Origin of the sequence: Streptomyces sp. NBC_00704 (assembly GCF_036226605.1) — a bacterium.
Lineage (GTDB): Bacteria > Actinomycetota > Actinomycetes > Streptomycetales > Streptomycetaceae > Streptomyces.
In genome coordinates this window covers 573,823-631,493 of the sequence record NZ_CP109000.1, presented here as the reverse complement: position 1 = coordinate 631,493, position 57,671 = coordinate 573,823, and the positions used below count along the sequence as shown (strand labels likewise).

The window sequence follows — 57,671 nt, the reverse complement described above, 5'->3', positions numbered from 1 at the left end:
GTCGCACAGTTCCTCCAGCGGCCGGGCGGGATCGTCGAGCAGGGCCAGCAGCGCCGCCAGACGCTCGTCGAGGGAGTGGGTGCGGGTCTCGACCAGCCCGTCCGTGTAGAGCACCAGCTGGTCGTCGGGGGCGAAGTCGACGTCGGTCGTGGAGAACGCGACCCCGCCCACGCCCAGCGGCACGCCGGTCGGCAGCTCCAGCAGCTCCGGCGGGCGGCCGGGCCGTACCCGCACCGGCGGCAGATGCCCGGCGTTGGCGATCCTGCACCTGCCGAGCGCCGGGTCGTGGACGGCGTACACACAGGTGGCGATGGAGTGGTCCAGGCCCTGCGTGATGCGGTCCAGGTGTTCCAGCAGCACCGCCGGGTCCAGGTCGAGGGAGGCCAGCGTGGTCGTCGCCGTGCGCAGCCGGCCCATCGTGGCGGCGGCGTCGATGCCGCTGCCCATGACGTCGCCGACGACGAGCGCCGTCTTGCCGTCGGGCAGCGGGATGACGTCGAACCAGTCGCCGCCGACTTCCGTGGTGGCGCCCGCGGGCTGGTAGCGGGAGGCGACCGCCAGGCCGCCGGTGACGGGCGGATGGCTCGGCAGCAGACTGCGCTGGAGGGTGAGCGCGGTGGTGCGGGCGTTCTGGTACCAGCGGGCGTTGTCGATCTGCACGGCCGCGCGGGCCGCCAGTTCGCGGGCGAGCAGCAGGTCGTCGTGGCCGAACGGCGACGGGTTGCGGGTCCGCTTCAGGTCGAGGGCGCCCAGCACCTCGCCCCGCGCGATGAGCGGCACGGCCAGATAGGAGTGCACCTTGGCCCGGGCGAGCAGGGCCGCCGCCTCCGGCGAGCGGGCGATGCGGGCGAGGTCGGCCTCCTCCACCCGTGTCAGCATGACCGGCCGGCCCGAGCGCACGCACTCGGTGACGAGCCGGTCGGGCGCGTAGCGGGCCACCTCGCCGGGCTGGTCGGCCGCCCGCAGCGCGTCCGGCTCGTCGTCGGCCCGCACCGCGAGGGCGCGGATGACGGCGGGTTCGGCGGGCCCCAGACTGGTGCGCCGGCCCGCGACCACCGCGTCGAGCAGATCCACCGCGGCCACGTCCGCCAGCTCCGGCACGGCCACCTCGGCGAGTTCGCGAGCGGTGCGCTCCAGGTCCAGGGTGGTGCCGATGCGGGCCGAGGCGTCCGCGACGAGCGCCAGCCTGCGGCGCGCCGTCTCCGCCTCGACGTCCGCCCGGTGCCGGTCCGTGACGTCCCTGACCGAGACGGCGACGCCCAGCACGGTGCCGCGCGCGTCCTCCAGGCGGTACAGGGAGACCGACCAGGCGTGGTCCTTCTGCGGGTCGGCCGGGGTGCGGCCCGCGGAGAAGCGGTCGACGAGCGGTTCCCCCGTCCGCAGCACCTGGCGCGCCGCGTCCTCGAGGGCCTCGGCGTCCAGCAGCGGCAGCACCTCGCGGACCGTGCGCCCGAGATGCCCGGCGGCCGGCACGCCGTTGATGCGCTCCAGCGCGGGGTTCACCGACAGGTACCGCAGATCGGTGTCCAGGACCGCGAGGCCGTTGGGTGACTGTGCGACCATCCGGGTGGCCATGGCGACGTCGCGTTCCAGTCTGCGCACCGTCGTCTGGTCGGCGGCCAGCCCCAGGGCGTAGACCTCGCCCCGTTCGTCCATCAGCCGCATGTTGCGGAACTCCACCAGCACGGTGGAGCCGTCCTTGCGCCGGATGGGGAACGCCCCGGCCCAGCTCCGGCCGGTGGCCATGACGTCGGCGAACAGCTTCACCACCAGGTCGACGTGGCGTTCGTGGACCATCACCCGGGCCGCGTACCGGCCGAGCGCCTCCCGTGCCGTGTAGCCGAACAGTTCCTCGGCCTGGGGGCTCCACAGCGCGATACGGCCTTCGGTGTCGAGCACCACCGAGGCCACGTTCAGCACGTCCAGCAGCCCGCTCGGCCCGGTGGGGCCGCCCTCGCCGGCCGCGGACGATCCGTCTGCGCTCATGCCACGCACCGCCTCCGCGCTTCGCTGCGGCACGCCTTCCCCCATGCCGTCTCCCCTGTTCTCTCGCGCTCAACCCATTTCCGCCGGGCCCGGACATCCGTCTCCATGGTCCTCCAGTACGGCCCGGCGCGCCGTTCCCCTCAGGGTCCGCTCCCGTCCAATCCATTGGTCTGTACATGACCACAATGGCGGGCCAGACTGTGCGCCGAGCGCGCCCCACCCCCCCGTCACGAGGAGTCCCATGCCCCTGCGCCCCGTCCGCCGCCGCGCCCGCCAGGCCGGCGCCGCCCGCACCGTCCGCGCCTCCCTGCTCGCGCTGGCCGTGGCGACCGTCACCGCCCTGTCCGCGGCCCCGCCGGCCGCGGCCGCGGACGCCTGGAACGAGATCGGCTCCGACCGGGCCGCCCCGCTGACCGAGAGCCAGGGGCTGGCCTCGGTGGAGGTCCCGGCGGGCAGTCCCAACCGCTACACCGGCATCGGCACCATCCCCGTGTCCCTCTCGTTCCGGGGCTGGAACCACGTCGGCGACCCGGACGCCTCCTACGACGGCTACTACGTCGAGCCCTACCAGAGCGACTCGGCGGGCGCGAAGATGTACCGGGTGCAGGCGCCCGGCGGCGCCTGGTCGGAGTACGTCCACGCGCTCCGTCCCGGCGAGGCCCTCAACAACTCCTGGGTGGCGATCACCCCGGACAGCCAGTGGATGCTCTCGGGCGAGTGGGGCACCATGACCCGGTTCCTCGTCTTCCCGACCCCCGGCGCGAACCCGGCCACCTCGCCCTCCGCGGATCTGCCCCAGGCGTCGACCGTCCGCCTCGACCACGCCGTGCGCGACGTCCAGGGCTGCGACTTCAGCGGCCCGACCACCCTGCTGTGCTCCTCGGACGACCCGGACGGCGCCCTCTTCGGCGTCACCAAACCCCTGCTGCAGATCGACCTGTCCGCGCCGCCCACCGGCGGCTCCGACGTCACCGGCCATGTCACGGCCCTGCGCCAGCTGCCCCTGCGCAGCTCCTGCTCGGGGTCCTTCGAGGCGGAGGGCGTCGACTACGACCGCCGCAGCGGCACGCTGCGCGTGATCGTCGTCTCGCCCGGCTTCTGCGTGCTGACCGACAGCAAGACGTACCGGCTCACCCGCGGCTGAGCCGGGGGCCGGCGGCCCCGCGCCGCCGGCCCGTCGCTGGTCCGGCCGGGAAACTGATGCTTTTCTGGGGATGTGGAGCGGTCTGCGGGGAACCCGCACAGCCGCGCCACCCCACGAGAGGAGCGATCACGATGGATCGCGAGCGATCGCACGAGGAGTCCGTCTCCGTCGAGATCAGCGGATGCAGCAAGGAGGACGCCCGGATCGTGTTCGACACGCTCAACGCGTGCTTCGAGTCCGACCGCGGCGCCGGTGAGGAGCCGCAGCAGCTCCACGAGTCGCGCCCCATGGTGTGGCTCGGGACCTTCGAGGTCACCGAAGCGCGCGACTGCGCCGAGCCGGCCCGGCTCTCGTCGTCCGTCGAGGCCGACGCCCAGGGCAGCTACTGGGCGATCGAGCGGCTCCGCTCGACGCTCGACTCGGTGTTCTCCGTGCGCGACCTGTCGTCCGCCTCCGGCGACCAGGAGCGCGAGCTGCACGTGCTCCTCGAGAGCAGGTGAGCATCCGGCCGGGCGGGCCGGCGTGACCGCGAACCGGAAGGCGGAGCGCCGGTGACCTGCGGCACATGAGCGGGGCCTCATTGTGCAACTAGTTGCACAACCCGTGCGCGGTCCTCTAGAACTGAGGGACTACCGCCGCGCACGGAGGCCCGCCATGAGCCGTTACCCCCATCTGCTGAGCCCTCTCGACCTGGGCTTCACCACACTGCCCAACCGCGTCCTGATGGGCTCGATGCACATCGGGCTGGAGGAGGCCGAGCGCGGCTTCGAGCGCATGGCCGCGTTCTACGCCGCCCGCGCGCGCGGGGGAGTGGGCCTCATCGTCACCGGCGGCATCGCCCCCAACGACGAGGGGCGGCCCGCCGCGGGCGGTGCCAAGCTCACCACCGAGGCGGAGGCCGAGCAGCACCGGATCGTCACCGACGCGGTGCACCGCGAGGGCGGCCGCATCGCGATGCAGATCCTGCACTTCGGCCGGTACGCCTACCACCCGGAGCTGGTCGCCCCGAGCCCGGTGCAGGCCCCGATCAGCCCCTTCGTGCCGCGTGAGCTGACCGACGCCGACATCGAGCGCACCATCGACGACTACGCCCGCGCCGCCCGCCTCGCCCGGCAGGCCGGCTACGACGGCGTCGAGATCATGGGCTCCGAGGGCTACCTCGTCAACGAGTTCATCGCGGCCCGCACCAACCTGCGCACGGACCGCTGGGGCGGCTCCTACGAGAACCGGACGCGGTTCCCGGTCGAGATCGTCCGACGGGTGCGCGAGGCGGTCGGCGAGGACTTCATCGTCGTCTACCGGCTGTCCATGCTGGACCTGGTGCCCGGCGGCTCCACCCTCGACGAGGTCGTCACCCTCGCGAAGGCCGTCGAGGCGGCCGGCGCGACCATCATCAACACCGGCATAGGCTGGCACGAGGCGCGCATCCCCACCATCGCCACCTCGGTGCCGCGCGGCGCCTACACCTGGGTGACGAAGAAGCTGATGGGCGCGGTCTCCGTGCCCCTGGTCACCACCAACCGGATCAACACCCCCGAGGTGGCGGAGCAGTTGCTCGCCGACGGCTGCGCCGACATGGTGTCCATGGCCCGCCCGATGCTCGCCGACCCCGACTTCGTCAACAAGGCCGCCGCCGGCACCCCCGAGGCCATCAACACCTGCATCGGCTGCAACCAGGCCTGCCTCGACCACACCTTCAGCGGGAAGATCACCTCCTGCCTGGTCAACCCGCGCGCCTGCCACGAGACCGAGCTGGTCCTCGCCCCCACCCGGCTGCGCAAGCGCGTCGCCGTCGTCGGCGCGGGGCCCGCCGGCCTGGCCTGCGCGGTCAGCGCGGCCGAACGCGGCCACCACGTCACCCTGTTCGACGCGGCGAGCGAGATCGGCGGCCAGCTCAACGTCGCCCGCAAGGTGCCGGGCAAGCAGGAGTTCGACGAGACGCTGCGCTACTTCCGCCACCAGCTCGACGCCCACGGCGTGGACGTCAGGCTCGACACGCACGTCGCCGTCGAGGACGTGGCCGGCTACGACGAGGTCGTCGTCGCTACCGGCGTCAGCCCCCGCACCCCCGACATCCCCGGCGTCGACCACCCGAGCGTCGTCGGCTACCTCGACGTCCTGCGCGACGGCGCGCCCGTCGGCGACCGCGTCGCGATCCTCGGCGCGGGCGGCATCGGCTTCGACGTCGCCGAGTTCCTCACCGACGGCGGCGACAAGACGAGCGAGGACCCGGCAGCCTACTTCCGCCAGTGGGGCGTCGACATGGACTACCAGGAGCCCGGCGGCCTCGCCGCGCCCGAGCGCCCCGCACCGCCGCGCACGGTCCACCTCCTACAGCGCAAGGCCACCAAGGTCGGCGCGGGTCTCGGCAAGACCACCGGCTGGATCCACCGCACGGAGCTGAGGCACCGGGGCGTCACCATGGTCCCGGGCGTGCGCTACGACCGCATCGACGACGCCGGGCTCCATGTGACCGTCGGTGAGCAGAGCACCGTCCTGGAGGTCGACACGATCGTCCTGTGCACCGGCCAGGACCCGCGCCGCGACCTGTACGAGGCCCTGGTCGCCGCCGGCGGCTCCGTGCACCTCATCGGCGGCGCGGACGTGGCCGCCGAACTGGACGCCAAGCGGGCGGTCCAGCAGGGCACGGAGCTGGCGGCGGCCCTGTAGGGGCCTCCGGGTCCGTCCCTAGGATGACTCCATGTCACTCCCGCACGCGATCCTCACCGCCCTGCTAGAGCGGCCCTCGTCGGGGCTGGATCTGACCCGCCGCTTCGACAGGTCGATCGGCTACTTCTGGTCGGCCACGCACCAGCAGATCTATCGCGAACTGGGACGACTGGAGGCCGCGGGCCACATCCGCGCCCTGCCGGCCGAGCAGCCGGCCCGCGGGCAGAAGAAGGCCTACGAGGTCCTGCCCGCGGGCCGCGCCGAACTCGCGCGCTGGACGGCGGCAGCCCAGGACCCGAAGCCGCACCGCGACGCCATGCTGCTGCGGCTGCGCGCCGCGGCCGTCGTCGGGACCGCGGGTCTGGAGGCCGACCTGCGGCGCCATCTGGAGCTGCACCGGCGGCAGTTGGCCGAGTACGAGGAGATCGAGAAGCGCGACTTCCCGCCCGGCGAGGTAAGCGCGCAGGCCAGGTTGCAGCACCTGGTCCTGCGCGCCGGCATCGAGCTGGAGACCTTCTGGACCCGGTGGCTCACCGAGGCCCTGGCGGGACTGCCCGCCGAGGAGGACCGGCCTCGGGAGCCGTGAGCGGTCTCCTCAGCCGTGCGGCCGCACGAAAGGATGCGGGCCTCGGGACTCGGCGGTGAGGGGGCGAACTCGCGGTCGGGACGGACCTCAGAGCCGGTAGGGCTTCGACCGGCGGCGCAGGAACCAGGCCGCCGCGATGGCGCCCGCCCCCACCAGCGCGCCGCCCACCGCCATGGTGACCGTGCCGTAGTCGCGAGCCGCGCCGCCCAGGCCGCCCATGACCCCCCGTGAGGGCGAGGCCGTGGCCGTGGGGGTGGGGGAGACCGTCGGGGCCGACGGGGCGGAGACGATCACCGACTGGGTGCCGGCGGTGTCGCCCCGGGAGCACATCACGACCACCGTGTAGGTGCCCGGCGAGACGGCCGACCAGGCGGCGGACTGCCCGGCGGCCGTCCCCGACAGGGCCACCTGGCGGCCCTGGGAGAAGCTCGCCTGGCTGCCGGTGAGCAGGGCGGCCGTGCCCCAACTGCCGTTGATCTGGGTGCAGGAGCTGGTCACCACCGACACCGTGGAGCCGGTCGTGCTGACGGAGATGCCCGAGGCCCGGGCGGCGGCCGGCCCGGAGGCGAGGGTGAGGGGCAGCGCGGCGGCGGCTGCCACGGTCAGCCCAGAGCGGACGAGAAGACGGGAAGTGCGCATCGGATGTCCTCCGGCGGCGGCACGGTTGGCGGTACATCCCTTGCGCCGCCGAGGATCGGGTACGCCCGTGCTGCCTCAGGGTCAGCCAATGCGCCTTCCGTCCGCCCCGCACCCGGGCCGCCCCCGGGCAGGTGACGGATTCCCCCGGACGGCCCACGCGGCGCCCCCTCTCACCCGCCCCCGCTCACCCGCCCCCGCCCGTCGTCACCGTGCGCCGCGCCGAGTACGCGCCCCATGTGCCGTCCGGCAGCCGGGCCCGCAGCCGCACCCGGTGGACGACCCCCGCCTCCCGCCCCGCGTAGAAGCTGTACGCCGCCCGCCCCCGGGGCGGGGCGCCGCCCCAGACCAGCGAGGTGGCCCGCCGTCCGTCGAGTTCGACCTGGTACTCGGTGACGACGCCGTCCACCCGCGGCGCCGTCCACGAGAGGTCGAGGTAGTACGCGCCGTCGGCGAGCCGGGAGGCGGCCCGGAAACCGGCCGGCGCGGTGTCCCGCCCCCCGTCCGTGCCCGGCGCCGTGGTCAGGCGCACGGGCGGACCGGCGGGGGAGACGTTGTCGGCCGCGTCGCGGGCCCGGACGGTGAACGCGTAGCGGGTGTGCGGCCGCAGTCCCGTCACGACCGTCGCCGTCTGCCCGCCTCCGACGCTGTGGATCTTCGTGCCGCCCTGGTAGACGTCGTACGACACGACCCGTCGGTCGTCCGTGGAGGCCGACCAGGACAGCTGGACGGCCCGGCTCCCGACGGCCCGTCCGGTGACCCCGCCCGGCGCGGTCGGGGCCGAGCCGTCCGCCACGGCGGCCGGAGTCGTCGCCCGCGCCTCCCGGCTGCGCGGTCCCAGCCGTCCGCCGGCGTCGCGGGCGCGCACCGTGAAGACGTACGCGGTGGACGGCGCGAGGCGGACGACGTCCAGCATGTGCGCGGAGCCGGGCGCCTCGCCGACCTTCCGCCCGCTCCGGTACACCTCGTAGGCGCTGACCTCGGGACCGTCGGCGACCGCGTTCCACATCACGTGCACGCTCGTCGCGCTTCCGGCCCGGGCGCTCACACCGGTCGGCGCGCCGGGCGCCCGCCCCTCGTCGGAGCCGGCCCCGGCCGCGCAGCCGCACGACACGGCCGCCACCAGCGCACTCCCCGCGATCCCCAGCGCAACACGTCGCACGGCTTCGCCTCCCGGCCCGGACCGCGGCAATGGTCCGGACCAATATGACCCGCTCCCGCGAGCACATCAAGAGGGCGAAGAGAGTGCGCGGGACAGGCGAAAGGGTGCGAGCACGGTTCCGGGGGCCGCCGTTGACGACCGCATCCGGACATTACGTATGCTGAAGCGGTTCGCGGCTGAACTCTCCCTGAGGGCTCGGAAGTTCATGCCGGTGGCGCGGACCGCTGTCGTCGCTGATCCCGCGCCGGCGGAGTCGTCCGGGGGTCCGCGGCCGAGACGGCCGCCGGACCCCCGGCCTCCTGCCCGGTCCCGGCCCGCGGGCCGGAGGAGACGCCCGGCCGCCGAGGGCCGCAGGCCGGAGCGGACACCCGTCCGCGACGGGCCCGGCCGAAGCGCCTCACCCGGCTCGCGGCAGCGCCCGTTCCCCCGCGACGATGCCGTCCTCGCTCTCCTCGCCGTCCTCGTCGTCCACCCGGTAGCCGGGCACCGACGGCCAGCGGACCGTGAGCACCACGGACTCCTCCTCCGCGAACCAGGAGTGGTCGACGCCGTGACCCCACACGACGTAGTCCCCCTGCCTGGACAGGACGACGCTGCGCCCGGGCAGCTCCACCCGGAAGCGCCCGCTGACGAGGACCAGGAGGGCGGTGCGCTCCTCGCCCCGCACCCACCGGGCGCGCTCGTCGCCCCGTGGGTGGACGCCCCACTTGATCTCCACGGCCTCACTGTGCCGGGGATCGGAGGCGTCCTTGAAATGCCCCAGCAGCCACCCGCGGTCGAGCGCCGCGTCCCGGCCGGCATTGCCCACATACACGCTGTCGTTCATGGCAGCGCAAGGTAGCAGCAGGCCGCGGGCCCGCAGCGCGCAGGCGGGCGCTCCCCCGGGGACCGGCGATCGGTCGCGCGGGGCATGCCCTGACCCTCCCGGTGGCCGCGGACCGCGCGTCGTGCACCGTACGGCCCTCTCGAAGTGGCCACGTGACGAGACCGGCACCAGATTGTTCCGCGTGTCCGTCAACGTCCTCACGAGAGGGTCCCGCATCGTGCGCGTCAAGTCGCTGACGCTGGCCGCGGCCGGCCTGGCCCTGCTGGCCCCGGCCACCCCGTCCCTGGCCGTGCGCCCCTCACCGGCCGCCGCCGGCGCCGCCGCCTCCCGGCAGGAGGGATCCGTCCGCGCCGCCGGCCTGCTGGCCCGGGTCCGTGACTGCGCCCCCGTCTCACACGGCCGGTACCGCACCGACGACGACGCGCCCGCCACCGTCCAGGTCTGCGGCACCGACGAGGCGGTCTTCTGGACGGCCGACATGGACATCGACTGCGACGGCCGCCCCGGCCCCCACTGCAACAGCGCCACCGACCCGCTGTTCTCCGACGCCACCGCCTACCAGCAGTCCGACGGCCGCTACCTGAGCGCCGAGGAACTGCCCTACATCGTGGTGCCCGGCGTGAGCGCCGTGTGGGACCACCGTGCCCACGGGGTGGGCGGGGGATCGGTGGCGGCCGTCGTCTACGGGGACCGGGTCGAGTACGCGGTCGTCGGCGACGTCGGACCGCGCGGGATCATCGGCGAGGCGTCCTACGCCACCGCCCGGGCGCTCGGCATCCGCGCCGACCCGCACGGCGGCGGCACGCCCTCGGGCGTCACGTACATCGTGTTCAGGAACGCCCGGGCGACGCCCATCGAGAGCCACGCGTCCGCCGTGGCGGTGGGGGAGCGGCTGGCGCGGGCGTTCGCGCAGGGGCCGGGGACCGGCCGGCCCCCGGTCCCCCAGCCGCCCGCTTCCCCGTCCCCGTCCCCGTCGTCGTCTCCGTCCCCGTCTTCGTCCCCGGCGACGAGCGCCGCCGCGACCCCGCGGGAGGACGCCGACGACGACTGGGCGCCGAACACGGAACCGGAGGCCCAGGAGCCCCCGGAGACCCCGGAGGGGACGGACGGCGAGGCCTGGACGCGGGCCGGCGCCACGGAGGACGCCGGGACGCACGCGGACCGGGCCGCCGACGACGGCGAAAGCGCCGGCCAGGACGACCAGGACGGCTGACCGGCGGCGGGCGGGTCGGGGCGAGGAGACGGGGCCCCGACGCACCGCTGGCCCCCGGCCGTACCACCGGGCGTCCGCCCGGAAGGCTCGGCCGGGCGGACGCACGCACGCACGGACGGACGGACGGACGGCGTCATACCTTGCGGTAGGTGTACGCCTCCTGGGCGGCGGCCTCGACCGCGTCGAGGTCCGCGCCCGCCGCGGAGGTGACCACCGCGGCCACCGCACCCTCGACGAACGGGGCGTCCACGAGCCGCGACCCCTCGGGCAGCTCGTCGCCCTCCGCGAGCAGCGCCTTGACCGTGAGGACGGCGCTGCCCAGATCGGCGAGGACCGCGACCCCGGCGCCCCGGTCCACCGAAGCGGCCGCGGCGGAGATCAGTTCGGCGCTCGTGCCCAGCCCGCCGCCCTCGGTGCCGCCCGCCGCGGCGACCGGCACGGCCGCGCCGCCGCCCGCCAGCCCCCGTGCCAGCTCGGCCACGGCCTCCGCCACCTGCGCGCTGTGCGACACCAGCACGACCCCGACCGGCTTCTGTGTGCTCACGGCCGCCTCACTTCCCCTCGGCCTCGGTCTCGGCCAGGGCGGCGACGAGGAGCGCCGCCGAGGTCGCGCCCGGGTCCTGGTGACCGACGCTGCGTTCGCCGAGATAGCTGGCCCTGCCCTTGCGGGCCCGCAGCGGGGTCGTCGCCTCCGCGCCCTCCTCGGCGGCGGAGCGGGCCGCGCCGAAGCCGTCGCCGATGCGCTCGACGGCCGGCGCCAGCGCGTCGATCATGGTCTTGTCGCCCGGGACGGCCCCGCCGAGCTTCATCACGGCGTCCACACCGGCCCGCAGCGCCTCCGCGAACTGCCGCTCGTCCACTTCCGCCGCGTCGCCCAGCGCCTTGCCGGTCCTGCGCAGCAGCGTTCCGTACAGCGGCCCCGAGGCCCCGCCGACCGTCGAGATCAGCTGACGGCCCGCGAGGGTCAGGACGGCGCCCGGAGTCGCGGGCGACTCCTTCTCCAGGGCCGCGGTCACCGCGGTGAATCCGCGCCGGAGGTTGCTGCCGTGGTCGGCGTCCCCGATGGGCGAGTCGAGAGCGGTGAGCCGGTCCGCCTCGCGGTTCACGGACGCGGCGGCCGCCGTCATCCAACGGCGGAAGAAGTCGGCGTCGAGCACGGGATCTCCTTGCATGGTCGGTACGGTCCGGGACGCGCGCGTGCCCCGCTTCAGACGCCCCAGCGCAGCCCGGCGGTCTTCACCGGCGCGTTCCACAGCCGCAGCCGCTCCTCGTCGACCTCGCAGAGGGTCACCGAGGCGCCGGCCATGTCGAGGGACGTCACGTAGTTGCCGACGAGGGTGTGCGCCACGACCACTCCGCGCTGCGCCAGCACCCGCTGCACCTCCGCGTTGAAGCCGTACAGCTCCAGCAGCGGCGTCGCGCCCATGCCGTTGACCAGCACCAGGACCGGGTTGCGGGGCGTGATGTCGTCGAGGATCGCCTGGACGGCGAAGTCGGCGATCTCGCCCGACGTCATCATCGGACGCCGCTCGCGGCCGGGCTCGCCGTGGATGCCGACGCCCAGCTCCAGCTCGCCGGCCGGCAGGTCGAAGGTCGGGCTGCCCTTGGCCGGCGTCGTACAGGCGCTGAGCGCCACGCCGAAGCTGCGGGAGCGCTCGTTGACCTGCCGGGCGAGCGCCTCGACCCGCTCCAGCGGCTGCCCCTCCTCGGCCGCGGCCCCCGCGATCTTCTCCACGAACAGCGTCGCACCCGTACCGCGCCGTCCGGCCGTGTAGAGACTGTCGGTGACCGCGACGTCGTCGTCGACCAGCACCTTCGCAATCTGGATGCCCTCGTCCTCGGCCAGCTCGGCGGCCATGTCGAAGTTGAGCACGTCACCGGTGTAGTTCTTCACGATGAACAGGACCCCGGCCCCGCTGTCGACGGCCGCGGCGGCCCGCACCATCTGGTCCGGCACCGGGGAGGTGAACACCTCGCCCGGACAGGCGGCGGAGAGCATTCCGGGCCCGACGAACCCGCCGTGCAGCGGCTCGTGCCCCGACCCTCCGCCGGAGACCAGGGCCACTCGCCCGGCCACCGGAGCGTCCCGCCGAACGATCACCCGGTTCTCGACGTCGACGGTCAGCTCGGGATGAGCCGCCGCCATCCCGCGCAGCGCGTCCGCGACGACGGTCTCGGCAACGTTGATCAGCATCCTCATGGATACCTCCCAGGGGGATTAGTAGATGCGGCACCACTCCCATTCTGCGCGCCAGGCCGGTCCGGGTCACTTGCCGGACACGCCGACGTGCGGCGAGAGGGAAGGCGCAAGCGGGCCGGACCGGCCTCCTGGCGGCCCGGGACGGGTGACGGAAGGCCGACCGCCCGGCCCGTGCCGCCTGCGGCCGCCAACCGCGCTCGCACCGACGGCAGTTGTCCTCGCGTCGGCTCCTGCGAGCCGATCGCCGGGAACGCGACGCCGCCGAAAGCGTCCTTCGCCGCAGGCACGGACGGACGGGCGCGGGGGCGGGCGGACGGACGGGCGCGGCCGGAGCGTGCCCGACCGCCCCGGCCCCCACCGGCGGAACCGGGGCCGGAAACGCCCGGACCGAGGCCTCAGGACGGCAGTGCCCCACATGACGGGCGCGCCGGGCGGACGGGGACGGCCGGAGCGTGCCCGACCGTCCCCGGCCCTCACCGGCGGAAACGGGGCCGGAAACGCCCCGATCGAGACCTCAGGGCGGCAGTGCCACACGCGCGGGCGCACGGGCGAGGGGCGCCTCAGGCGACGAGCGCCCGGCCGTGTCCGAGGCGGTCCAGGAGCCGGGCGCGGTGCAGGCCGGCCACCGGGGCGAGGAGATCGGGGTGGCGCAGCAGCGCCGCCGCGCCCAGGTCGCGGTCGTCGGGCGCGACCAGACGCCGGAAGCCGGGCGGCGTCCCCGGACCGGGTTCGTCCTCCGCGAGCGCGGCCACCGCCGCGGCTGCCAGCTCAGGGTCGCCGAGCAGACAGGCCGCCCAGCTGACGACGACCTCGTCGACCCAGGTCCGCCAGGCATGGTCGTCGAGGGAGACGCCGGCGTCCGCGCCGCTGACCCAGTCCAGGCGGCCCGAGCCGCCCGGGCCCGCCATGCCGACCAGGGCGGCGTCCGTGGCGGTCGGATAGCGCAGCCGGGCCGCCACCGTCGCCGCCTGCCGGGCCTGCGCCTCGCACAACGCGTCGGCGAGCGCGCCGCCGCTCGCCGGGTAGGCCCGGGTGAGCCAGTGGGCGCTGGCGGCGGTGAGCGGGGAGAGATCAGCGAACAAGGCGGGCCGTCCGAGGTGTGCGGCAGCGAAGAGCAGCGGTGATCAGTGGGGGAGGGGCAGCGCAGGAGGGCTGCGGAAATGCGGGGGCTGCGAAGAACCGTAGCCCGAGACCCCCGCGGAACGACATGTGTCCTCAGCCACAGCGGCCGGTCCTCCCGGGCCGCCGTCGGGGATACTGAGGCGGTGCCGCACATACCGCAGCCACCGGCCCCGGTCCCGCCGCAACCCGTCACGCCCGACGCTCCGGGCCTGATCGCGCGCCCGCTGCTCACCCAGTCCTGGCTGGACCTGACCTTCCTGCACTGGGCGGCCGACCCGGCGGACGTCGCCGGGCTGCTGCCGCCCGGAACGGTCCCGGACACCCTCGACGGCGTCACCTACGTCGGCCTGGTGGCGTTCCGGATGCACCGGGTGGGCTGGTTCCGCCTGCCGGGCGTGCCCTACCTCGGCTCCTTCCCCGAGACGAACGTGCGGCTGTACTCGGTCGACGCGCACGGGCGCCGCGGCGTGGTCTTCCGCTCGCTGGACGCCTCCCGGCTGGTGCCGGTGGCCGTGGCGCGGGCCGGCTTCCGGCTGCCCTACGCGTGGTCGCGCATGGCGATCGACGCCGAAGGCGACACCGTCGTCTACACCAGCCGCCGCCGCTGGCCCGCGCCGCGCGGCGCCCGCAGCCGGATCGCGGTGCGGGTGGGCGGGCCGATCGGCGAACCCACCGCGCTGGAGCACTTCCTGACCGCGCGCTGGGGGCTGCACAGCGCCTTCTTCGGCCGGTCGATGTTTCTGCCCAACGCGCATCCGCGCTGGCCGCTGCACCGGGCCGAGCTGGTGGAGTGCGAGGAGGACCTGATCGCGGCGGCGGGCCTGCCGGCGCCCGAGCGGGATCCGGTGAGCGTCCTGTACTCGCCGGGTGTCCCGGTCCGTTTCGCCCGCCCCGCGCGCCGACCCGGCCCGGCCGGCATCCCCACGCCCTGACCCGCCGCGGGCCCGCCCTGCCCCCGGCCCGCCCGACGTCACGCGGGACGCACGGGGATGTCACGCGGGACGTGCGCGGACGCCACGGGGGACCTGCGCGGACGCCATGAGGACGCCATGAGGACGCCATGAGGGACGCACCGGAACGTCACGCGGGACGCACCGGAACGTCACGCGGGACACAGGGACGCACAGGGAACACAGGGACGCACAGTGATGCCACGGGCACGTCCGGGGCATCACTGGTCCGGCGCGTCCAGGCCCGGTCGGGTCTCGGGGTGGGGGTTGAAGACCGGGTGGTAGCTCTCCGGCGGCGCCAGGTAGGCGGTCGGCAGCCCTCCGGTGTCGACGACGATCTGGTCCACGGTGATCGCCGGATCCACCATGAACACGCGCAGGACGTGCTCGCCGGGTTCGCCGACGGTCACGGCCGCGGTCAGCTTCTCGACCCCCTCCTCGACGTTGCGCGCCCAGGCGTCCCCCCGGTTCCCGGTGGCGACGGCCTGCCCCGACAGGATCACGGGCGGCCGGTCGTCCAGGGCCAGGGCGAGCCGTCGCGCGCCGCGCTCGTCGAGCGAGGGCAGCCGGAACACGGTGACGGGGAAGGTCCCGGTGCTGCGGAAGTGCACCCGGTAGCGCAACTCCGGTGCGCGGGCGGCGAAGTCGGCGGTGACCGGGTCCGCCGTGGACGGACCCGCCTCCACGGCGGCCGCACGCCGGCCGAGCCCGCGGACCGTCCGCCAGTGCGCCCCGCCGCGCGCGATCCGCCGCTCGGTGTGCGCGGCGTCGATCGACACCCAGCCGCCCGCCTCCACGAACCCGCGCGCCCGCCGGCGCGCCCGCTCACCGTCGTTGACCACCCTCAGCGGCACCTCGAAGCGCCGTCCGCCGCCGGTGACGGCGACCGTGACGTCGTGGGCGCCCTCCGGCGTGCGGGCCCAGTCGATCCCGACCCACACCCGCGTCTGCGCGGTGAGCGTTCCGCCCGCCGAACTCAGCCGGACCCAGGGGCGATTCGCCTCCGCGGCCCAGGTCACGTCGAGGAATCCGGTGTTGAACACGTCGACGAAGCGCCGGTCCCGGGTCGCCGAGTCGAACGACAGCGGCCGCTGGGCGCCGGTCTCGTTCCCCTCGGCGGCGACCCCGAGACCGGAGGTCTCCTGCCGGGCGACCCGCGTGACGGCGGGGCGGCCGGGCGCCTTCGGGATCTGCGAGGGGTACGGGTTGATGTAGCCGTCCCACTTCCCGCCCGCCACCTCGGTGTTGTACCGCCTGGTGAGCGCCGCCTCCTGGGCGTGCGCGGCTTCGGCGAGGTCGGCGAAGCGGTTGGTCCCGGCGCCGCGTCCCTGGCGCGCCGCGAGGGCGTTGCGATCCGCCCAGTAGTACTTCAGGTTCATCAAGCAGGCGCCGTGCACCGGGTATTCCAGCAGCTCGAAGTACGCGTCCCGGTAGGCGGCGGGCAGCTCCGCCCCCAGCGCCCGCGTCCGTGCGAGCAGCCGGTCATAGGCGGCCATGCGGCGTCCGGCCTCGTCCCCGTGGTGGACGACGGAGAACACGTTCCGGTCGATGAACTCCGGCCGCCGCTCCGCCGCGAGGCGGTAGTACTCGGTGCGGATCGCCGCGATCTCGCGCGCGTGGCGCACGCCGAACTGCCGTCCGTACCACTGGGCGAGGAAGTCCTCGACGTCGTCGGCGCCCCACCGGTCGACGTCCCAGGCCATGTCCATGGAGAAGGACAGGCCTGTCTCGATCGACTTGAGGTCGCCCACGTTGAAGATCCACACCCGGTCCGCGCCATGCTCGTACACGCGTCGCAACTCCTGCCACACCTTGGCGAGTTGCGTGGTGTCCAGCCACAGATAGCTGCGCGGGCGGCCCCAGTAGGACAGGTGGTAGTAGATCCCGTTGCCGCCCGCGCGGGCGCGCTCCGCCTCGTCCGGCAGCTGGCGCATGTTGCCGTGGTTGTCGTCGGGCCAGATCAGCGTCACGTCGTCGGGGACCCGGACGCCGGCGTTGTACAGGTCCAGGACCTCCTTGTACGGGATGAAGATCTGCGGTGCGGCCGCCGCCCCGACCTCCTCGGCCAGGATCCGCCGCTGGTCGGCGATGATGTCGTTCATCACCGCCACCTTCTCGGGGACCGTGGTCGCGTTGCGCGTCTCCAGCGCGGAGTCGTGCAGTCCGCGCATGCCGAGGGTCCAGCTGCTCTCGTAGGCCGCGTTCTGGCGCGCCCGCGCCCGCCAGTAGTCGGAGATGACGGCGGGGTTCACCGTGTAGTCGTACACGGGCAGCGCGCCGTCCGCTCCGCGGTGCTCGCGCGCCCACGGCTCCCACTCGTGGACGCCGTTGCGCAGCAGGGCCTCCGGATGACTGGAGCCCACGACGATGCCGTACTCGTCGGCGAGTTCGGGGTTCTCCCGGTACGCGTTGAAGAAGTCGGAGTACGGGTGCATCGCCGGCCACAGGTAGTTGGCCTTGAGGCGCAGCAGCAGCTCGAAGATCCGCCGGTACGTCCTGGGGCCGATGTTCTTGTCCGGCTCCTGGGTGCGGTGCGACCAGGTGGTCAGGTTCTCCTCGTCGTTGAGGAAGACGCCCCGGTAGCGGACCGAGGGCTCGGACCGGACGAGGGGACCGGCCGGCACGGTGACGGTGTCCCGGTGTTCCACGGGCACGTCGGCCCACCAGTGCCAGGGCGACACGCCGATGCGCTCCGAGGTGTCGTAGACGCCGTAGACGGTGCCGCGCCGGTCGCTGCCCGCGATCACCAGGGCGCGTCGCACGCCGGGCAGCGGACGCTCCACGACCTGTGCCACGGACGCCTCCCAGCGTCCCCGCACCCGCGACACGTCCAGCCGCCCGCGTGCGGCCAGGCCGTCGATGACGGGGCTCGCCCCGAGCGTGCCCACCAGCACCAGTGCGGCGGCCCGCTCCGGCAGGGTGTGCCGTAACTCGGGCCGGACTCCGGCGACCCGTTCCACGTCGGCCTGGAGGTCGCCGGCCGCGCGGATCACGGCCGGGTCGTCGGCCGCGTCCACGAAGACCTCGGCCGCGACGCCGTCGCGCACGAGGTCGAAGCCGGGCCGTGCGGATCCGGGCGCGGCGTGCGCGGCCGCCGGAAGCGCCACGGGCAGCAGCGGGGTCAGCCCGGCGGCCGTCATGCCCCGCAGAAAGGCCTTGCGGGTCCACGGCTGCGAGGGTTCCTGCGGTGCGGTGTGCGACATGGACGCTCCTGACCAGGTGATGGCATGACCATGCTAGAAAGCGCTTTCTGGGCACCCTAGGACACCCCCGTCCCCCGCGTCCATACGCGCGCGTGCCGCGACGCCGGGCGACGCACCCGTTCGGGCGGCGGGGTTGTTATGACCGCCGTCATGACGGATGCTGCATGGCGGCACGCGAGGCACCGCATGCCTGGCAGGGCGCGCGCGACGCACGGTGCACGGGTGCACGGGTGCACGGGTGCACGCGAGGCAAGACGCGCGACGCGCGGTCGCGCGAGCCGTTTGCACGCGGGGCAGGACACGCGACGTACAGGGCGGGCCGCGCGACGACGCGCGCCGCGCAGGACGACGAACCGGGAGGGCCGGGCAGTGGGCGACACCGTCGCACGGGCGATGTGGGAGAGGTTCGAGCCGGTGCACCAGCTCGTCTACTTCGCCCCCGAGGTACGCGAGGCGGCCGACGGCCTCGGGATGCGCGGCTACTGGATGGGGTACTTCGCGCTGCGCGCGGCGCCCCTCGGGCCCGCGCCCGCCGCGGTGGTCACCAGCTGCTTCCACGTCTTCCACCCCGACCGGGTGGCGCGCGCACTGCCGGACGCCTGGGGCCACGCCTCGCCGCAGGAGGTGCTCCGAGCGCGCGAGCGGGCCATAGACGCGGCGATGACCCGCCTGTACGGCGCGGACGTCGTCGCCTCCGCCGAAGTGGCCGAGGCCGCCGACCTGGCCTGGCGGGCGGCCCTGGCCGCGGACACGGCCGGGCGCGTGCTGGGCGCCGCCAACCAGGCCCTGCCCCGCCCCGCGCAGCCCCACGTCAGGCTCTGGCAGGCCGTGACCACGCTGCGCGAACACCGCGGCGACGGGCACTTCGCCGTGCTGGTGGGCCGCCGACTGGGGCCGGTCGCGGCGATGGCGCTCAAGAGCGCGGCCGGCGAGACCGACGCGGAGTTCCAGCGGAGCGCCCGCCAGTGGGACGCCGACGCGTGGCGGGCGGCGGAGAAGGACCTCGCCGAGCGCGGCTGGCTCGACGGCCGGGGACGCCTCAGCGCGGCCGGGTCGGCAGCCCACGAGCGGATCGAGGCGGACACGGACGCCGCCGCGGCCGCGCCGTGGACGGCCCTGGGCCCCGACGCCACCGCCCGCCTGGCCCATCTGCTCGAACCGCTCGCCCGCACCGTCCTGGACTCCGGAATCGTGCCGGCCGCCAACCCGGTCGGACTCACCAACGGCACCTGGGGCTCTCCCGGCTGACCGCGCCACGGCGGGCGGCCACGGAGGTGTGCGGGCCCCGGGCCCGGGTCCCGGCTCGTCCGCCTCGGCCCCGACGGGGTGGTCGGCACCCTCGGCACCCCCGGGTACCGGCGATCACGCAGACGCCGTCCGCCGCCGCGGCCCGGCCGGTCGGAGTCGTCCGGCCGAGGCCCGTTACGGCCGGCCGCTCGACTCGGTCCGGCCGGTGACGCGCGCACGGCCGATGAACTCCACCCGCCGATGAAGTCCACCCGCCGGTGAACTCCACCCGGCCGCGAACTCCATCCACCGGTGGACACCGCGCGGTGGGCGAACCCCGCGGGGCCGGTGGACGCAGCTCCGGGCGGCCGTATGTGAATGCCCTACCGGGCGGCCGTACGTGAATGCCGTACCGGGCAGTTGTGGGTGAATGCCGTTCCGGGCGGCGGTGCGCGGTCGCCCTCAGTAGGCTCCCTCGTATGCGGATCTCCGTCTCCTCGGACATGGACGAGCCAGTGGCCCGGGCCCTGGTGGCCGAACTGCGCGGCCGCGGGCACGACGTGGTCCCGCACGGCGCGCTGCGCAGCGGCGACGACCCGAGCTGGGCGGTGTGCTCCGAGGCCGCGGCCCGCGATGTGGCCGACGGCACCTCCGAGCAGGCCGTGGTGTGCTGCTGGACCGGCACCGGCGCGTCCATCGCCGCCAACAAGGTGGCCGGCGTCCGTGCCGCGCTGTGCGCCGACGGCTACACCGCCGACGGGGCCCGCCGCTGGAACGACGCCAACGTCCTCGCGCTCAGCCTGCGCCTGACGTCCGAGCCGCTGCTCAAGGAGATCCTGGACGCCTGGTTCGCCGCCGAGGCCGGCGGGGACGCCGAGGACCGGCGAAACGTCGCCCACGTCGAAGGCCTCGACGCCGGCAGGGCGGGCTCACCCGGGTAGCGGACGCCCCCCCGTACGGACGGCTCCGCTCCTCCGTACGGGTCGCCGCGCTCTGTCGGACACCCCGAAAACGGGGCAGGGTGGGCAGGTACGGACCGGCACACCCGCGAGCCAACCCGACCGGGAAGGGAACCCGAGATGTCCGTCGACCCGCGAGCGACGTCCACCCGGCTCACCGACGACGAGGTCAGGACGCTGCACGCCCACTGGCGCGCCGCGAACTACCTGGCCGTCGGCCAGATCTACCTGATGGCCAACCCGCTGCTCACCGAGCCGCTGCGGCCGGAGCACGTCAAACCCCGGCTGCTGGGGCACTGGGGGACCTCGCCGGGACTGAACCTGGTCCACACCCATCTCAACCGCGTGATCCGCGCCCGGGACCTGAACGCGCTCTGCGTCTGGGGCCCCGGCCACGGCGGGCCCGCGGTGGTCGCCAACTCCTGGCTGGAGGGGTCCTACACCGAGACCTACCCGGACGTCACCCGGGACGCGGCCGGCATGGCCCGGCTGTTCCGGCAGTTCTCCTTCCCCGGCGGCGTGCCCAGCCACGTCGCGCCGGAGACGCCCGGTTCCGTCCACGAGGGCGGCGAACTCGGCTACTCCCTGTCCCACGCCTACGGCGCCGCCTTCGACAACCCGGACCTGCTGGTCGCCTGCGTGATCGGCGACGGCGAGGCGGAGACGGGTCCGCTGGCCGCCGCCTGGCACTCGAACAAGTTCCTCGACCCGGTCCACGACGGGGCGGTCCTGCCGATCCTCCACCTCAACGGCTACAAGATCGCCAACCCCACCGTGCTGGCCCGGATCCCCGAGTCCGAACTCGACGAGCTGCTGCGCGGCTACGGCCACGACCCGATCCACGTCACCGGCGACGAGCCGGACGCCGTCCACCGTGCGATGGCCGAGGCCATGGACACCGCCCTCGACCGCATCGCGGCCTTCCAGCGCGCGGCCCGCGAGGACGGGTCCGGCGAGCGCCCCCGCTGGCCGGTGATCGTGCTGCGCACCCCCAAGGGCTGGACCGGCCCCGCCCACGTCGACGGTCTGCCCGTCGAGGGCACCTGGCGCTCCCACCAGGTGCCCCTGTCCGCCGTCCGGGACGAGCCCGAGCATCTGCGGCAACTGGAGGCCTGGCTGCGCTCCTACCGGCCCGAGGAGCTCTTCGACGAGCAGGGCCGCCCCCGTCCCGACGTCCTGGCCCGGATCCCCGAGGGCGCCCGCCGGCTGGGCGCCACCCCGCACGCCAACGGCGGACTGCTGCTGCGCGAACTCCCGCTGGGCGACCTCGACGCGTACGCCGTCCCCGTCGACAAGCCGGGCATCAGCCTGCACGAACCGACCAGGGTCCTCGGGGGTGTGCTGGAGGACGTCATGCGGGCCACCGCCGACCGGCGCGACTTCCGTCTGGTCGGCCCCGACGAGACCGCCTCCAACCGGTTGCAGGCCGTGTACGGGGCCAGCGGCAAGGCCTGGCAGGCGCAGACCCTCGAGGTCGACGAGAACCTCGACCGGCACGGCCGGGTGATGGAGATCCTCTCCGAACACACCTGCCAGGGCTGGCTGGAGGGCTACCTGCTGACCGGACGGCATGGACTGTTCTCCTGCTACGAGGCGTTCGTCCACATCGTCGACTCGATGGTCAATCAACACGTCAAGTGGCTCAAGACGTCAAGGGAACTGGGCTGGCGCGCACCCGTCGCCTCCCTCAACTACCTGCTGACCTCGCACGTGTGGCGCCAGGACCACAACGGCTTCTCCCACCAGGACCCCGGCTTCGTCGACCACATCCTCAACAAGAGCCCGGCGGTCGTGCGGGTCTACCTCCCGCCGGACGCCAACACCCTGCTGGCCGTCGCCGACCACGCCCTGCGCAGCCGTGATCACGTCAACGTCATCGTGGCCGGAAAGCAGCCCTGCTTCGACTGGCTGACGATGGACCAGGCGCGCGCGCACTGCGCCCGTGGGGCCGGCGTGTGGGACTGGGCCGGCACCGGGGACGGGACCCGCGAACCCGACGTGGTCCTCGCCTGCGCCGGCGACGTGCCCACGCAGGAGGTGCTCGCCGCCGCCCAGCTGCTCCGCCGCCACCTGCCGGAAGTCGCCGTGCGGGTCGTCAACGTCGTCGACATCGCCCGTCTCGTGCCCAGCGGCGAACACCCGCACGGGATGAGCGACTTCGAGTACGACGGCCTGTTCACCGCCGACAAGCCGGTGATCTTCGCCTACCACGGCTACCCGTGGCTCATCCACCGGCTCGCCTACCGCCGCACGGGCCACCGCCACCTGCATGTGCGCGGCTACAAGGAGATCGGCACCACCACCACGCCCTTCGACATGGTCGTCCGCAACGACCTCGACCGCTACCGCCTCGTCATGGACGTCATCGACCGGGTCCCCGGCCTCGCCGTGCGGGCCGCCGCCGTGCGCCAGCGGATGGAGGACGTCCGGCTGCGCCACCACGACTGGATCCGCGCCCACGGCACCGATCTGCCCGAGGTCGCCGACTGGGCCTGGGACGGCTGAGGCGACGGCCCGCCCGCGGTGAGGCAGGGCGCACGCACCGGGGCGGACGGCGCAGGCACAGGGGCAGGATGCGGACCGCCGTGCGCCCTGGCACGGCGTCCCGCGGGGTGCCTACAGTGGTCGGCCAGCCCCGCGGGCGCAGCCGGCGGGGCGAGCCCCACCACCTCGTGGTCATCCGTCCCGACCGGCGCCGTCCGGACCGGGCACGGCTCCGCACACCGGCGCGGCTCCCCCGGGCGACGGGTGCGACGACCACCCACGCGACAGGCACCATCCGTGACACCGCTCGGGCCGCGCGTGGGCCGCCCGCGGTACGAGCGCGCGTCGAGAGCCCCTGGAGGCCGCTGTGTCCCGACCGTGCATCGCCCTGATCGCCGACCCCACCTCGCCCGAAGGCTGCCGTGAGTACCTCGCCGACGCCGTGGAACTGCTCACCGGCGCACCGCCCGTCCGGGTCGACTCCCACCACTTCGCGACCGGCGGGACCGGCCGCGGCGTCCGGCACGGGAACCGCTTACGCCTTCAGGTTCCCGAGCAGCGGCTGGACTTCGTGCCCGACGTCGTCCTGCTCTACGAGATCCCGCCGCACCACCGCCGTGCGCTCGCCGGGTTCCAGCGGCTCCTGGAGAGCCACGGCGTGGTGACCCTCGCCGCCGGCCCGGACGCGTGGCGGACCGCCACCGAGAAGAACCTGACCGTCGAACGCTTCCGGCGGGACGGCGTCGCCCAGATGGAGACCGCGGTGCTGTCGCGGCCCTCCCCGAGGGAGGCGGCCGACGTGTTCGAGCGCCTCGGCCGCGACACCTGGGCCAGGCCCGTCGTCGGCACCGGCGGCAACGACACCTTCCACGTCGACACCCCCGAGCGGCTGGAGCGCGCGGCCGCCTACTACGCGGAACGCGGCACCGACTGGCTCCTGTCCCGTGACGCGGGCAACATCACCGCCGACGGCCTGCGCCACCAGTTCCGCGTGTTCGTCCTGGGCGACCGGGTCGTGCACGCCCGCGAGCATGTGCAGCCCGCCACCGACACCCCCTGCAACACCTGCCAGGGCGCCACCGCCGTCCACCTCGCCCCGCCGGACCTCCCGCCCCGGCTCGCCGAACTCGCCGTCGCCGCCACCGCGTCCGTGGGTCTGCCCTTCGCCGGCGTGGACCTCGCCGCGGAGAACGGCGGGGTCGTCTTCGAGGTCAACGTGCAGCCCGCCTTCGTCGACGGCGAACGCGAACTGCACGCCGTGGCCGTGCCCTACGTCCAGGCGCACCTGAACGCCCTGTCGCGTACCCGCGGCGGTCCGCGCCGGGGGCTCACAGCCTCAGCGTGAACCAGGTCGTCTTGCCCTCGTCCGTCGGCCGCACCCCCCAGTCGGCGGCGAGGGCCCGGACCAGGATCAGACCGCGGCCCGACTCCTCGTCCTCGACCGCCGTGCGCGGCTGGGGCGGCTGCGGACTGCGGTCGCTGACCTCCACCGTGAGGTCGGTGGCCGTGCGGTGCAGATGCACGCCCACCGGGCCCTCGGCGTGCTGGACGGCGTTGGTCAGCGTCTCCGACAGCAGCAGGAGCGCGTCGTCGGCGCTGTCCGCGCAGTCCCACCCGGTCAGCGCCGCACGCAGAAAGGCACGCCCCTGCGGCACGGAGGCCGGGGCGGCCGGGAGGTGCGTCGTGACGGCGGCCAGCGGCGCGGCCGGCAGCTGCGCCAGCAGCAGGGTGACGTCGTCGTTGTGACCGTCGGCGTCCGGCAGCAGACCCGCCAGGACATGGTCCGCCGCGGCCTCCAGACACGGCGTGCCGACGAACAACTGGCCCAGCAGGTCCGTCAGTTCGTCGATGCGCACTTCGATGTCGCTGCCCGGGGTCTCGATGAGGCCGTCCGTGTACAGCACGAGCGTGGCCCCCGGCGGTATCTCCGAACTGGACTGCTCGTACACCACGTCGCCCACCCCGAGCGGGGTGTTGACCGGGCAGGACAGCTGGCTGATGCCCTCGCCGACCCCGGCGACCAGCACCGGCAGATGCCCCGCAGAGCACACCGTCACCGTGCCCGCGTCCGGCGCGATCACCAGATAGCAGCAGGTGACGAGCTGGTCGGGGACGTCCAGGTCGGCGACGCAGGTGTCCAGGGCCCGCATCAGCTGCCGCGGCTGCATCCCGGTCTTCGCCAGGGCGTGCGCGGCCGACCTCAGCTGCCCCATGACGGCGGCCGCCTCCAGCCCGCGGCCCATGACGTCGCCTATCAGCACGCCCACCCGGTCGGCGCCGAGCGGAATCAGGTCGAACCAGTCGCCGCCCACCCCGGCGCCCTGGGTGGCGGGCCGGTAGCGGCTCGCGGTGGCCAGACCGGGCAGCGCCGGCGGCGTGCCCATCAGGCTGCGCTGGAGGGTCAGCGCGATGTGCCGCTGCTGCTCGTACAGGACGGTCAGCTCGGCCTCCGCGCGCTTGCGGTCACTGATGTCGCGCACGATGGCGCAGGCGCCGGCCACCCTGCCGTGGGTGTCCCTGGTCGGCCACAGCGTGACGTCCACGTCCAGCAGCGCCCCGGACTTGGTCAACCGCAGCGTCTCGTAGTGCTCCACCTTCTCCGCGTGCCGCAGCCGCTTGAGCAGCTCGCGCACCTCGCCCCGCAGCTCCGGCGGGGCCAGCACCGAGACGTGCCGGCCGATGGCCTCGTCGGCGGTGTAGCCGTACAGGCGCTGTGCGGCCGCGTTCCAGTAGGTGATGTACCCGTCGAGGGTCTTGGCGAGGATCGCGTCCTGCGACGACTCCACCAGCGCGGCCAGCTCGTTGATGCGCGCCTCGGCCGCCTTGCGGTCGCTGACGTCGCGCACCGCCGCCGACACGAGCAGCCCCTCCGCGGTCTCCAGCGGACTCAGACTGATCTCGACGGGAAACTCGGTGCCGTCCTTGCGCAGCCCGTGCAGTTCGAGCCCGGCGCCCATGGGACGCACCTGGCGGTTGGCCGTGTACCCGCGCCGGTGCGCGGTGTGCTGGTGGTGGAAGCGGTGCGGGATCAGCAACTCGACGGGACAGCCGAGCAGTTCCTCGCGACCGTGCCCGAACAGCGCCTCCGTCTGGGCGTTGACGAGTTTGATGATGCCCGTGTCGTCGACGATGACCATCGCGTCCGGCGCCGCCTCCAGCAGCCCCCGGAACCGTTCCTCGGCCCCGCCGAGCGCGTCGTCCGGCGCTCCCGCCGGGCCGCCGCACCGTTTCTGCCCGTCCTTCCCCGGCCCGTCCTTCTTCCCGTCCTGCCTGACGTTCTGCTTCGCTGCGCCCGCCCCCGCCCCCGTACCCGTGCGCCGCGCCGGTTCCGCCCGCATCACCTCGGCCATGTGCCACCTCATCCCGCACGACGAATCAGGCCATCCCAGCGCCTTCGCGCCGCCCCCGCTCCGCGTTGTCGTTTACTGTCCAGGGCCTGTCCGAACATGAACGCCGCCGAACCGATCACGTTTGGAGAAGCGCCGGCCCCGGTGGCCCGGCTAGCGTGGCGTCGAACGCGACGAGCCGGGCGACGCCGACACGGACCGGGCGGTCCGCGCGACGGATGGAGAGAGATGAGCATGGCCCACAGGACGCAGTCACAGCCGCCCGAGCCGCATGCCGCCGACAGTCACGACCTGATCCGCGTGCACGGGGCGCGCGAGAACAACCTCAAGGACGTCAGCATCGAGATCCCCAAGCGCCGGCTGACGGTGTTCACCGGGGTGTCCGGCTCGGGCAAGAGCTCGCTGGTGTTCGACACGATCGCCGCGGAGTCGCAGCGGCTGATCAACGAGACCTACAGCGCCTTCGTGCAGGGCTTCATGCCGAACCTGGCGCGCCCCGAGGTCGACGTGCTCGACGGGCTGACGACCGCGATCATCGTCGACCAGCAGCGGCTGGGCACCGACCCGCGCTCCACCGTGGGCACGGCCACCGACGCCAACGCGATGCTGCGCATCCTGTTCAGCCGGCTCGCGCAGCCGCACATCGGACCGCCCACCGCGTACTCCTTCAACACCGCCTCCGTACGGGCGAGCGGCGCGATCACCGTGGAGCGCGGCAACAAGAAGGCGGTGAAGGCGACCTACACGCGCACCGGCGGCATGTGCCCGCGCTGCGAGGGCCGCGGCACGGTCTCCGACATCGACATCACCCAGCTCTACGACGCCGGCAAGTCCCTCAACGAGGGCGCGCTCACGATCCCCGGCTACAGCATGGAGGGCTGGTACGGCCGGATCTTCTCCGGCTGCGGCTTCTTCGACCCGGACAAGCCGATCAACAGGTTCACCAAGCGGGAACTGCACGACCTGCTCCACAAGGAGCCCACCAAAATCAAGGTTGACGGGATCAACCTGACGTACGAAGGCCTCATCCCGAAGATCCAGAAGTCCATGCTGTCCAAGGACATCGACGCGCTCCAGCCGCACGTCCGCGCCTTCGTCGAGCGGGCGACGACGTTCTCCGTGTGCCCCGAGTGCGAGGGCACCCGGCTGAGCGAGGGCGCCCGGTCGTCGAAGATCGGCGGCGTCAGCATCGCCGACGCCTGCGCGATGCAGATCACGGACCTGGCCGAGTGGGTCCGGGGGCTCGACGATCCGTCGGTCGCGCCCCTGCTCACCGCGCTCCAGCACTCCCTCGACTCGTTCGCGGAGATCGGCCTCGGCTACCTCTCGCTCGACCGCCCCTCGGGCACGCTCTCGGGCGGCGAGGCCCAGCGCGTCAAGATGATCCGCCACCTCGGCTCCTCGCTCACCGACGTCACCTACGTCTTCGACGAGCCCACCACCGGTCTGCACCCGCACGACATCAGCCGGATGAACGACCTGCTGCTGCGGCTGCGCGACAAGGGCAACACGGTGCTCGTCGTGGAGCACAAGCCGCAGACGATCGCGATCGCCGACCACGTCGTCGACCTCGGCCCCGGCGCCGGCACGGCGGGCGGCAGCGTCTGTTTTGAGGGCACGGTCGAGGGACTGCGGGCCGGCGACACCATCACCGGCCGCCACCTCGACGACCGTGCCGCCGTCAAGGAGACGGTGCGCAAGCCCACCGGCGTGCTGGAGATCCGGGGCGCGTCCGCGCACAACCTGCGCGACGTGGACGTCGACATCCCGCTGGGCGTGCTGGTGGTCGTCACCGGCGTGGCCGGCTCGGGCAAGAGCTCGCTCGTACACGGCTCGGTGCCGCCCGGCGAGGGCGTGGTCTCGGTCGACCAGGGGGCGATCCGCGGCTCGCGGCGCAGCAACCCCGCCACGTACACCGGGCTGCTCGACCCGATCCGCAAGGCCTTCGCCAAGGCCAACGGGGTCAAGCCGGCGCTGTTCAGCGCCAACTCGGAGGGCGCCTGTCCCACCTGCAACGGCGTCGGCGTCGTCTTCACGGACCTGGCGATGATGGCGGGCGTCGCCACCACCTGCGAGGAGTGCGAGGGCAGGCGGTACCAGGCGTCCGTCCTGGAGTACCGCCTCGGCGGGCGCGACATCAGCGAGGTGCTCGCGATGCCGGTCTCGGAGGCCGAGGAGTTCTTCGGCGCGGGCGAGGCGAGCACTCCGGCGGCGCACCGCGTCCTGACCCGGCTGGCCGACGTCGGCCTCGGCTACCTGAGCCTGGGCCAGCCGCTCACCACGCTGTCCGGCGGCGAGCGCCAGCGGCTCAAGCTGGCCACCCACATGGCGGAGAAGGGCGGCGTGTACGTCCTGGACGAGCCGACCACCGGCCTCCACCTCGCCGACGTGGAACAGCTGCTCGGCCTGCTGGACCGGCTGGTCGACTCGGGCAAGTCGGTCATCGTCGTCGAGCACCACCCGGCGGTCATGGCGCACGCCGACTGGATCGTCGACCTCGGCCCCGGCGCGGGTCACGACGGCGGCCGGATCGTCTTCGAGGGCACGCCGGCCGACCTCGTCGCCGCCCGCTCCACCCTCACCGGCGAGCACCTCGCGGCATACGTCGGCGCCTGACCGGCCGGCCGCCGGACCGCCGGACCGCCTGACCGGCCGGCCGCCTGACCGCCGGACCGCCTGACCGGCCGGCCGCCTGACCGGCCGGTCGGCTGCCCGGCCGGTCGGCTGCCCGATGCCCCCCCGTGCACCGCCCGCGCCGTGCGTAGGCTGGCCGTCATGTCAGCGTGTCCCGCCCCGTCCGCCCGGTGTGCGTCCGGCCGTACGCCGGGGGAGGTCCTCGGATGAGGGTGCCTCCTTCCGGTCCCGGCGCGGCCGCCGCCCGGTACGCCGGGGCGGCGCCCCGGCGCGAGCGGTCGCTGTCCGGGACGCTGACGGAGGTCGTCCTCGACGACGGGCGCGTGGTGATGGTCAAGCGGGGCGAGGATCCCGGCGCGACCGGGGCCGAGGCGGCCGGGCTGCGCTGGCTGGCCGCCGCCGGGTCCGTCCGCGTCCCGGCCGTGCACGGGCACGACGACCGCTGGCTGGTGACCGACCGCGTGGCGACCGGCGCCCCGGACGCCGCGGCCGCCCGCCGCCTGGGCCGGGACCTTGCGGCCCTGCACGCCGCCGGTGCTCCGGCGTTCGGCGCGGCCCCGCCGGGAGGCCTCCGCGACGCCTACGTCGGCCGGGCCCCGATGCGCAACGTGACCGGCGACGACTGGCCGGTCTGGTACGCGGAGGAGCGCGTGCTGCCGTACGCCCGCGCGGCAGCCGAAGCGGGCACGCTCGGCCCGGCCGAGGCGTCCCGGATCGAGCGCCTGTGTCTGCGTCTGCCGGAGCTGGCCGGGCCGTCCGAACTGCCCGCCCGCCTGCACGGCGACCTGTGGAACGGCAACGTGCTGTGGGGCGCGGACGGCGACGTCCGCCTCATCGACCCGGCCGCCCACGGCGGTCACCGGGAGACGGACCTGGCGATGCTGCTCCTGTTCGGCTGCCCCCACCTGGACCAGGTGCTGGCCGGCTACCAGCAGCAGTCGCCGCTCGCCGACGGGTGGCGCGGGCGCGTCGGCCTGCACCAGCTCTTCCCCCTGCTCGTGCACGCCGTGCTGTTCGGGCGCCCGTACGCGGAGCAGGCCCTCGCGGTGGCCGAAGCGGCCCGGTGAGGGCCGCTTCGCATCGCACACGCCGCAGGGGAACGGGCAGGGTGCGACCGGCGTGAGGTGTGACGGGCGCGGGGGCGTGAATCCGCGCGGTGTTCAGCGTGGGTCGCTCAGTGCGCGCCCAGACCGCCGCCGCCGAACGAGCCGCTGCTGCCCCGGCTCCAGCGCGGCCGTTTCTTGTCCGTGCTCGCCCGGGTCTGCATGTTGGTCAACTCGTACGGGGTGAGGGGACGGCCGCCCTCCGCCGTCCGGGGCACCTCGTCGGGTTCCCGGTTCTCGCGGATCTCGTGCACGGCGCCGCCCGGCGGGAGGTGCGGCTGTTCCTCGGGGCGCGGCCGTGCCGACTCGCGCGACTTGACGCGGGCGCCCAGCCAGAAGCCGCCGCCGAGCACGGCGAGCAGGGCCATTCCGACCACGAACAGCCCGAGACTGAGCAGGCCGCTCGCGGCGGCCAGCTGTTGGCTTGCGGTAGTCATACCAGCTGAATACCCGGAGAAAACGGGACGAACCGCCCCAGGAGGATCGACGGAGGGCCGACGGAGGGCTGACGGCCCCGGAGGCGCCCCCGGGTTTGGCGGCGGGCCTCCCGGCTACCCGCCCCCTGTGACTACGACGACATCCCAACAGGAGCTGTTCCGGTTCCTGGAGGACCGCTTCGCGTGCGCCCAGGCGTGCACCGAGTGCGCGCGCGCCAGCGCGCTGCGCGCGAGCCTCGTGGATCCGGACGGCAGAGAGCATCACGAACTGGTGCGGCGCAAGGGCATCATGTGCGCCGAGGTCTGCGACGCCACCTGCCGCGTGCTGTCCGAGGAGAGCGCGACGGACGAGGCCGGCATCCGTGCCCAGCTGGAATGGTGCCGGACGGTCTGCCTGGAGAGCGCGCACGTCTTCGACCGCCAGCCGGGCGCCGAGGACAGCGCGGCCGCCTGTCGCGCCTGCGCCCAGGCCTGCACCGACTTCATCGCGACCCTGCGCTGAGCCCGGGAGCGCGGGATGCGGCCCGCACCGGAACGGCCGGGCCGCATCCGCGCCCGCCGCTCCCCTTCTCCGCTTCGCGCGCCCCTCGGCATTCCCGATGGCATTCCCCATGGCATTCCCAATTTCTGGAACACGTTCTACGGTGTGCGCCGTCAGGACACCGGCCTTGGGAAGCCAGGAGGCGCCGTGCACCTCGACCACACGCCCGAACAACTGCGGTTGCGCACCGAACTGCGGTCCTACTTCGCCGAGTTGGTGCCGGACAACGCCTACGCCCGGCACGCCGACCCGGTCGCCGCCAAACGGTTCTACCGCAGGACCGTCCGGCGCCTCGGCGAGGACGGCTGGCTCGGCGTCGGCTGGCCGAAGGAGTACGGCGGGCGCGGCCTCACGCCCGTCGAGCAGTTCGTCTTCTTCGACGAGGCCGCCCAGGCCGGCGTACCGCTGCCCCTCATGGCCCTGAACACCGTCGGACCGACGATCATGCGCTACGGCACGGACGAGCAGAAGTCGTACTTCCTGCCCAGGATCCTGGCCGGGGAGATCGACTTCGCCATCGGCTACAGCGAGCCCGACGCGGGCACCGACCTGGCCGCGCTCAGAACGCGCGCGGTGCGCGAGGGGGACGAGTACGTCGTCAACGGCCAGAAGATCTGGACGACCAACGGCGACACCGCGGACTGGGTGTGGCTCGCCGTGCGCACCGATCCCGAGGCTCCGCCGCACAGGGGCATCACCATGCTCCTGGTGCCGACCACCGACCCCGGCTACTCCTGCACCGTCATCCGCACGCTCGCCTCGCACGACACCACCGCCAGCTACTACGAGAACATCCGCGTGCCCGTCTCGCGGCGGGTGGGCGCCGAGAACCAGGGCTGGCGGCTGATCACCAACCAGCTCAACCACGAACGCGTCACCCTCGCCGCGCACGGCACGATGGCGATCCGCGCGCTGCACGACGTCCAGCGCTGGGCGGCCGGGACCAAGCTCGCCGACGGCAGCCGGGTGGTCGACCTGCCCTGGGTGCGCCGGCGGCTGGCCCAGACCCATGTGAAACTCGACGCGCTCAAGCTCCTCAACTGGCAGATGGTCGGCGCCCTCCAGAACGGCACCCTCACCCCGCAGGACGCCTCGGCCGTCAAGGTCTACGGCTCCGAGGCCCGCCGCGACGCCTACGGCTGGCTGATGGAGGTCGTCGCGGCGCCCGGCGCGCTCCAGGAGGGCTCGGCGGGCGCCGTCCTGCACGGCGAGCTCGAACGCGGCTACCGGTCCGCCGTGATCTTCACCTTCGGCGGCGGCAACAACGAGATCCAGCGGGAGATCATTTCCTGGATCGGCCTGGGGATGCCGCGGGTGCGGCGTTAGCCTTCCCGTATGACGGCCGACCCGGGGCTGTTCGGCCCGACGAGCGTGACCTGGCAGACGCACGGCGACCCGATGATGTGGGTCGCCGGGATCCGGGCGCTCTACCTCCAGGCGCTCCACCCGCGGGCCGTGCGCGGCGTCATGCAGAACTCCGACTTCCGGCGGGACGCGTGGGGCCGGCTGATGCGCACCGCCGACTTCGTCGGCACCACCACCTACGGCACCGCCGAGGCCGCCGAGAAGGCGGGCGCCCGCGTCCGCCGGATCCACCGCCTGCTCACCGCCACCGACCCGGACACCGGGGAGACCTACGGAGTCGGCGAACCCGCACTGCTGCTGTGGGTGCACTGTGCCGAGATCGACTCCTATCTGCACGTCCTGCGCCGTTCCGGCTACCCGCTGTCCGACGCGGCCGCCGACCGCTACATCGGCGAACACCGCGTCAGCGCCCGCCTGGTGGGGCTCGATCCGGACACCCTGCCCGGCGACCGGGCCGCGATGGAGGCCTACTTCGAGAAGGTGCGCCCCGAACTCGCCGCCGGAGCCGAGGCGCGCGCGGTGGACGACTTCCTGCTCCGCCCGCCGACCCACCCGCTGCTGGTGCCCGCACGCGCCCTGCTGTGGCGGCGCGTCGCGGATCTGGCGTACGCCTCACTGCCGCCGTACGCGCACGAGCTGTACGGCAGACGCGCCCCCGAACCCGCCGTCGTCACCCGGCGGTTGCGGACCGCCGGGGCCGTGCTGCGTCGCGTTCCCGCACGTCTGCGCTGGCGGCTCCCGCCCCGGCACATCCTGCGGGCCATGGCCCGCCTTGGCCCCGAAGCCCGCCCGGCCCCGGACAAGGTCCGGCCGTAGGCCGCCCCGCCGGACGGACGGGCAGGCCGGACGGGCCGCACGAGCCGGACGGGCCGATGAGCCGCACGGGCCGGGGGAGCCACATGAGCCGGGCGGGCCGCACCGGCCGGGGGAGTGGCGGTCCGCGCCCCCGGCTCGAAGGGACGCCGTTCCCCGCGCGGGCCCGGAACGGCCTCTGGCGGACCTTGATCGCCCCGTGCTAGCAAGAACCATGCCAGCACACGAGGGACACACGGGACACACGGGGCAGCCGGGACAGCCGGGCCGTCAGGGACCATCCGGGCAGCCCGGGCACCAGGCGCACGCGGGATCCGAGGGGCAGGCGGGGCCCGGGAGGGTGCGCTCCTACGACGTCGTCGTCGTGGGCGGCGGCCACAACGGCCTGGTCGCGGCCGCCTACCTGGCGAGGGCCGGGCGGTCGGTGCTGGTGCTGGAGCGGCTGGACCACACCGGCGGCGCCGCCGTCTCCACCCGGCCGTTCGCCGGGGTCGACGCCCGGCTGTCGAGGTACTCGTACCTGGTGAGCCTGCTCCCGTCGAAGATCGTGCGGGACCTGGGGCTGCGTTTCCGGGTACGCGGCCGCACGATCTCCTCGTACTCGCCCGTGGAGCGTGCGGGGCGGGCCACCGGGCTCCTGGTGGGCGGGGGCGAGGAGCGCACCCGTGAGGCGTTCGCGCGGCTCACGGGCGGCGAGCGCGAGTACGCGGCCTGGGAGCGTTTCTACGGCATGACCGGACGCCTCGCCCGGCGGGTCTTCCCCACGCTCACCGAGCCGCTGCCCACCCGTGAGGAACTGCGCCGCACGGTCGACGACGAGGAGGCCTGGCGGACCGTCTTCGAGGAGCCGATCGGCACGGCCGTCGAGGAGCGCTTCGCGGACGACCTCGTGCGGGGCGTGGTCCTCACCGACGCGCTCATCGGCACCTTCGCCGACGCCCACGACCCCTCCCTGCGGCAGAACCGCTGCTTCCTCTACCACGTCATCGGCGGCGGCACCGGCGCCTGGGACGTGCCGGTGGGCGGGATGGGCGCCCTCACCGACGCCCTGGCCGACGCCGCCCGGGACGCGGGCGCGGTCCTCGCCACCGGACACGAGGCCGTACGGATCGACACGGACGGCCGCAGCGCCGAGGTGGCCTACCGCAGTGCCGACGGCGAGGGCGTCGTCGCCGCCCGGCACGTCCTGGTGAACGCCTCCCCGCAGACGCTGGCGGCCCTCACCGGCGACGAGCCGCCCGCCCCCGCGGAGGGCGCCCAGTTGAAGGTGAACATGCTGCTCACGCGGCTGCCGAGGCTGCGCGACAGCTCCGTCGACCCGCGGGAGGCGTTCGCCGGGACCTTCCACATCGCCGAGGGGTACGAGCAGCTCGCCGCCGCCCACGCCCAGGCCGCCGCCGGTGAGCCGCCGGCCGCCCCGCCCTCCGAGATCTACTGCCACTCGCTGACCGATCCGAGCATCCTGGGCCCGGACCTGGCCGCCTCGGGGCACCACACGCTGACGCTGTTCGGGCTGCACACCCCGGCCCGGCTCTTCCGCGCGGACAACGACGGCGTGCGCGAGGAGCTGCTGAGGTCGACCCTGGCCCTGCTCGACGCGCATCTGGCCGAGCCCCTCGCCGACTGCCTGGCCCTCGACGCCGACGGCCGCCCCTGCATCGAGGCGAGGACCCCGCTGGACCTGGAGCGCGACCTCGGGCTCCCCGGCGGCAACATCTTCCACCGGGAGCTGTCCTGGCCCTACGCGCAGGACGGCGCGGGCCGCTGGGGCGTGGAGACCCGGCACGGCAACGTGCTGCTGTGCGGGGCGGGGGCCGTGCGCGGGGGAGGGGTGAGCGGGGTGCCGGGGCACAACGCGGCGATGGCGGTGCTGGAGGCCGCGGGGAACCCGGACGCCTGAATCTGACGGTCTATCAGAAAAGGTCTTCCGTCGTCCGCTCCGCTGCGGCATCCTGCGCCCATGCAGACGGAGCTGAGCACACAACTGGGAGTCGAGCACGCCGTCTTCGGCTTCACGCCGTTCCCCGCCGTCGCCGCGGCCATCAGCCGCGCGGGCGGCTTCGGCGTGCTCGGCGCGGTCCGGTACACCGCCCCGGACGACCTCAGACGCGACCTCGACTGGATCGAGGCCCACGTAGACGGCCGGCCGTACGGACTCGACGTCGTCATGCCCGCCAAGAAGGTCGAGGGCGTGACCGAGGCCGACGTCGAGGCGATGATCCCCGAGGCGCACCGGGACTTCGTGCGGGACACCCTCGCCAAGTACGGCGTCCCCGAACTGGCCCAGGGCGAGGCCGCGGGGTGGCGGATCACCGGCTGGATGGAGCAGGTCGCCCGCAGCCAGCTCGACGTCGCCTTCGACTACCCGATCCGGCTGCTGGCCAACGCCCTCGGCTCGCCCCCCGCCGACGTCGTCGCCCGCGCCCACGACCGGGACGTCCTCGTCGCCGCGCTCGCCGGGAGCGCACGCCACGCCCGCAAGCACAAGGACGCCGGCATCGACGTCGTCGTCGCCCAGGGCTACGAGGCGGGCGGCCACACCGGCGAGATCGCCTCCATGGTGCTCACCCCGGAGGTGGTCGAGGCCGTGGACCCGCTGCCCGTGCTCGCCGCCGGCGGCATCGGCAGCGGACGGCAGGCGGCCGCCGCCCTCGCGCTCGGCGCCCAGGGCGTCTGGCTCGGCTCCGTCTGGCTGACCACGTCCGAGGCCGACATGCACTCGCCCGCCCTCACCCGCAAACTCCTCGCGGCCGGCTCCGGCGACACCGTCCGCTCCCGCGCCCTGACCGGCAAACCCGCCCGCCAGCTGCGCACCGAGTGGACCGACGCCTGGGACGGCCCCGACGGACCCGGCGCCCTCCCCATGCCTCTCCAGGGCCTGCTCGTCGCGGAGGCCGTCTCACGCATCCAGAAACACGAGGTCGACCCCCTGCTCGGCACGCCCGTCGGCCAGATCGTCGGCCGGATGAACGAGGTGCGCAGCGTCCGGGCGGTCTTCGACGATCTCACCCGCGGCTTCGAACAGGCCGTGGACCGCGTCAACCGCATCGCCGGAAGGAGCGGACAGTGACCGGCACACCTCCCGCGGGCTTCTGGGCCCAGGCCGCCCAGGACCCCGACCGCACCGTCCTGATCGCCCCCGACGGCCAGGAGTGGACCGCCGGCCGCCTGCACGCCGCCGCCAACCGGCTCGTGCACGGCCTGCGCGCCGCCGGCCTGGAACGCGGCGACGCCTTCGCCGTCGTCCTGCCCAACTCGGCCGAGTTCTTCACCGCCCATCTGGCCGCGACCCAGGCCGGGTTCTACCTCGTGCCCGTCAACCACCACCTCGTCGGCCCCGAGATCGCCTGGATCGTCTCCGACTCGGGGGCCAAGGTGCTGATCGCCCACGAACGCTTCGCCGAACAGGCGCGCCGGGCCGCCGACGAGGCCCGTCTGCCCGCCACCCACCGCTACGCCGTCGGCGAGGCCGACGGCTTCCGGCCGTATCCCGAACTCCTCGACGGGCGACCGGAGTCGCCGCCCGCCGAGCGCACACTGGGCTGGGTCATGAACTACACCTCGGGCACCACGGGCCGCCCGCGCGGCATCCGGCGTCCGCTGCCCGGGAAGCCGCCCGAGGAGTCCTACCTCGGCGGCTTCCTCGGCATCTTCGGCATCAGGCCCTTCGACGACAACGTGCACCTGGTGTGCTCGCCGCTCTACCACACGGCCGTGCTGCAGTTCGCGGCCGCCTCCCTGCACCTGGGCCACCGGCTCGTCGTGATGGACAAGTGGACGCCCGAGGAGATGCTCCGTCTCGTCGACGTCCACCGCTGCACCCACACCCACATGGTCCCCACCCAGTTCCACCGCCTGCTGGCCCTCCCGCCGGACACCCGGGCGCGCTACGACGTGACCTCGATGCGGCACGCCATCCACGGCGCCGCGCCCTGCCCCGACCACGTGAAGCGGGCGATGATCGACTGGTGGGGCGCGTGCGTGGAGGAGTACTACGCGGCCAGCGAGGGCGGCGGTGCGTTCGCCACGGCCGAGGAGTGGCTGAAGAAGCCGGGCACGGTCGGGAAGGCCTGGCCCATCAGCGAGCTGGCGATCTTCGACGACGACGGCGAGCGGCTGCCGCCCGGCGAACTCGGCACGGTGTACATGAAGATGACCACCGGCGGCTTCGCCTACCACAAGGACGAGGACAAGACGCGGAAGAACCGCATCGGCGACTTCTTCACCGTCGGCGACCTCGGGGTCCTCGACGAGGACGGCTACCTCTTCCTGCGCGACCGCAAGATCGACCTGATCATCTCCGGCGGCGTCAACGTCTACCCCGCCGAGATCGAGTCCGTGCTGCTCGCCCACCCCGCCGTCGCCGACGCCGCCGCCTTCGGCATCCCGCACGACGACTGGGGCGAGCAGGTCAAGGCGGTGATCGAGCCCGCCCCCGGCCGGGAGCCCGGCCCGGACCTCGCCGCCGACCTCCTCGCCCACTGCGCCGAGCGGCTGGCCGGCTACAAACGGCCCAGGTCCGTCGACTTCATCGCCGAGATGCCCCGCGACCCCAACGGCAAGCTCTACAAGCGGCGGCTGCGCGAACCGTACTGGGAGGGACGCACCCGCCAGGTCTGAACGTCCCGCACCCGGCCGCGCCGGCTCGCTCGCCGCCCCCTGGGGCGCCGGCGACTTGACCTGGTCCGGCCGCCGTCCCAGGATCATGAGCCATGACGCCCCCCGGACATGGCAGCACGGTCGACGGGGTGCTGCGGCGCAGCGCCCGCCGCACCCCGGCGCGCGTGGCGGTCGAGTACCGCGACCGCACCTGGACCTACGAGGAACTGGACGAGGCGGTCTCGCGCGCGGCGAGCGTCCTGCTCGCCGAGGGCCTCGCCCCCGGCGACCGGGTCGCGGCCTACGGCCACAACTCCGACGCCTACCTCATCGCGTTCCTGGCCTGCGCCCGCGCGGGACTCGTCCACGTCCCCCTCAACCAGAACCTCACCGGCGACGACCTGGCGTACCTGGTGACCCAGTCGGGCAGCTCGCTGGTCCTGGCCGACCCCGGCCTCGCAGGCCGGCTCCCCGCGGGCGTGCGGACCACGCCCCTGCGCGACGCCGACGACTCGCTCCTCGCGCGGCTCGCCGCCGCCCCCGTCCACGAGGGCCCCGAGCCGCGCACCGACGACCTGGTGCAGCTGCTCTACACGTCCGGCACCACGGCCCTGCCCAAGGGCGCGATGATGACCCACCGCGCCCTGGTGCACGAGTACCTCAGCGCGATCACCGCCCTCGACCTGAGCGCCGGCGACCGCCCCGCGCACTCGCTCCCGCTGTACCACTCGGCGCAGATGCACGTGTTCCTGCTGCCCTACCTCGCCGTCGGCGCCACGAACATCGTGCTGGACGCCCCCGACGGCGACCGGCTCCTCGACCTGATCGAGGCCGGCCGCGTCGACAGCCTCTTCGCCCCGCCGACCGTGTGGATCGCCCTGGCGAACCGCCCCGACTTCGCCACCCGCGACCTGACCGGCCTGCGCAAGGCCTATTACGGGGCGTCGATCATGCCGGTGCCGGTCCTGGAGCGCCTGCGCGAACGGCTGCCCCGGCTCGCCCTGTACAACTGCTTCGGGCAGAGCGAGATCGGCCCGCTCGCCACCGTCCTCGCCCCCGACGAGCACAAGGGGCGCATGGACTCCTGCGGCCGCACCGTCCTGTTCGTCGACGCCCGCGTGGTCGACGAGGACGGCGCCGACGTCCCCGACGGCACGCCCGGCGAGATCGTCTACCGCTCCCCGCAGCTGTGCGAGGGCTACTGGGAGAAGCCCGAGGAGACCGCCGCGGCCTTCCGGGACGGCTGGTTCCACTCCGGCGACCTCGCCGTGCGCGACGCCGACGGCTACTTCACGATCGTCGACCGGGTGAAGGACGTCATCAACTCCGGCGGCGTGCTGGTCGCCTCCCGGCAGGTCGAGGACGTCCTCTACACCCATGAGTGCGTCGCCGAGGCCGCCGTGATCGGCCTGCCGGACGAGAAGTGGATCGAGGCGGTCACGGCGGTCGTCGTCGCGCGGGGCGAGGTGTCGGAGGAACAGCTCATCGCCCACGCGCGCGAGAAGCTGGCCTCCTTCAAGGCCCCCAAGCGGGTGCTCTTCGTGGACGAGCTGCCCCGCAACGCCAGCGGGAAGATCCTCAAACGGGAGCTGAGGGACCGGTTCGCCTCCTGACGCCACGGCCGGCGTTACGCGCGGCGGCTGCCCTCTCGCGGCCGTCACGCGCGCGGGCGCTCGTCCACGATCCGCCGGATCTTGCCCACCGACCGCTCCAGTGACTCCGGGTCGACGATCTCCACGGCGACCGACACGCCGATGTCGTCCTTCACCGCCGCCGCGACCGCGCGCGCGGCGGCGTCGCGGTCCGCGGGCGTGGCGTCGGGGCGCGCCTCGGCACGCACCGTCAGGGCGTCGAGACGGCCCTCGCGCGTCAGGCGGAGCTGGAAGTGGGGCGCCACCCCCGGGGTGCGCAGCACGATCTCCTCGATCTGCGTGGGGAAGAGGTTCACCCCTCGCAGGATGACCATGTCGTCGCTGCGGCCGGTCACCTTCCGCATCCGCCGGAAGACCCGGGCCGTGCCCGGCAGCAGGCGGGTCAGGTCGCGCGTGCGGTAGCGCACGACCGGCATGGCCTCCTTGGTCAGCGAGGTGAAGACCAGCTCGCCCTCCTCGCCCTCCGGCAGGACCTCGCCGGTGACCGGGTCGACCACCTCCGGGAAGAAGTGGTCCTCCCAGACGTGCAGCCCGTCCTTGGTCTCCACGCACTCCTGCGCCACGCCCGGCCCGACGACCTCCGACAGCCCGTAGACGTCGACGGCGTCGATCGCGCACCGCTCCTCGATCTCCTGCCGCATCGCCTCCGTCCACGGCTCCGCGCCGAAGACGCCCACGCGCAGCGAGGTGGAGCGCGGGTCCACGCCCTGGCGTTCGAACTCGTCGAGCAGGGTGAGCATGTAGGACGGGGTCACCATGATGACGCGGGGTTCGAGGTCCAGGATCAGCCGGACCTGACGGGACGTCATGCCGCCGGAGGCGGGGATCACCGTGCAGCCGAGGCGCTCGGCGCCGTAGTGGGCGCCGAGACCCCCGGTGAACAGGCCGTACCCGTACGCCACATGGACGGTGTCACCGGGCCGCGCGCCCGCCGCGCGCAGCGAACGGGCCATCACGTCCGACCACATGGACAGGTCGGCGTCCGTGTAGCCGACGACGGTCGGCCGGCCGGTGGTGCCGCTGGAGGCGTGGATGCGGCGGATCCGGTCCCGGGGGACGGCGAACATGCCGTACGGGTAGTGCGCGCGCAGGTCGGCCTTGGTGGTGAAGGGGAAGCGGGCCAGGTCGGCGAGGTCGCGGCAGTCGTCCGGGTGGACGCCGGCCTTGTCGAAGGCCTCGCGGTAGAAGGGCACCCGGGAGTAGGCGAGGCGCAGCGAGGTCCGCAGCCGCTCCAGCTGAAGGGCGCGCAGCGCGCTCTCGTCGAGGCGCTCGCCCTCGTCCAGCAGGTTCCGCACATCCGTCATGGGACGTCTCCCTCACCGACCTGTCCGCGCGCCGCGGGACGCCCGGCGCGGGACGCTCGCCGACGCCGGACGGTCCCGGCGCCGGACGTCCCGACACCGAACTGTCTCCATCCGGGCGACCGATCATTCGGTCGACCCTCTCGTGATCAGTAATCCAGGCCCGGGCACATCAGGCAAGGGCCGGGCGGCGACTTTCCCCGCACGAGCACCTGGAACACCGGGGACACCGGGACACCGGAGCGCCGACAACACAGGGAGCGCCGGGAGGCGGGGAGCCCTCGGCGCACGGGGAGCACGGAGAACCCCGTTGCGCGCGGCCGCCGGCCCTGCCGAGAATCGGGGCATGCCGATCTTCACCGCGCCGGACGGCACCCGGCTCAGCTACCGGGAGTCGGGCGAGGGCGAGCCGCTCGTCGTCCTGCCCGGCGGCCCCCTGCGTGCCTCCGCCTATCTGGGCGACCTCGGCGGCCTCGCCGGCCGGCGGCGTCTCGTCCTGCTCGACCTGCGCGGCACGGGCGGCTCCGCGCGCCCCGCGGATCCGGCGACCTACCGCTGCGACCGGCAGGTGGACGACGTCGAGGCGCTGCGGGTGCACCTGGGGCGGGAGCGGATCGACGTGCTGGCCCATTCGGCGGGCGGCAGCCTCGCGATGCTCTACGCGGCGCGGCATCCGCACCGGGTGTCCGCTCTCGTGCTGGTCACCGTCAATCCGTGGGCGCTCGGCCGGCCCGCCACGGCGGAGGAGCGGCTGGCGGCCGCGCGGCTGCGGCGCGGCGAGCCCTGGTTCGACGAGGCGTTCCCCGCGTTCGAGGCCTGGCTCGGGGGCGGGGCCGAGCCCGACTGGGCGGTGGTGGCAGCCTTCTTCCACGGCAGGTGGGACGACGCGGCCCGCGCCCACGAGGCCGCCGTGGACGAGCAGACCTGCGCCGAGGGCGAGGACCGCTTCCTCGACCCGGCCGCCTTCGACCCGCCGGCCCTGCGGACCGCGCTGGCCGAGGTGAGCGCCCCGGTGCTGGTCCTGGCGGGCGAGCTGGACGGCGGGCCCCGTCCCGGCCGCGCCCGGCTGGTGGCCGACGCCTTCCCGAACGCCGGGTTCGCCGTCCAGGCCGGCGCCGGCCACTATCCGTGGCTGGACGATCCGGGCCGGTTCGCCGCGCGGGTCGGCGACTTCCTGGAGACGGCCGGGCGCAGGGGTGCGGCGCGGTCGGGCTGAGGGCGGGGTCCCCGGGCGGGCGCGGGCCGGTGCGGCCCGGTCAGCCGCCCTGCCCCTGCGCGACGGCGACCTCGCGCGCCCACCGGTAGTCCGCCTTGCCGCTGGGGGAGCGGCGGATGGCCTCGGCGAGCACGAGCTGACGCGGGATCTTGTAGCCGGCGAGCCGGGTGCGGCAGTGGCTCTGGATGTCCTCCAGGGACGGCGGCGGGGCCCCGTGGCGGACCTGCACCACCGCCGCGACGTGGTTGCCCCACGTCGGGTCCGGCACCCCCGCCACCAGGGCGTCGTACACGTCCGGATGCGCCTTGAGCGCCTGCTCGACCTCCTCGGGGTACACCTTCTCGCCCCCGGTGTTGATGCACTGCGAGCCGCGCCCGAGGACGACGACCACGCCGTCCTCGTCGACGGTGGCCATGTCGCCGAGCAGCACCCAGCGTTCGCCGTCCTTCTCGAAGAAGGTCTCGGCCGTCTTCGCCGGGTCGTTGTAGTACCCGAGGGGGACGTGGCCGCACTGGGCGACGCGGCCGATCCCGCCCGCGGCCACCGGCTCGCGGGTGGCCGGGTCGACCACCCGGGTACGGGCGTTGACCCGGACGCGGAAGCCCCGGTCGGGCCCGGAGTCCTCCGTCGCCGTGCCGTTGAAGCCGGACTCCGAGGAGCCGAAGTTGTTCAGCAGCATCGCGTTCGGCATCAGCGACCGGAACTGGCGGCGGACCGTGTCCGACATGATCGCCCCGGACGAGGAGACGCTGAACACCGACGAGCAGTCGGTGCCCTTCAGGGGTCCTTCCAGGGCGTCGATGAGCGGCCGCAGCATCGCGTCGCCCACCAGGGAGATGCTGGTGACCTTCTCCCTCTCGACGGTCCGCAGCACTTCCTCGGGCGCGAACTTGCGGTGGATCACGACGCGCTGGCCGAAGTTGAAGCCGATGAACGCGGTGAGCGTGGAGGTGCCGTGCATGAGCGGCGGGGTCGGGAAGAAGGTGATGCCCGTGCCGCCGGCGGCGACCCGCTCGGCGAGCTCCTCGGGCTTCCGCACCGGCTCGCCCGTGGGTGAGCCGCCGCCCAGCCCCGAGAAGAACAGGTCCTCCTGACGCCACATCACGCCCTTGGGCATGCCGGTCGTGCCGCCGGTGTAGATGATGAACTGGTCGTCGCCCGAGCGGGCCGGGAACACGCGTCCGGGCGAGCCGCCCGCCTCGGCCCGCGCGAACGGGATGACGCCGTCGGCCGAGTTGGTGCCTTCGACGGAGGCGGCGCCCTCGGTCGGCGGGTCGACCCGGATCAGGTGCCGCAGGGCCGGCGTCTGGGGCAGCGCGGCCGCCACCCGGTCGGCGAACTCGGCGTCGAAGACCAGCGCCGCCAGATCCGCGTCCCGGTAGAGGTAGACCAACTCCTCTTCTACGTAGCGGTAGTTGACGTTGACGGGGACGATGCGCGCCTTCAGGCAGCCGAGCACCGTCTGTAGGTACTCCACGCCGTTGTAGAGATGCAGTCCGAGATGCTCGCCGGGGCGCAGGCCGCTGTCGAGGAGGTGGTGTCCGATGCGGTTGGCCGCCGCGTCGAGCTGCGCGTACGTCAGCCGGCGCTCCGCGCCCGTGCCGGGGTGGTCGACGTACACGAGCGCCTCGCGGTCCGCCGCCACGTCGACGACCGACTCGAACAGGTCGGCAAGGTTGTACTCCACCGTTCCTCCTGACCGGGGCCGGGTTCCCGTACGGTTCGCCGGTCATCAGAGCAAAGGGGGCGGTAAGTGGGAAGGGCCCGCGCCAAGAAATCTGACTGTCTGTCAGAAAACCCTTGAACTGCCGTCACGCCTACTGCAACCTGTTCTCGTTCTTTCCGAGGGGAGATGTGCCATGGGCGGTACCGAACACCTCACCGTGCGACGCGAGGGCGCCACGCTCGTGCTCACGCTCAACCGGCCGCAGGCCAGGAACGCGCTCTCGCTCGCCATGCTCGTCGGCCTGTACGACGGCTGGCTGGAGGCCGACGAGGACGACTCGGTCCGCTCCGTCGTCCTCACCGGCGCGGGCGGCTCCTTCTGCGCCGGCATGGACCTCAAGGCCCTGGCGGGACAGGGCATGGAGGGCGAGCAGTACCGCCACCGGCTCAAGGCCGACCCCGACCTGCACTGGAAGGCGATGCTGCGCCACCACCGCCCGCGCAAGCCGGTGATCGCCGCCGTCGAGGGCCACTGCGTCGCGGGCGGCACCGAGATGCTCCAGGGCACCGACATCCGCGTCGCCGGCGACTCCGCCACCTTCGGCCTCTTCGAGGTCCGGCGCGGACTCTTCCCGATCGGCGGCTCCACCGTGCGGCTGCCACGGCAGATCCCGCGCACCCACGCCCTGGAGATGCTGCTCACCGGACGCCCGTACAGCGCCCGGGAGGCCGCGGACATCGGCCTGATCGGCCATGTCGTACCGGAGGGAACGGCCCTCGAGAAGGCCCTGGAGATCGCCGACCGCGTCAACTCCTGCGCTCCGCTCGCCGTCGAGGCCGTCAAGGCGTCCGTGTACGAGAGCGCCGAACTCACCGAGACCGACGGCCTCGCCGCCGAACTCGCCCGCGGCTGGCCCGTCTTCGACACCGCCGACGCCAAGGAGGGCGCCCGCGCCTTCGCGGAGAAGCGCCCGCCCCGCTACCGGCGCGCATGAAACCGGCCGGGCACAAGGCGCGGGCCCTCACGCGCCCCGCGAGGCCGTCGTGACCGCCGGGCCGACGCGCCGCGACCGCACAGCCGACCGCCCCGCGCCCGCCACCGGGCGCGCCCTCCCTCGACGTCGGCCCCCTAGGAGGCAGCCCCGATGCCCGAAGTCCTGAAAGCACCCCTGGTCGTCGAGTTCCCGTTCACCCGGTCCCTCGGCCCCGTGCAGAGCGCCTTCCTGACCGGGCTGCGCGAGCGCGTCGTCCTCGGCGTGCGCACCGGCGACGGCCGCACCCTCGTCCCGCCCGTCGAATACGACCCCGTGACCGCCGAGGAGATCCACGACCTCGTCCCGGTCGCGCCCACCGGCACCGTCACCACCTGGGCCTGGAACCACGCCCCCCGCCGCGGACAGCCCCTCGCCACCCCGTTCGCCTGGGTCCTGGTCCGCCTCGACGGCGCCGACACCGCCCTCCTGCACGCCCTCGACGCCCCCGGCCCCGACGCCGTCCGCACCGGCATGCGCGTCCGGATCCGCTGGGCCGCGGAACGCGTCGGCGCCATCACCGACATCGCCTGCTTCGAACCCCACACCGGCGAACCCGAGCCCCCCGGCGGCGGGCTCGACGCCCTCGCGCACGACCCGGTCACCGGCATCGTCGCCCCCGCCCGCCTCGACTACACCTACTCGCCCGGCCGCGCCCAGTCCGCCTACATCGCCGGCCTGTCCGCCCGGCGCACGGTCGGCGAACGCTGCCCCTCCTGCCGCAAGGTGTACGTCCCGCCCCGCGGGGCCTGCCCCACCTGCGGCGTCCCGACCGCGGAACGGGTCGAGGTGGGACCGCGCGGGACCGTCACCACCTTCTGCATCGTCAACATCAAGGCGAAGAACCTCGACATCGAGGTGCCCTACGTCTACGCCCACATCGCCCTCGACGGCGCCGACCTCGCCCTGCACGGACGCATCGGCGGCATCCCCTACGACCAGGTCCGCATGGGCCTGCGCGTCGAACCCGTCTGGACGGAAGGCGCCCGCCACCCCGACCACTACCGGCCCACCGGCGAACCGGACGCGGACTACGACGTCTACAAGGAGCTGCTGTGACCCGCGAGGAACCCCCCGGCCGCCGCGACGTCGCGGTGGTGGCCTTCGCCCAGACCGACGTCGCGCGCACCACCGACGAGCTCTCCGAGGTCGAGATGCTCATGCCGGTCCTGCACAGCGTCCTCGAGCGGACCGGCCTGAAGACCGCCGACATCGACTTCACCTGCTCCGGCTCCAGCGACTACCTCGCCGGCCGCGCCTTCTCCTTCACCCTCGCCCTCGACGGCGTCGGCGCCTGGCCCCCCATCTCCGAGTCCCACGTGGAGATGGACGGCGCCTGGGCCCTGTACGAGGCATGGACCAAACTGCTCACCGGCGACGCCGACACCGCCCTCGTCTACTCCTACGGCAAGTCCTCGCCCGGCTCCCTGCGCGACGTCCTCACCCGCCAGCTCGACCCGTACTACGTCGCCCCCCTGTGGCCCGACTCCGTCGCCCTCGCCGCACTCCAGGCGCAGGCGCTGATCGACGCCGGCGACACCGACGAGCCGGCCCTCGCCGCGATCGGCGCCCGCAGCCGGCGCACCGCCACCCTCAACTCCCACGCCCAGCTGCGCGGTTCCGTCCCGCAGGGCGACTACGCGGTACGGCCGCTGCGCACCGGGGACTGCCCGCCGGTCGGCGACGGGGCCGCCGCCGTCGTCCTCGCGGCGGGCGAACGGGCCCGCGAGCTGTGCTCGCGCCCCGCCTGGATCCGGGGCGTCGACCACCGCGTCGAGGCCCACTCGCTCGGCGTGCGCGACCTGACCGACTCGCCCTCCACCCGCCTCGCCGCGCAACGCGCGGGCGCGTTCGACCGGCCCGTCGACACCGCCGAACTGCACGCGCCGTTCAGCTCGCAGGAGGTCGTCCTGCGCAAGGCGCTGCGGCTGGACGACAGCGTCCGCGTGAACCTGTCCGGCGGCGCGCTCGCCGCCAACCCCGTGATGGCCGCCGGACTGATCCGCATCGGCGAGGCCGCCGCCCGCATCCACCGGGGCGACTCCGACCGCGCCCTCGCCCACGCCACCTCCGGCCCGTGCCTCCAGCAGAACCTGGTCGCCGTACTCGAAGGGGAACCGCGATGAGCAAGGAGCCCGTGGCCGTCGTCGGCATCGGCCAGACCAAGCACGTCGCGGCCCGCCGGGACGTCTCGATGGCCGGACTGGTCCGCGAGGCGGCCCGGCGCGCCCTCGACGACGCCGAGCTGTCCTGGACCGATGTCGACGCCGTCGTCATCGGCAAGGCCCCCGACTTCTTCGAGGGCGTCATGATGCCCGAGCTGTACCTCGCCGACGCGCTCGGCGCGGTGGGCAAGCCGATCCTGCGCGTGCACACGGCCGGCTCGGTCGGCGGATCCACCGCCCTGGTCGCCGCGAACCTGGTCGCCGCCCGCGTCCACGGCACCGTGCTCACCCTGGCCTTCGAGAAGCAGTCCGAGTCCAACGCCATGTGGGGACTGTCCCTGCCCATTCCCTTCCAGCAGCCCCTGCTCGCCGGAGCCGGCGGCTTCTTCGCCCCGCACGTGCGCGCGTACATGCGGCGCAGCGGCGCCCCCGACACCGTCGGCTCGCTCGTGGCGTACAAGGACCGCCGCAACGCGCTGAAGAACCCCTACGCCCACCTCCACGAGCACGACATCACGCTGGCGAAGGTCCAGGCCTCGCCCATGCTCTGGGACCCCGTCCGCTACTCCGAGACCTGCCCCTCCTCCGACGGGGCCTGCGCGATGGTGCTCACCGACCGGGCCGGCGCCGCCCGCGCACCCCGCCCGCCCGCCTGGGTGCTCGGCGGCGCGATGCGCAGCGAACCGACCCTCTTCGCCGGCAAGGACGCCGTCTCGCCGCAGGCCGGCAAGGACTGCGCCGCCGACGTCTACCGCCAGGCCGGGATCACCGACCCGCGCCGCGACATCGACGCCGTCGAGATGTACGTGCCGTTCTCCTGGTACGAGCCGATGTGGCTGGAGAACCTCGGCTTCGCCGCCGAGGGGGAGGGCTGGAAGCTCACCGAGGCCGGGGTCACCGAGCTGGACGGCGACCTGCCCGTCAACATGTCGGGCGGTGTCCTGTCCACCAATCCGATCGGCGCCTCCGGCATGATCCGCTTCGCGGAGGCCGCCCTCCAGGTACGCGGGCAGGCCGGGGAACACCAGCTGGAGCGGGCCCGCAGGGTGCTGGGCCACGCCTACGGCGGCGGTTCGCAGTTCTTCTCCATGTGGCTGGTGGGGGACCGGCCGCCGATGTCCTGAAAGGTCACCCCCTCGCGTGCTCTGTCGGCGTCCGGGACCGATCGCTAGGCTGGCCCGCGGACGACGAACCGGGAGGAGCACGGACGTGGCCGAGAGCACCATCCAGCAGCAGCCGCTCACGGGCTGGGACAAGCCGGAGCTGGACCTCAGCAACGCCGAGTGGCAGTCCAGCAGCCGGGGGCGGGGGGATGTCCAGATCGCCTTCGTCGAGGGGTTCATCGCGATGCGCAACAGCGGCAGCCCCCAGAGCCCCTCCCTGATCTTCACACCCGCCGAGTGGGGCGCGTTCGTGTCGGAGGCGCGGGCGGGAGAGTTCGACCTGACCTGACCACCCGCGGCACGGCGCCGACGCGGCCGCCCGGACGCCGGGCGGGGGTGCGGCGACGTCCGTGCGGGGCCGGGCCCGCGGAGGCGGGGGGAGCGCCGCGGCCGGTGGCGCGCGCACCGGCTCGCGCGCCGCGGGACGCGTCCCGCCCACGCGCCACCGGAGGGCTCCGGCCACGTACCATGGCCGCATGTCGTTCCTCCGCCGCCGCAGCGCCACGCCCGCCGGGCCCGACTTCGACGTCCTGGCCATGGACCCGGGCGACTGGCCCGGCAACCTGGGCGCCGGCCTCCTGCCCGCGCCCGACGGCAGCTGCCAGGGCGTGTTCCTGCGCTACGACCTCTTCGGCGGCCGCGGCCCCGCCATGATCATCGGCAACCTGCCCGAGGGGTCCCCGGCCCGTGAGGTGGAGGAGGGCGAGGTGCCCTTCGAGGTCGCGCAGCTCCTGCTCGCCCTGGAGAACGACGAGGAGGTGACCGTCGTCGGCACCGAGGACATGCCGGTGATGCAGGGCGACAACCTGCTGATCGTGCGCCGTCTCAAGCTCTCCGAAGGGCGGATCTCCTGCGTGCAGTTCGACCGCAGCGACAACGTCCTGGTGACCATCGCCGCCTGGGACCGTCCCATCACCGACGACCTGTACGCCCTGCTGAAGCCGCTCCCGGCGGAGCTCTTCCAGCAGGGCTGAGGCCCGCCCCGCGCCGGTCCGGGCGACAGGCGCTACGTCGCCGGGCCCACCGTCACGTCCGAGGCGCGCACGAACGCCACCCGGTGGCCGTACTGGATCTCGTAGTACCGCTCGGCCCCGGTGACCAGCCGGTGCGGGGCGCCGTCGAAGGTGACCGCGTAGTAGTACTCGCCCGGCACCTCGTCCCCGGCCACGTACTTCTGCCCCTTGGGCAGGGTGTACGGCAGCGGCGAGAGCGCCTGGACCGGCACGCCCGCCGGATAGGCCCCCGCCTCGGGGTAGGCCCTGCCGTACACGGGCACGCTGTCGCGGCCCTCCTTCGGGGTGACCACCCGGCCCGTCGCGGGCACGGCGGCCGGCCGGTCGGCGGGGTTGCGGAACCACGCCTTGCGGCCGAGGTACCAGATCGCCGTCCAGTCGCCCCACCGGTCGGCGACCGCGTACTGCTGGCCGGTCGACGCCCGTGAGGAGACGTCGTTCACGCCCGTCGTGGGCGCCGAGCCGTCGCCGACGTCCTTCACCAGGGCCGACTTCTCGTCATGGTCGGAGTACAGCCGCACGTCGCCGGAACCGTGCGCCGCGCACGCCACGCCCTGGCCGCCGCAGTCCGTGTAGGCAGGCCGGTTGGCGGCGTAGTCGGGCCGGATCGTCACCATGGCCCCCTCGCCGGCGGGCGTCGCCTCGAACGGCCGGCCCAGCAGCTCGAAGTAGTGGCGCCAGTCCCAGAACGGGCCGGGATCGGTGTGCATCCCGGGGATGTTCGCGGAGCTGGGGCCGGGCACGTTGTCGTGGCCCAGGATGTGCTGCCGGTCCAGCGGGACGCCGTACTTGCCGGCCAGGTAGGTCACCAGGCGCGCCGAGGCCCGGTACATGGACTCCGTGAACCAGGCGTCGGGCCGGGCGAGGAAGCCCTCGTGCTCCAGGCCCACCGACGTGGAGTTGACGTACCAGTTGCCCGCGTGCCACGCCACGTCCTTCGCCTTGACGTGCTGGGCGATGTGACCGTCGGTGGAGCGCAGCGAGTAGTTCCAGGACACGTACGTCGGGTCCTGGACCGAGGACAGCACGCCGTCCCAGCCGCCCTCGGTGTCGTGCACGACGATGTACCTGACGGGGGGCGAGGCGGGCCGGTCGGCCAGGTCGTGGTTGCCGTAGTCGTCCGCGCCGAACCGCTCGTGCGGCGCCGGGATCCACTCGCAGGACACCGTCGCCGGGCACTCGGCGTCGGCCGCGGCGAGCGTGCGCAGACCGGCCCCGTGCAGCGGGGCCGTCCGCGGGACCAGGTCCGGCCGCGCGGCCAGGGCGACCGTCTGGCCGGCGTCCGTGGTGCGCGCCTCGCCGCTGCGGAGCACCCTGTAGACGTCGTCGGCGTAGGCGGCGGCCGTCGCGGTGTCGTCCGCGCCCGTGAAGCGCGCCACCGCGCCGTACCAGTCCGCCGGGTCGGCGCTGAGCGGCTCGCCCAGCGCGCGCTGGGCGGCGGCGAGGAGCGCCGCGCCGCCCGCGATGTTGGCCGCCGGGTCCGTGCGCAGGGCCGCGGGGCTCAGGCCCGTCAGCCGCGCCGCCTTCGGCAGCGTCTTCAGCCGGGCCGGCAGCTGCGCGTCCGAGGGGACCCGGACGTCCGGGAACCGCGCCGGACGCCGCGTCGGCCGGACGGAGTCGCCCCGCATGTCACGGGCGCTGCGGCCGCGCGGCGAGGCCGCCGTGAGCGCCGTACGGGCGTCGGTGAGGTGCATCGGGCCGTAGCCGCCGGTCACGCTCGGCGCCCCCGCGTGCGCGTCCCAGCGCGACTGGAGGTAGGAGACGCCCAGCAGCACGCTCTGCGGCACGTGGGACTCGGCGGCCGCGGCGGCGAAGGCCCGTTGCAGGCCGGTCGCCGGGGCGGGCCGGGGGTCCGCGGCGCCGGCGGGGGACGCCGCGCACAGCGGGAGCAGCAGAGCCGCCGACGCCATGGCGCCTGCGGCTCTGCGGGAACGTCTGCGGGATCCGGGGGGAGTGACGGGTTCTCGCACTGCGGTCTCCTGGGGACGGGCGGGCGGCGGAGCGCGGGCCCGGTGGGGCCCGAGCGGTTCCGCCTTGTCGACAACCCGTCAATCATGACCGCAAACAGGGCATTTCCCCCGTCAAGACACCGCCCGAGCGCGCGGAAGAGGGGCCCGCGGCCCGCCGCGTCCACGGCGTGCCACGGACCCCTCGGTCCGTCAGCGGGTGCCGACCGCCGCGCGCACGGCCCGGCGGGCCAGCTGGCAGTCGTCGTGCAACCGCCGCAGCAGCAGGCGCTGTTCCTCGCCGGACGGCACCGCGCCCGGGTGGCCCGCGGCCGGGACCGCGTCGTGCATCGAACGCTGCACGGCGGTCTCGTAGGTGCGGATCTCGCGGGTCAGCACCAGCATCAGGTTCACCAGGAAGGCGTCCCGTGCGGCGGGTCCCGCCGACTGGGCGATCTGACTGATCTGACGGCGCGCCACCGGGGCGTCGGCCAGCGCCGACCACAGCGTCGCCAGGTCGTAGCCCGGCAGGTACCAGCCCGCGTGCTCCCAGTCCACCAGCACTGGACCGGCCGGTGAGAGGAGGATGTTCGACAGGAGGGCGTCGCCGTGGCAGAACTGGCCCATGCCCTGCCGGCCCGCACCCGCGGCGATGCCGTGCAGCAGCTTCTGCAGGTCGCCCAGGTCGCGGTCGGTGAGCAGACCCAGCTCGTGGTAGCGGGAGATGCGGGCCGCGTAGTCCAGGGGCGCGTCGAACGTCCCGGCCGGCGGCCGCCAGGCGTTGAGCCGGCAGATCGCGCCGAGCGCCGCGCGGACGTCGGCCCGCGGCGGGGCCTCGGTGGGGTGCCGCTGGAGTGCCGCCACCCGCCCCGGCATCCGCTCGATCACCAGGGTGCAGTTGTCCGGGTCCGCCGCGATCAGTCTCGGCGCCCGCACGGGGGGGCGGTGCCGGACGAACGTGCGGTACGCGGCTATTTCGTGCCGGACGCGCTCCGCCCATACGGGGGAGTGGTCCAGTAAGCACTTGGCGACGGCCGTGCTGCGTCCCGTCGTGCCGACCAGGAGGACCGAGCGGCCGCTGCGGCGCAGCACCTGGACCGGGGTGAACTCCGGGCAGATCCGGTGCACCGCGGCGATCGCCGTGCGCAGCTGGGCCCCCTGGGGGCCGGACAGGTCGAGTCTTCCGCTGAGCGGTTGCGTGCCGAGCCCCGCGGGGCGGCGGACCGGACCCGCGCCGAGCGCGGGGCCCGCCGACCGTGCGGGGTCCAGGTAGGGGCCGCCGCCGCCCGGGCGGGTGTGCAGCGACCGGGGCGGGGCGGACACGGAGGACGATGCTGCGTACATGGGAGAAACAGATCCCTTCGTGTGCCGGACGTCAATGCGCTGCCCCGACCTGCCCTCCACGGGTACACCCTGGGGAATGTCCCTCGGCGGCCGGGTCGGGGTGGCGCATTCCTACCTGACACCCGTCGGCCAGTGGCACACCATCTGGCGAACCCTGGCGAACCCTGGCGAATAGTCGCCCGGCAACTTTCCCGGGGCTACTGTCAACTCAGCCGAGAACCTGGGGGCTTGACGTGAGCGGACAACCCAACACCCGCCTGGCGGACCTGTTCGGCCTGGCCGGCTGGTCCAAGGGCGAACTCGCGAGGCTGGTCAACCGGCAGGCGGCGGCCATGGGCCACCCCCAGCTGTCGACCGACACCTCCCGGGTGCGGCGATGGATCGACACGGGAGAGATCCCGCGCGATCCGGTGCCGCGGGTGCTGGCGGCCCTGTTCACCGAGCGTCTCGGCCGTGTCGTGACCATGGAGGACCTCGGTCTGGTCCGGCACGGGCGTACCGGGAAGCGGCCGGGCGGCGGGAGTGCGCAACATCCCGACGGCATGCCGTGGGCGCCCGAACGGACTGCCGCGGTCCTCACCGAATTCACGGGAATGGACCTCATGCTCAACCGACGCGGCTTGGTGGGCGCGGGTGCCGCGCTCGCCGCGGGATCAGCACTCAGCAGTGCCATGTACGAGTGGCTGCACACCGACCCCACGCTCTCCGCCGACGCTCCTGTCATCGACCACCCCCTCCTCCACCACGCCGACCAGGCCGGATCCGACCGCTACGAGGCAGCTCCCATCGGAACGGAGGAGGTCGACGAACTGGAGCTGTCCGTCGAGGTGTTCCGGGCCTGGGACGCGGCCCGCGGCGGCGGCCTCCAGCGCAAGGCCGTCGTGGGCCAGCTCAACGAGGTGGGCGGCATCCTCGCCTACCGTCACCCCGCCCATCTCCAGCGGCGCCTGTGGGGCGTCGCCGCCAACCTCGCGGTCCTCGCGGGCTGGATGTCGCACGACGTCGGTCTGGAGCCGACGGCCCAGAAGTACTTCGTCATCGCCGCCCATGCCGCCCGTGAGGGCGGCGACCGGCCGCGCGCCGGCGAGGCGCTGTCCCGGGCGGCCCGTCAGATGGTCCATCTCGGACGGCCCGACGACGCCCTGGACCTGATGAAACTGGCCCAGTCCGGTTCCGGCGACGACGTGATGCCGCGCACCCGGGCGATGTTCCACACCATCGAGGCCTGGGCACAGGCGTCGATGGGCAAGGGGCAGGCCATGCGCCGCACCCTGGGCCGGGCGGAGGACCTGTTCGTCTCCGACCGGGGCGACGTCACCCCGCCGTCCTGGATGCAGACCTTCAAGGACGAGGATCTGTACGGCATGCAGGCCCTGGCCTACCGCACGCTGGCCGAGTTCGAGCCGCAGGCGGCCGCGCACGCCCAGTACTACGCGGAGAAGGCCCTCGCGCTGCGCGTCGACGGCCGGGAGCGGTCCAAGATCTTCGACCATCTGTCCATGGCGTCCGCCTGTTTCATCGCCAACGATCCCGAACAGGCGGACCGGTTCGCACGGCTGGCCCTGATGTCGATGGGGTCGAACTCCTCCCGGCGTACCTGGGACCGGCTGAGCCAGATGTACCGGCTCACCGCGCAGTACGCCGACTCCCCGCGGATCGGCGAACTGCGCGAGGAGATCCGGCTGGCGCTGCCGAGGCAGAAGGGGGCGCGGCCCGGCGACGAAGCCCGGGCGTGAGCGGGGCGCGGTCCGTCCCGGACGTCGGCGTCGCAGGCCGGTCGCCGTGGACCGTCAGCGGGCGACGCGGGCGACGAGCACGCAGGCGTCGTGGTCGCGTCCGGTCTCGCCGCACTCCTCCACGACCGTCCGCAGGCAGTCCTGTGCGGTGCGCGCTCCGTCCAGGCGGGGGGCGAGGCCGAGGAGGCGGTCGGCGGACAGGCTCTCGGTGTGCAGCAGGAGCACGTCGCCCTCTTCGAGGGTCTCCTCGGCCTGCCCGTAGACGGCGCGTGAGGCGGCCCCGAGGAGTACGCCCCGCGGCGCGTCCAGCCGGCGCCCGGTCCCGGCCCGGAACAGCAACGGGGCGGGGTGTCCGGCCTGCGCCCATGTCAGGGTGCGGGTGTCCGGCCGGTAGTGGCAGCACAGGGCGCCGGCCAGGGCGGGTTGGACGGTGGCGTCCAGCAACTGGTTCAGCCAGGCCAGGAGTTGGCCGGGCCCGGTGCCCGCCATGGCCATGCCGCGCAGGGCGCCCAGCAGCATCGCGGTGTGGGAGGTGACGGCCGGGCCGTGGCCGGTGAGGTCGCCGACGCCGAGCAGCGTGCGGCCGCCGGGCAGTTCGAGGGCGTCGTACCAGTCGCCGCCGGACGGCGCGGCCGTCGCGGCGGGCAGCCGGCGGGCGGCGAGGTCCAGGGAGCCGTCGCTCCCGCCGGGCAGGTTCAGCGGGCCGCGCCAGGACGGCAGGACCGCCTCGCGCAGTTCGGCCGCGAGCCGTTGCTCGGCCCGGTCGTGCTGTCGCTGCCGCTGGAGGGAGTCGCGGCTCTCGCGCACCGCCCGCTGGCTGCGGCGCAGTTCGCTGACGTCGCGCAGGACCGCCCACATGGAGGCGGTGCCGCCCTCGGCGTCGAGCACGGGCTCGCCCATCATGTGCACGGTGCGCGGCTCGCCGTCCGGGCGGACGACGCGGAACTCGCCGTCGATGGGCCGGGCGTCGACCAGGCAGCCGGTGACCATCGAGGTCAGCTTCGGCCGGTCCTCCTCCAGGACGAGCGAGGGCAGTTCGTCCAGGGTGAGGGCGGGGGCGGCGGGGTCGCGGCCGAGGATGCGGCAGAGCTCCTCGGACCAGAGGGCCTCGTCCGTGAGCAGGTTCCATTCGGCGCTGCCGACCCGGCTGAGGAGAGACTCGCGCCGGTCGGCCGCCGGTGCGGCGGGCGCGGTGCGGACGGCCGGCGTGGGCGGGGGCCCGTCCCGTAACTGGGCCAGGTGCGCGTCGAGGTCGTCGAGTTGGTGCCGGGCGAGTTCGTAGAGCGCGCGTTGCCAGCGGCCTCGGGGGTCCGCCTGGTCGCCCGGGGCGGCCGGCCGGACGGCGTCCATGTCGCCCTTGAGTCGTCGCGTCTGCGTGATCAGCGCGTCCACCGGGCCGCGTCCTGGCGGCTGGGCGGCTGAGCGGTCCGCGGAGACATGGGGCGGCATGACGCACTCCGATACGGGACGGTTCGACGAGGGCTGACACAACGGCCGTCACGACTGTTGCACAGCGCGCGACGACGTGTAAGTGCTTTGGCAACACCCGATTCGGTGGTGCTTCTGGCATATGCCACTGTCCCTCGGGCGGTGCGGAGGACCGCCCTCCGGGAGGTTCCGGTCGGCCCCAAGTCGTATGTGGCGTACGTGACTTGAGGGACGGGTGGGGGAGCGGGGGAGACCGTCAGTCATGTGTTCGACGGCCCTGTGTTCTCCGTTTCGCGAGGCTGCGCTCTCTGCCGCAACTGCTGTGATGCAGGTCACAATAATTGGACCGCGCTTTCGCGTAATGCGAAAGCCCCTTGCGAGGTCGTACATGCATGGACATCACTCTGGAACAGGCCGTCCACGCGCGTCTGATCACCGCGGAGGACCAGGAGCTGCCCGTGCCCGCCACGCTCCGCTACGACTCCGCCGAGCCGTTCGCCGTGCACGTCGACTTCCCGCCGGAGGTCTCCCTGGAGGGCGAGCCGGTCACCTGGACGTTCGGCCGCGGCCTGCTGGAGCGGGGAGTGAGCGGCCCGGCCGGGACCGGGGACGTGCGCATCTGGCCTTGCGGCCCGGACCTGACGGTGATGGAGTTCCACTCCCCGCTCGGCCTGGCCCTGCTCCAGTTCGACACGGGCGCCCTGCGCCGGTTCCTGCTGCGCAGCTACGCGGTCGTCGCGGCGGGGCGCGAGGACGTCACGGCCGCGGTCGACCGGGGTCTGCAGGCCCTCCTCGGCAACGTCTGAGGCCCGCGCGCAGTCAGCGGCCGGTCCCCGCGTACAGGCCCGGGCGCGGGGGGAGTTCGACGGCGGTGCGCGCGCCGCTCTCCAGCGCCCTGACCCCCGCCTCGGCGACGACGGAGGCCGCGTAACCGTCCCAGACGCTCGCGCCGGTGACCTCGCCCCGCCGGGTCGCGTCGACCCAGGCCTGCACCTCGCGGTCGTAGGCGTCCGCGAACCGCACCAGATAGTCCACGGGCACGTCGCTCCCCGCGGAACCGCGCGCCGTGACGAGCATCCCGTGGTCGTCGCCGACGCGCGCCGCGCCCGCCTCGCACACGGCCTCGCAGCGCACCTGGTACCCGAAGCCGCAGTTGACGAAGACCTCCACGTCCACCAGGGCGCCGCCTTCGGTCTCGAACAGCACGAACTGCGGGTCCAGCAGCCCCTCGGGGGCGCCCGCGGAGGCGCGGGGCCGCATCACGGTAACCGCGGTCAGCTCCTGGCCGAGCAGCCAGCGGGCCGCGTCGATCTCGTGCGACACCGAACTGTCGATCAGCATCGCGCTGGTGAAGCCCGGCGGCGAGGACACGTTGCGGTGCACGCAGTGCAGCATCAGCGGCCGCCCGAGCCCGCCGTCGTCCAGCAGCGCCTTGAGCCGCCGGTACCCGGCGTCGTAGCGCCGCATGAACCCGATCTGCGCCAGCCGCCGCCCGCGCCGCAGTTCCGCCTCCATCACCCGCAGCGCCCCGGCCGGCTCCGGGACCATGGGCTTCTCGCACAGCACCGGCAGATCCCGGGCGAACGCCGCGAGCAGGGCCTCCTCGTGCGCGGGACCGGGAGAGGCGATCAGCACGGCGTCGACGCCCGGCGCGTCGAGCGCGGCCGACGCGTCCGCGTGGACCGTCACCGCGTCGATCCCGGCGACGGCCTCCTTCGCGCGCGCGACGTCCGGATCCGCCACGGCGGCGACCCTGGCGCCGCTCACCACGCGGTCGAGCCGGCGAACGTGGTCGGCGCCCATGTGTCCGGCGCCCAGCACGGCGACGCCCAGCAGGTCGGCCACCCCTGATCTCCTCCCCGGTCGACGATCACGGCGTAGCGTACGCCGCCGGGGAAGGCGGGCCGGAGGGGGCCGTCGTCAGTCGTCAGTAACGCAGCACGCCGGCGAGGCCGTCCACCGGGTCCAGGGCGCCGTCCGGGAGGAAGCGCACCTCCGCGCCGGTCTCCAGGCACTGCTCGACGATCTCGTCCACGATGTCCTCGCGGGCGTCGAGGTCGCCGCTCGCGGCGGGGACGAGGTGCTCGCCGTCGTCGCGGACCGTGACGCGGTAGTTCTCCTCGACGGCGAGCAGCCGCACCCGGCCCTCCCGCGCGCTCTGCCACAGCTCGTCCACGCCCGCCGCGAACGTCCGCTGCCCGCGGGCCGAGTCGAGTTCCGCGGCGACGGCCTCGGCGTCCCGCCGGGACCGCTCGTCGAGCGCGGGACGCACCGCCTGCCACACCGCCTCGGGTGTGCCGTGCGACAGCCCGCCGTGCGCGAGGTGCACGGCGTTGCGGACGGCCGGGCCCTGCTCGTCGAGGAGAGCCAGCGCCGCCGGCTCGCCGGTGACGTACAACGGCAGCGGATTCTCGCGCTGGAGCCGTGCCACGGCGGCCTCGGCGTCCCGCAGGAAGTGGCGGGTGTCCTCGTCCCGGAAGGTGCTGGGCTGGTCGCCGATCCGCTGCCGGCGCTCGGCGTCGAAGTTCTCCCGGCTCCTGGTCAGCGGGAACCCGCCGCCGCGCGCCTCGGTGACCCGGTCGTCGCCGCCGTGCCACAGCGTGACGCGGTCGGCGGAGACCGACAGCACCCGGAAGGGACGCTCCGAGGCCTGCGCGGAGACCAGGTTGCGGGTGAGGAACGTGTCGGAGAAGACGACGCGTTCGGGCACGGCCCGGGCCAGCGACCACACCTGGTGCTCGCCGGGGGCGGCGTAGATGACCAGGCCGTCCTCGCTGTGCGCCAGATCGATCTCGGCCAGCGCC

General features: G+C 74.0%; 45 protein-coding genes and 1 pseudogene (2 of these 46 only partly in view). 28 read left to right on the top strand and 18 right to left on the bottom strand.

Annotation, left to right across the window (positions count from 1 at the left end):
- Positions 1 to 1,986: the 5' portion of a SpoIIE family protein phosphatase gene (locus tag OG802_RS02620; RefSeq protein WP_329406759.1), read on the bottom strand. It extends 93 nt beyond the left edge of the window; 1,986 of the gene's 2,079 nt are visible here — the first part of the coding sequence; the start codon lies at positions 1,984 to 1,986; its stop codon lies beyond the left edge, outside the window.
- Positions 1,987 to 2,227: 241 nt separating this feature from the next.
- On the opposite strand from OG802_RS02620, the gene OG802_RS02615 reads away from it, so the two are divergent.
- The 4 genes from OG802_RS02615 (at position 2,228) to OG802_RS02600 (ending at position 6,386) form a co-directional block, all read left to right on the top strand.
- Complete coding sequence (locus tag OG802_RS02615; protein WP_329406756.1) at positions 2,228 to 3,130, top strand: hypothetical protein; 903 nt, start codon at positions 2,228 to 2,230, stop codon at positions 3,128 to 3,130.
- Between the two features lie 131 nt (positions 3,131 to 3,261).
- Positions 3,262 to 3,630 (top strand): hypothetical protein, encoded by a 369-nt coding sequence (locus OG802_RS02610; RefSeq protein WP_329406755.1) that lies wholly within the window; start codon positions 3,262 to 3,264, stop codon positions 3,628 to 3,630.
- A gap of 154 nt (positions 3,631 to 3,784) precedes the next feature.
- Positions 3,785 to 5,800: an NADPH-dependent 2,4-dienoyl-CoA reductase gene (locus tag OG802_RS02605; RefSeq protein WP_329406753.1), complete on the top strand. Its 2,016-nt coding sequence runs from the start codon at positions 3,785 to 3,787 to the stop codon at positions 5,798 to 5,800.
- A gap of 31 nt (positions 5,801 to 5,831) precedes the next feature.
- Positions 5,832 to 6,386 (top strand): PadR family transcriptional regulator, encoded by a 555-nt coding sequence (locus OG802_RS02600; protein ID WP_329406749.1) that lies wholly within the window; start codon positions 5,832 to 5,834, stop codon positions 6,384 to 6,386.
- Between the two features lie 87 nt (positions 6,387 to 6,473).
- Here the strand turns inward: OG802_RS02600 and OG802_RS02595 are convergent, their stop codons facing one another.
- The 3 genes from OG802_RS02595 to OG802_RS02585 all read right to left on the bottom strand — a co-directional run bounded on the left by OG802_RS02595 (position 6,474) and on the right by OG802_RS02585 (position 9,010).
- On the bottom strand, positions 6,474 to 7,025 hold the full coding sequence (locus tag OG802_RS02595) for a hypothetical protein (RefSeq protein WP_329406747.1): 552 nt from the start codon (positions 7,023 to 7,025) through the stop codon (positions 6,474 to 6,476).
- A 184-nt stretch (positions 7,026 to 7,209) separates the two neighbouring features.
- A complete protein-coding gene (locus OG802_RS02590; protein WP_329406745.1) occupies positions 7,210 to 8,184 on the bottom strand; it encodes a fibronectin type III domain-containing protein in 975 nt (324 codons plus the stop codon).
- Between the two features lie 397 nt (positions 8,185 to 8,581).
- The gene (locus OG802_RS02585; protein WP_329406742.1) at positions 8,582 to 9,010 is read right to left on the bottom strand and encodes a signal peptidase I; all 429 of its coding nucleotides are present in this window, start codon (positions 9,008 to 9,010) and stop codon (positions 8,582 to 8,584) included.
- 217 nt (positions 9,011 to 9,227) lie between these two features.
- Between OG802_RS02585 and OG802_RS02580 the strand changes: the two are divergent.
- Positions 9,228 to 9,926: pseudogene (locus OG802_RS02580) on the top strand (glycoside hydrolase family 75 protein); the annotation flags it as partial.
- A 430-nt stretch (positions 9,927 to 10,356) separates the two neighbouring features.
- Here the strand turns inward: OG802_RS02580 and OG802_RS02575 are convergent.
- The 4 genes from OG802_RS02575 to OG802_RS02560 form a co-directional block, all read right to left on the bottom strand.
- Positions 10,357 to 10,767, bottom strand: a complete 411-nt coding sequence (locus OG802_RS02575; protein WP_329406739.1) for a PTS-dependent dihydroxyacetone kinase phosphotransferase subunit DhaM — start codon at positions 10,765 to 10,767, stop codon at positions 10,357 to 10,359.
- A 7-nt stretch (positions 10,768 to 10,774) separates the two neighbouring features.
- Positions 10,775 to 11,380 (bottom strand): dihydroxyacetone kinase subunit DhaL, encoded by a 606-nt coding sequence (gene dhaL, locus OG802_RS02570; RefSeq protein ID WP_329416911.1) that lies wholly within the window; start codon positions 11,378 to 11,380, stop codon positions 10,775 to 10,777.
- 50 nt (positions 11,381 to 11,430) lie between these two features.
- The gene (gene dhaK, locus OG802_RS02565) at positions 11,431 to 12,423 is read right to left on the bottom strand and encodes a dihydroxyacetone kinase subunit DhaK (RefSeq protein WP_329406737.1); all 993 of its coding nucleotides are present in this window, start codon (positions 12,421 to 12,423) and stop codon (positions 11,431 to 11,433) included.
- 560 nt (positions 12,424 to 12,983) lie between these two features.
- Entirely contained in the window at positions 12,984 to 13,505 is a 522-nt protein-coding gene (locus OG802_RS02560; protein WP_329406735.1) for a hypothetical protein, read from the bottom strand.
- Positions 13,506 to 13,688: 183 nt separating this feature from the next.
- Here OG802_RS02560 and OG802_RS02555 point away from each other — a divergent pair, with 183 nt between their 5' ends.
- Positions 13,689 to 14,477, top strand: coding sequence for a YqjF family protein (locus OG802_RS02555; RefSeq protein ID WP_329406733.1), 789 nt, complete (start codon positions 13,689 to 13,691; stop codon positions 14,475 to 14,477).
- A 239-nt stretch (positions 14,478 to 14,716) separates the two neighbouring features.
- On the opposite strand, the gene OG802_RS02550 is transcribed toward OG802_RS02555, so the two are convergent.
- Complete coding sequence (locus OG802_RS02550) at positions 14,717 to 17,635, bottom strand: glycosyl hydrolase 115 family protein (RefSeq protein ID WP_329416910.1); 2,919 nt, start codon at positions 17,633 to 17,635, stop codon at positions 14,717 to 14,719.
- 432 nt (positions 17,636 to 18,067) lie between these two features.
- On the opposite strand from OG802_RS02550, the gene OG802_RS02545 reads away from it, so the two are divergent.
- From OG802_RS02545 to OG802_RS02530, 4 genes are all read left to right on the top strand, one after another.
- A complete protein-coding gene (locus OG802_RS02545) occupies positions 18,068 to 18,946 on the top strand; it encodes an SCO6745 family protein (protein ID WP_329406730.1) in 879 nt (292 codons plus the stop codon).
- Positions 18,947 to 19,404: 458 nt separating this feature from the next.
- Entirely contained in the window at positions 19,405 to 19,866 is a 462-nt protein-coding gene (locus tag OG802_RS02540; protein WP_329406726.1) for an RpiB/LacA/LacB family sugar-phosphate isomerase, read from the top strand.
- 138 nt (positions 19,867 to 20,004) lie between these two features.
- Entirely contained in the window at positions 20,005 to 22,389 is a 2,385-nt protein-coding gene (locus OG802_RS02535; RefSeq protein WP_329406725.1) for a phosphoketolase family protein, read from the top strand.
- Positions 22,390 to 22,735: 346 nt separating this feature from the next.
- Positions 22,736 to 23,713, top strand: a complete 978-nt coding sequence (locus OG802_RS02530; RefSeq protein WP_329406724.1) for an ATP-grasp domain-containing protein — start codon at positions 22,736 to 22,738, stop codon at positions 23,711 to 23,713.
- Here the strand turns inward: OG802_RS02530 and OG802_RS02525 are convergent.
- Entirely contained in the window at positions 23,697 to 25,718 is a 2,022-nt protein-coding gene (locus OG802_RS02525; protein ID WP_329406722.1) for a PAS domain S-box protein, read from the bottom strand. The two genes, OG802_RS02530 and OG802_RS02525, sit on opposite strands and share 17 nt — an antisense overlap.
- A gap of 225 nt (positions 25,719 to 25,943) precedes the next feature.
- Here OG802_RS02525 and OG802_RS02520 point away from each other — a divergent pair, with 225 nt between their 5' ends.
- Positions 25,944 to 28,331, top strand: coding sequence for an ATP-binding cassette domain-containing protein (locus OG802_RS02520; protein WP_443055170.1), 2,388 nt, complete (start codon positions 25,944 to 25,946; stop codon positions 28,329 to 28,331).
- A gap of 224 nt (positions 28,332 to 28,555) precedes the next feature.
- Positions 28,556 to 29,416 (top strand): fructosamine kinase family protein, encoded by an 861-nt coding sequence (locus OG802_RS02515; protein ID WP_329406718.1) that lies wholly within the window; start codon positions 28,556 to 28,558, stop codon positions 29,414 to 29,416.
- A gap of 107 nt (positions 29,417 to 29,523) precedes the next feature.
- Here OG802_RS02515 and OG802_RS02510 read toward each other — a convergent pair whose 3' ends face one another.
- A complete protein-coding gene (locus OG802_RS02510) occupies positions 29,524 to 29,889 on the bottom strand; it encodes a DUF6479 family protein (RefSeq protein ID WP_329406715.1) in 366 nt (121 codons plus the stop codon).
- Positions 29,890 to 30,016: 127 nt separating this feature from the next.
- On the opposite strand from OG802_RS02510, the gene OG802_RS02505 reads away from it, so the two are divergent.
- From OG802_RS02505 to OG802_RS02475, 7 genes are all read left to right on the top strand, one after another.
- Complete coding sequence (locus OG802_RS02505; protein ID WP_329406713.1) at positions 30,017 to 30,391, top strand: ferredoxin; 375 nt, start codon at positions 30,017 to 30,019, stop codon at positions 30,389 to 30,391.
- 186 nt (positions 30,392 to 30,577) lie between these two features.
- The gene (locus tag OG802_RS02500; RefSeq protein ID WP_329406710.1) at positions 30,578 to 31,756 is read left to right on the top strand and encodes an acyl-CoA dehydrogenase family protein; all 1,179 of its coding nucleotides are present in this window, start codon (positions 30,578 to 30,580) and stop codon (positions 31,754 to 31,756) included.
- A 9-nt stretch (positions 31,757 to 31,765) separates the two neighbouring features.
- Positions 31,766 to 32,611, top strand: coding sequence for an oxygenase MpaB family protein (locus OG802_RS02495; RefSeq protein WP_329406708.1), 846 nt, complete (start codon positions 31,766 to 31,768; stop codon positions 32,609 to 32,611).
- Between the two features lie 211 nt (positions 32,612 to 32,822).
- Positions 32,823 to 34,508, top strand: a complete 1,686-nt coding sequence (locus OG802_RS02490) for an FAD-dependent oxidoreductase (protein WP_443055169.1) — start codon at positions 32,823 to 32,825, stop codon at positions 34,506 to 34,508.
- Between the two features lie 60 nt (positions 34,509 to 34,568).
- Entirely contained in the window at positions 34,569 to 35,678 is a 1,110-nt protein-coding gene (locus OG802_RS02485; protein ID WP_329406703.1) for an NAD(P)H-dependent flavin oxidoreductase, read from the top strand.
- A complete protein-coding gene (locus tag OG802_RS02480) occupies positions 35,675 to 37,228 on the top strand; it encodes an acyl-CoA synthetase (RefSeq protein ID WP_329406701.1) in 1,554 nt (517 codons plus the stop codon). The genes OG802_RS02485 and OG802_RS02480 overlap by 4 nt, the downstream gene beginning before the upstream one ends.
- A 92-nt stretch (positions 37,229 to 37,320) precedes the next feature.
- Entirely contained in the window at positions 37,321 to 38,820 is a 1,500-nt protein-coding gene (locus tag OG802_RS02475; RefSeq protein WP_329406699.1) for an acyl-CoA synthetase, read from the top strand.
- Between the two features lie 44 nt (positions 38,821 to 38,864).
- Here the strand turns inward: OG802_RS02475 and paaK are convergent, their stop codons facing one another.
- Positions 38,865 to 40,163 carry a phenylacetate--CoA ligase PaaK gene (paaK, locus tag OG802_RS02470; RefSeq protein WP_329406696.1) on the bottom strand — a complete coding sequence of 433 codons (1,299 nt, stop codon included), beginning with the start codon at positions 40,161 to 40,163 and terminating at the stop codon, positions 38,865 to 38,867.
- A gap of 343 nt (positions 40,164 to 40,506) precedes the next feature.
- Here paaK and OG802_RS02465 point away from each other — a divergent pair, with 343 nt between their 5' ends.
- Positions 40,507 to 41,376, top strand: a complete 870-nt coding sequence (locus tag OG802_RS02465) for an alpha/beta fold hydrolase (RefSeq protein WP_329406695.1) — start codon at positions 40,507 to 40,509, stop codon at positions 41,374 to 41,376.
- A gap of 40 nt (positions 41,377 to 41,416) precedes the next feature.
- Here the strand turns inward: OG802_RS02465 and OG802_RS02460 are convergent, their stop codons facing one another.
- Complete coding sequence (locus OG802_RS02460; protein WP_329406692.1) at positions 41,417 to 43,063, bottom strand: acyl-CoA synthetase; 1,647 nt, start codon at positions 43,061 to 43,063, stop codon at positions 41,417 to 41,419.
- A gap of 172 nt (positions 43,064 to 43,235) precedes the next feature.
- On the opposite strand from OG802_RS02460, the gene OG802_RS02455 reads away from it, so the two are divergent.
- The 6 genes from OG802_RS02455 (at position 43,236) to OG802_RS02430 (ending at position 48,374) form a co-directional block, all read left to right on the top strand.
- Positions 43,236 to 44,036 carry a crotonase/enoyl-CoA hydratase family protein gene (locus tag OG802_RS02455; protein ID WP_329406689.1) on the top strand — a complete coding sequence of 267 codons (801 nt, stop codon included), beginning with the start codon at positions 43,236 to 43,238 and terminating at the stop codon, positions 44,034 to 44,036.
- A gap of 150 nt (positions 44,037 to 44,186) precedes the next feature.
- Positions 44,187 to 45,131 carry a Zn-ribbon domain-containing OB-fold protein gene (locus OG802_RS02450; protein WP_329406685.1) on the top strand — a complete coding sequence of 315 codons (945 nt, stop codon included), beginning with the start codon at positions 44,187 to 44,189 and terminating at the stop codon, positions 45,129 to 45,131.
- Positions 45,128 to 46,198: a thiolase domain-containing protein gene (locus tag OG802_RS02445; protein WP_329406683.1), complete on the top strand. Its 1,071-nt coding sequence runs from the start codon at positions 45,128 to 45,130 to the stop codon at positions 46,196 to 46,198. Before OG802_RS02450 ends, OG802_RS02445 begins: the two co-directional genes overlap by 4 nt.
- Positions 46,195 to 47,361 carry a thiolase domain-containing protein gene (locus tag OG802_RS02440; protein ID WP_329406680.1) on the top strand — a complete coding sequence of 389 codons (1,167 nt, stop codon included), beginning with the start codon at positions 46,195 to 46,197 and terminating at the stop codon, positions 47,359 to 47,361. Before OG802_RS02445 ends, OG802_RS02440 begins: the two co-directional genes overlap by 4 nt.
- Positions 47,362 to 47,446: 85 nt before the next feature.
- Positions 47,447 to 47,689 carry a DUF397 domain-containing protein gene (locus tag OG802_RS02435; protein WP_329406677.1) on the top strand — a complete coding sequence of 81 codons (243 nt, stop codon included), beginning with the start codon at positions 47,447 to 47,449 and terminating at the stop codon, positions 47,687 to 47,689.
- A gap of 187 nt (positions 47,690 to 47,876) precedes the next feature.
- Entirely contained in the window at positions 47,877 to 48,374 is a 498-nt protein-coding gene (locus tag OG802_RS02430; protein WP_062646030.1) for a hypothetical protein, read from the top strand.
- 32 nt (positions 48,375 to 48,406) lie between these two features.
- On the opposite strand, the gene OG802_RS02425 is transcribed toward OG802_RS02430, so the two are convergent.
- Together OG802_RS02425 and OG802_RS02420 are read right to left on the bottom strand one after the other, a co-directional pair.
- The gene (locus OG802_RS02425) at positions 48,407 to 50,323 is read right to left on the bottom strand and encodes an N-acetylmuramoyl-L-alanine amidase (RefSeq protein WP_329406670.1); all 1,917 of its coding nucleotides are present in this window, start codon (positions 50,321 to 50,323) and stop codon (positions 48,407 to 48,409) included.
- A gap of 249 nt (positions 50,324 to 50,572) precedes the next feature.
- Positions 50,573 to 51,703 (bottom strand): aminoglycoside phosphotransferase family protein, encoded by a 1,131-nt coding sequence (locus OG802_RS02420; protein ID WP_329406667.1) that lies wholly within the window; start codon positions 51,701 to 51,703, stop codon positions 50,573 to 50,575.
- Between the two features lie 233 nt (positions 51,704 to 51,936).
- Here OG802_RS02420 and OG802_RS02415 point away from each other — a divergent pair, with 233 nt between their 5' ends.
- Positions 51,937 to 53,439, top strand: a complete 1,503-nt coding sequence (locus OG802_RS02415) for a DNA-binding protein NsdB (RefSeq protein WP_329406664.1) — start codon at positions 51,937 to 51,939, stop codon at positions 53,437 to 53,439.
- A 54-nt stretch (positions 53,440 to 53,493) separates the two neighbouring features.
- On the opposite strand, the gene OG802_RS02410 is transcribed toward OG802_RS02415, so the two are convergent.
- Entirely contained in the window at positions 53,494 to 54,888 is a 1,395-nt protein-coding gene (locus tag OG802_RS02410; protein WP_329406662.1) for a PP2C family protein-serine/threonine phosphatase, read from the bottom strand.
- A 371-nt stretch (positions 54,889 to 55,259) separates the two neighbouring features.
- Here OG802_RS02410 and OG802_RS02405 point away from each other — a divergent pair, with 371 nt between their 5' ends.
- The gene (locus OG802_RS02405; RefSeq protein WP_329406659.1) at positions 55,260 to 55,673 is read left to right on the top strand and encodes an SsgA family sporulation/cell division regulator; all 414 of its coding nucleotides are present in this window, start codon (positions 55,260 to 55,262) and stop codon (positions 55,671 to 55,673) included.
- A gap of 13 nt (positions 55,674 to 55,686) precedes the next feature.
- Here the strand turns inward: OG802_RS02405 and OG802_RS02400 are convergent, their stop codons facing one another.
- Positions 55,687 to 56,712, bottom strand: a complete 1,026-nt coding sequence (locus OG802_RS02400; RefSeq protein ID WP_329406656.1) for a Gfo/Idh/MocA family protein — start codon at positions 56,710 to 56,712, stop codon at positions 55,687 to 55,689.
- An 82-nt stretch (positions 56,713 to 56,794) separates the two neighbouring features.
- Positions 56,795 to 57,671, bottom strand: partial view of a baeRF3 domain-containing protein gene (locus OG802_RS02395; RefSeq protein WP_329406654.1) — the 3' portion only. Its footprint extends 218 nt past the window's final position; only the last 877 of its 1,095 coding nucleotides appear in the window; its start codon lies beyond the right edge, outside the window — the gene reads right to left on this strand; its stop codon occupies positions 56,795 to 56,797.

Excerpts from the sequence above, each read along its gene's own strand:
- OG802_RS02615 (WP_329406756.1), top strand. The coding sequence starts at position 2,228 with ATGCCCCTGCGCCCCGTCCGCCGCCGCGCCCGCCAGGCCGGCGCCGCC.
- OG802_RS02610 (WP_329406755.1), top strand. The coding sequence starts at position 3,262 with ATGGATCGCGAGCGATCGCACGAGGAGTCCGTCTCCGTCGAGATCAGC.
- OG802_RS02605 (WP_329406753.1), top strand. The coding sequence starts at position 3,785 with ATGAGCCGTTACCCCCATCTGCTGAGCCCTCTCGACCTGGGCTTCACC.
- OG802_RS02600 (WP_329406749.1), top strand. The coding sequence starts at position 5,832 with ATGTCACTCCCGCACGCGATCCTCACCGCCCTGCTAGAGCGGCCCTCG.
- OG802_RS02595 (WP_329406747.1), bottom strand. The coding sequence starts at position 7,025 with ATGCGCACTTCCCGTCTTCTCGTCCGCTCTGGGCTGACCGTGGCAGCC.
- OG802_RS02585 (WP_329406742.1), bottom strand. The coding sequence starts at position 9,010 with ATGAACGACAGCGTGTATGTGGGCAATGCCGGCCGGGACGCGGCGCTC.
- dhaK (WP_329406737.1), bottom strand. The coding sequence starts at position 12,423 with ATGAGGATGCTGATCAACGTTGCCGAGACCGTCGTCGCGGACGCGCTG.
- OG802_RS02550 (WP_329416910.1), bottom strand. The coding sequence starts at position 17,635 with ATGACGGCCGCCGGGCTGACCCCGCTGCTGCCCGTGGCGCTTCCGGCG.
- OG802_RS02540 (WP_329406726.1), top strand. The coding sequence starts at position 19,405 with ATGCGGATCTCCGTCTCCTCGGACATGGACGAGCCAGTGGCCCGGGCC.
- OG802_RS02535 (WP_329406725.1), top strand. The coding sequence starts at position 20,005 with ATGTCCGTCGACCCGCGAGCGACGTCCACCCGGCTCACCGACGACGAG.
- OG802_RS02525 (WP_329406722.1), bottom strand. The coding sequence starts at position 25,718 with ATGGCCGAGGTGATGCGGGCGGAACCGGCGCGGCGCACGGGTACGGGG.
- OG802_RS02520 (WP_443055170.1), top strand. The coding sequence starts at position 25,944 with ATGAGCATGGCCCACAGGACGCAGTCACAGCCGCCCGAGCCGCATGCC.
- OG802_RS02515 (WP_329406718.1), top strand. The coding sequence starts at position 28,556 with ATGAGGGTGCCTCCTTCCGGTCCCGGCGCGGCCGCCGCCCGGTACGCC.
- OG802_RS02510 (WP_329406715.1), bottom strand. The coding sequence starts at position 29,889 with ATGACTACCGCAAGCCAACAGCTGGCCGCCGCGAGCGGCCTGCTCAGT.
- OG802_RS02495 (WP_329406708.1), top strand. The coding sequence starts at position 31,766 with ATGACGGCCGACCCGGGGCTGTTCGGCCCGACGAGCGTGACCTGGCAG.
- OG802_RS02490 (WP_443055169.1), top strand. The coding sequence starts at position 32,823 with ATGCCAGCACACGAGGGACACACGGGACACACGGGGCAGCCGGGACAG.
- OG802_RS02485 (WP_329406703.1), top strand. The coding sequence starts at position 34,569 with ATGCAGACGGAGCTGAGCACACAACTGGGAGTCGAGCACGCCGTCTTC.
- OG802_RS02475 (WP_329406699.1), top strand. The coding sequence starts at position 37,321 with ATGACGCCCCCCGGACATGGCAGCACGGTCGACGGGGTGCTGCGGCGC.
- paaK (WP_329406696.1), bottom strand. The coding sequence starts at position 40,163 with ATGACGGATGTGCGGAACCTGCTGGACGAGGGCGAGCGCCTCGACGAG.
- OG802_RS02465 (WP_329406695.1), top strand. The coding sequence starts at position 40,507 with ATGCCGATCTTCACCGCGCCGGACGGCACCCGGCTCAGCTACCGGGAG.
- OG802_RS02455 (WP_329406689.1), top strand. The coding sequence starts at position 43,236 with ATGGGCGGTACCGAACACCTCACCGTGCGACGCGAGGGCGCCACGCTC.
- OG802_RS02450 (WP_329406685.1), top strand. The coding sequence starts at position 44,187 with ATGCCCGAAGTCCTGAAAGCACCCCTGGTCGTCGAGTTCCCGTTCACC.
- OG802_RS02440 (WP_329406680.1), top strand. The coding sequence starts at position 46,195 with ATGAGCAAGGAGCCCGTGGCCGTCGTCGGCATCGGCCAGACCAAGCAC.
- OG802_RS02430 (WP_062646030.1), top strand. The coding sequence starts at position 47,877 with ATGTCGTTCCTCCGCCGCCGCAGCGCCACGCCCGCCGGGCCCGACTTC.
- OG802_RS02425 (WP_329406670.1), bottom strand. The coding sequence starts at position 50,323 with ATGGCGTCGGCGGCTCTGCTGCTCCCGCTGTGCGCGGCGTCCCCCGCC.
- OG802_RS02420 (WP_329406667.1), bottom strand. The coding sequence starts at position 51,703 with ATGTACGCAGCATCGTCCTCCGTGTCCGCCCCGCCCCGGTCGCTGCAC.
- OG802_RS02410 (WP_329406662.1), bottom strand. The coding sequence starts at position 54,888 with ATGCCGCCCCATGTCTCCGCGGACCGCTCAGCCGCCCAGCCGCCAGGA.
- OG802_RS02405 (WP_329406659.1), top strand. The coding sequence starts at position 55,260 with ATGGACATCACTCTGGAACAGGCCGTCCACGCGCGTCTGATCACCGCG.